At 71.0% G+C, this 57,221-nt stretch carries 48 protein-coding genes, 1 tRNA gene and 2 pseudogenes (1 of these 51 running past the window's edge); 25 read left to right on the top strand and 26 right to left on the bottom strand.

The genetic code is table 11. From position 1 onward, the window contains the following. The 4 genes and pseudogenes from ACGFIB_RS25935 to ACGFIB_RS25950 form a co-directional block, all read right to left on the bottom strand. Positions 1-338: pseudogene (locus tag ACGFIB_RS25935) on the bottom strand (trypsin-like serine peptidase); the annotation flags it as partial. Positions 339-862: 524 nt separating this feature from the next. After that, on the bottom strand, positions 863-2,419 hold the full coding sequence (locus tag ACGFIB_RS25940; protein ID WP_393375648.1) for a trypsin-like serine peptidase: 1,557 nt from the start codon (positions 2,417-2,419) through the stop codon (positions 863-865). A gap of 1,842 nt (positions 2,420-4,261) precedes the next feature. Beyond that, positions 4,262-5,989, bottom strand: coding sequence for a trypsin-like serine peptidase (locus tag ACGFIB_RS25945; protein ID WP_393375651.1), 1,728 nt, complete (start codon positions 5,987-5,989; stop codon positions 4,262-4,264). Positions 5,990-6,491: 502 nt separating this feature from the next. After that, on the bottom strand, positions 6,492-7,016 hold the full coding sequence (locus ACGFIB_RS25950; protein WP_142571171.1) for a MarR family winged helix-turn-helix transcriptional regulator: 525 nt from the start codon (positions 7,014-7,016) through the stop codon (positions 6,492-6,494). Positions 7,017-7,099: 83 nt separating this feature from the next. On the opposite strand from ACGFIB_RS25950, the gene ACGFIB_RS25955 reads away from it, so the two are divergent. Beyond that, the gene (locus tag ACGFIB_RS25955) at positions 7,100-7,858 is read left to right on the top strand and encodes a trans-aconitate 2-methyltransferase (RefSeq protein WP_393375654.1); all 759 of its coding nucleotides are present in this window, start codon (positions 7,100-7,102) and stop codon (positions 7,856-7,858) included. Positions 7,859-7,915: 57 nt separating this feature from the next. After that, positions 7,916-9,373 (top strand): CYTH and CHAD domain-containing protein, encoded by a 1,458-nt coding sequence (locus ACGFIB_RS25960; protein WP_393375657.1) that lies wholly within the window; start codon positions 7,916-7,918, stop codon positions 9,371-9,373. Between the two features lie 252 nt (positions 9,374-9,625). Here ACGFIB_RS25960 and ACGFIB_RS25965 read toward each other — a convergent pair whose 3' ends face one another. From ACGFIB_RS25965 to ACGFIB_RS25980, 4 genes are all read right to left on the bottom strand, one after another. Then, positions 9,626-10,609: an NUDIX hydrolase gene (locus ACGFIB_RS25965; protein WP_393375660.1), complete on the bottom strand. Its 984-nt coding sequence runs from the start codon at positions 10,607-10,609 to the stop codon at positions 9,626-9,628. Positions 10,610-10,632: 23 nt separating this feature from the next. Then, the gene (locus ACGFIB_RS25970) at positions 10,633-12,729 is read right to left on the bottom strand and encodes an RNA degradosome polyphosphate kinase (RefSeq protein WP_393375662.1); all 2,097 of its coding nucleotides are present in this window, start codon (positions 12,727-12,729) and stop codon (positions 10,633-10,635) included. Positions 12,730-12,951: 222 nt separating this feature from the next. After that, positions 12,952-13,920, bottom strand: coding sequence for a TetR/AcrR family transcriptional regulator (locus ACGFIB_RS25975; RefSeq protein ID WP_357241208.1), 969 nt, complete (start codon positions 13,918-13,920; stop codon positions 12,952-12,954). A 247-nt stretch (positions 13,921-14,167) separates the two neighbouring features. Next, entirely contained in the window at positions 14,168-15,106 is a 939-nt protein-coding gene (locus ACGFIB_RS25980) for an acyl-CoA desaturase (protein WP_393375665.1), read from the bottom strand. 521 nt (positions 15,107-15,627) lie between these two features. Between ACGFIB_RS25980 and ACGFIB_RS25985 the strand changes: the two genes are divergently transcribed. The 3 genes from ACGFIB_RS25985 (at position 15,628) to ACGFIB_RS25995 (ending at position 18,589) form a co-directional block, all read left to right on the top strand. Continuing rightward, positions 15,628-15,698, top strand: a tRNA-Gln gene (locus ACGFIB_RS25985). 181 nt (positions 15,699-15,879) lie between these two features. Then, positions 15,880-17,358: a bifunctional UDP-N-acetylglucosamine diphosphorylase/glucosamine-1-phosphate N-acetyltransferase GlmU gene (gene glmU / locus ACGFIB_RS25990; protein WP_357240767.1), complete on the top strand. Its 1,479-nt coding sequence runs from the start codon at positions 15,880-15,882 to the stop codon at positions 17,356-17,358. Between the two features lie 253 nt (positions 17,359-17,611). Then, a complete protein-coding gene (locus tag ACGFIB_RS25995; RefSeq protein WP_142571176.1) occupies positions 17,612-18,589 on the top strand; it encodes a ribose-phosphate diphosphokinase in 978 nt (325 codons plus the stop codon). Between the two features lie 55 nt (positions 18,590-18,644). Here ACGFIB_RS25995 and trpS read toward each other — a convergent pair whose 3' ends face one another. After that, positions 18,645-19,724, bottom strand: a complete 1,080-nt coding sequence (gene trpS / locus ACGFIB_RS26000) for a tryptophan--tRNA ligase (protein ID WP_393375668.1) — start codon at positions 19,722-19,724, stop codon at positions 18,645-18,647. Between the two features lie 418 nt (positions 19,725-20,142). Between trpS and ACGFIB_RS26005 the strand changes: the two genes are divergently transcribed. Together ACGFIB_RS26005 and pth are read left to right on the top strand one after the other, a co-directional pair. Next, positions 20,143-20,733: a 50S ribosomal protein L25/general stress protein Ctc gene (locus tag ACGFIB_RS26005; protein ID WP_191052578.1), complete on the top strand. Its 591-nt coding sequence runs from the start codon at positions 20,143-20,145 to the stop codon at positions 20,731-20,733. Positions 20,734-20,815: 82 nt separating this feature from the next. Beyond that, the gene (pth, locus tag ACGFIB_RS26010) at positions 20,816-21,427 is read left to right on the top strand and encodes an aminoacyl-tRNA hydrolase (protein WP_142571179.1); all 612 of its coding nucleotides are present in this window, start codon (positions 20,816-20,818) and stop codon (positions 21,425-21,427) included. Here pth and ACGFIB_RS26015 read toward each other — a convergent pair. Further along, the gene (locus ACGFIB_RS26015) at positions 21,402-22,124 is read right to left on the bottom strand and encodes a 3'-5' exonuclease (protein WP_393375671.1); all 723 of its coding nucleotides are present in this window, start codon (positions 22,122-22,124) and stop codon (positions 21,402-21,404) included. The genes pth and ACGFIB_RS26015 overlap by 26 nt on opposite strands. Before the next feature lie 75 nt (positions 22,125-22,199). Here ACGFIB_RS26015 and ACGFIB_RS26020 point away from each other — a divergent pair, with 75 nt between their 5' ends. The 4 genes from ACGFIB_RS26020 to cysN are packed head-to-tail and all read left to right on the top strand — an operon-like array spanning position 22,200 to position 26,654. After that, positions 22,200-23,663 carry a sugar transferase gene (locus ACGFIB_RS26020; RefSeq protein ID WP_373292560.1) on the top strand — a complete coding sequence of 488 codons (1,464 nt, stop codon included), beginning with the start codon at positions 22,200-22,202 and terminating at the stop codon, positions 23,661-23,663. A 2-nt stretch (positions 23,664-23,665) separates the two neighbouring features. Beyond that, on the top strand, positions 23,666-24,466 hold the full coding sequence (locus ACGFIB_RS26025) for a 3'(2'),5'-bisphosphate nucleotidase CysQ (protein ID WP_393375673.1): 801 nt from the start codon (positions 23,666-23,668) through the stop codon (positions 24,464-24,466). A gap of 11 nt (positions 24,467-24,477) precedes the next feature. After that, complete coding sequence (gene cysD / locus ACGFIB_RS26030; protein ID WP_357240755.1) at positions 24,478-25,392, top strand: sulfate adenylyltransferase subunit CysD; 915 nt, start codon at positions 24,478-24,480, stop codon at positions 25,390-25,392. Beyond that, the gene (gene cysN / locus ACGFIB_RS26035) at positions 25,392-26,654 is read left to right on the top strand and encodes a sulfate adenylyltransferase subunit CysN (RefSeq protein WP_142571181.1); all 1,263 of its coding nucleotides are present in this window, start codon (positions 25,392-25,394) and stop codon (positions 26,652-26,654) included. The genes cysD and cysN overlap by 1 nt, the downstream gene beginning before the upstream one ends. A 130-nt stretch (positions 26,655-26,784) precedes the next feature. Here the strand turns inward: cysN and ACGFIB_RS26040 are convergent, their stop codons facing one another. The 4 genes from ACGFIB_RS26040 to ACGFIB_RS26055 are packed head-to-tail and all read right to left on the bottom strand — an operon-like array spanning position 26,785 to position 29,595. After that, positions 26,785-28,002 carry an NAD(P)/FAD-dependent oxidoreductase gene (locus ACGFIB_RS26040; protein WP_393375676.1) on the bottom strand — a complete coding sequence of 406 codons (1,218 nt, stop codon included), beginning with the start codon at positions 28,000-28,002 and terminating at the stop codon, positions 26,785-26,787. A 17-nt stretch (positions 28,003-28,019) separates the two neighbouring features. Continuing rightward, positions 28,020-28,619: a GTP cyclohydrolase I FolE gene (gene folE, locus ACGFIB_RS26045; protein WP_229689761.1), complete on the bottom strand. Its 600-nt coding sequence runs from the start codon at positions 28,617-28,619 to the stop codon at positions 28,020-28,022. Then, a complete protein-coding gene (locus ACGFIB_RS26050; protein WP_142571183.1) occupies positions 28,612-29,040 on the bottom strand; it encodes a hypothetical protein in 429 nt (142 codons plus the stop codon). The genes folE and ACGFIB_RS26050 overlap by 8 nt, the downstream gene beginning before the upstream one ends. A gap of 33 nt (positions 29,041-29,073) precedes the next feature. Then, a complete protein-coding gene (locus tag ACGFIB_RS26055) occupies positions 29,074-29,595 on the bottom strand; it encodes a DUF2231 domain-containing protein (RefSeq protein ID WP_393375679.1) in 522 nt (173 codons plus the stop codon). A gap of 126 nt (positions 29,596-29,721) precedes the next feature. Between ACGFIB_RS26055 and ACGFIB_RS26060 the strand changes: the two genes are divergently transcribed. The 4 genes from ACGFIB_RS26060 to ACGFIB_RS26075 all read left to right on the top strand — a co-directional run bounded on the left by ACGFIB_RS26060 (position 29,722) and on the right by ACGFIB_RS26075 (position 33,518). Next, positions 29,722-30,411, top strand: coding sequence for a helix-turn-helix transcriptional regulator (locus ACGFIB_RS26060; RefSeq protein WP_142571185.1), 690 nt, complete (start codon positions 29,722-29,724; stop codon positions 30,409-30,411). Between the two features lie 130 nt (positions 30,412-30,541). Continuing rightward, positions 30,542-31,465: a sulfotransferase family protein gene (locus tag ACGFIB_RS26065; RefSeq protein ID WP_357240746.1), complete on the top strand. Its 924-nt coding sequence runs from the start codon at positions 30,542-30,544 to the stop codon at positions 31,463-31,465. Continuing rightward, on the top strand, positions 31,462-32,481 hold the full coding sequence (locus ACGFIB_RS26070) for a glycosyltransferase family 2 protein (protein WP_393375682.1): 1,020 nt from the start codon (positions 31,462-31,464) through the stop codon (positions 32,479-32,481). Before ACGFIB_RS26065 ends, ACGFIB_RS26070 begins: the two co-directional genes overlap by 4 nt. Before the next feature lie 263 nt (positions 32,482-32,744). After that, the gene (locus tag ACGFIB_RS26075; RefSeq protein WP_393375684.1) at positions 32,745-33,518 is read left to right on the top strand and encodes a WecB/TagA/CpsF family glycosyltransferase; all 774 of its coding nucleotides are present in this window, start codon (positions 32,745-32,747) and stop codon (positions 33,516-33,518) included. Between the two features lie 38 nt (positions 33,519-33,556). Here ACGFIB_RS26075 and ACGFIB_RS26080 read toward each other — a convergent pair whose 3' ends face one another. Further along, positions 33,557-34,009, bottom strand: a complete 453-nt coding sequence (locus ACGFIB_RS26080) for a DoxX family protein (protein WP_393375686.1) — start codon at positions 34,007-34,009, stop codon at positions 33,557-33,559. A gap of 131 nt (positions 34,010-34,140) precedes the next feature. Between ACGFIB_RS26080 and ACGFIB_RS26085 the strand changes: the two genes are divergently transcribed. From ACGFIB_RS26085 to ACGFIB_RS26095, 3 genes are all read left to right on the top strand, one after another. Continuing rightward, entirely contained in the window at positions 34,141-34,761 is a 621-nt protein-coding gene (locus ACGFIB_RS26085) for a dihydrofolate reductase family protein (RefSeq protein ID WP_393375689.1), read from the top strand. Between the two features lie 89 nt (positions 34,762-34,850). Continuing rightward, positions 34,851-35,174 carry a YciI family protein gene (locus ACGFIB_RS26090; protein ID WP_357022973.1) on the top strand — a complete coding sequence of 108 codons (324 nt, stop codon included), beginning with the start codon at positions 34,851-34,853 and terminating at the stop codon, positions 35,172-35,174. Beyond that, positions 35,171-36,412, top strand: coding sequence for an RNA polymerase sigma factor (locus tag ACGFIB_RS26095; protein WP_393375691.1), 1,242 nt, complete (start codon positions 35,171-35,173; stop codon positions 36,410-36,412). The genes ACGFIB_RS26090 and ACGFIB_RS26095 overlap by 4 nt, the downstream gene beginning before the upstream one ends. A gap of 100 nt (positions 36,413-36,512) precedes the next feature. On the opposite strand, the gene ACGFIB_RS26100 is transcribed toward ACGFIB_RS26095, so the two are convergent. The 3 genes from ACGFIB_RS26100 to ACGFIB_RS26110 form a co-directional block, all read right to left on the bottom strand. Next, positions 36,513-37,370 (bottom strand): bifunctional 5,10-methylenetetrahydrofolate dehydrogenase/5,10-methenyltetrahydrofolate cyclohydrolase, encoded by an 858-nt coding sequence (locus ACGFIB_RS26100; RefSeq protein WP_393375694.1) that lies wholly within the window; start codon positions 37,368-37,370, stop codon positions 36,513-36,515. Further along, complete coding sequence (locus ACGFIB_RS26105; protein WP_357240725.1) at positions 37,367-37,987, bottom strand: cyclodeaminase/cyclohydrolase family protein; 621 nt, start codon at positions 37,985-37,987, stop codon at positions 37,367-37,369. The genes ACGFIB_RS26100 and ACGFIB_RS26105 overlap by 4 nt, the downstream gene beginning before the upstream one ends. Before the next feature lie 254 nt (positions 37,988-38,241). Then, positions 38,242-39,186, bottom strand: a complete 945-nt coding sequence (locus ACGFIB_RS26110) for an EamA family transporter (RefSeq protein ID WP_357163402.1) — start codon at positions 39,184-39,186, stop codon at positions 38,242-38,244. 105 nt (positions 39,187-39,291) lie between these two features. On the opposite strand from ACGFIB_RS26110, the gene ACGFIB_RS26115 reads away from it, so the two are divergent. The 3 genes from ACGFIB_RS26115 to ACGFIB_RS26125 all read left to right on the top strand — a co-directional run bounded on the left by ACGFIB_RS26115 (position 39,292) and on the right by ACGFIB_RS26125 (position 41,394). Next, the gene (locus tag ACGFIB_RS26115; protein WP_357163405.1) at positions 39,292-39,792 is read left to right on the top strand and encodes a MarR family winged helix-turn-helix transcriptional regulator; all 501 of its coding nucleotides are present in this window, start codon (positions 39,292-39,294) and stop codon (positions 39,790-39,792) included. A 99-nt stretch (positions 39,793-39,891) separates the two neighbouring features. Beyond that, entirely contained in the window at positions 39,892-41,187 is a 1,296-nt protein-coding gene (locus ACGFIB_RS26120; protein WP_393375696.1) for a Fic family protein, read from the top strand. A 24-nt stretch (positions 41,188-41,211) separates the two neighbouring features. Further along, on the top strand, positions 41,212-41,394 hold the full coding sequence (locus ACGFIB_RS26125) for a hypothetical protein (RefSeq protein ID WP_393375699.1): 183 nt from the start codon (positions 41,212-41,214) through the stop codon (positions 41,392-41,394). Between the two features lie 11 nt (positions 41,395-41,405). Here ACGFIB_RS26125 and ACGFIB_RS26130 read toward each other — a convergent pair whose 3' ends face one another. Genes ACGFIB_RS26130 through ACGFIB_RS26155 form a run of 6 tightly spaced genes read right to left on the bottom strand, consistent with a single transcriptional unit; the run spans position 41,406 to position 48,345 of the window. Further along, positions 41,406-42,365, bottom strand: coding sequence for a sulfotransferase domain-containing protein (locus ACGFIB_RS26130; RefSeq protein WP_393375701.1), 960 nt, complete (start codon positions 42,363-42,365; stop codon positions 41,406-41,408). Further along, positions 42,362-43,786 carry a lipopolysaccharide biosynthesis protein gene (locus ACGFIB_RS26135; RefSeq protein WP_393375703.1) on the bottom strand — a complete coding sequence of 475 codons (1,425 nt, stop codon included), beginning with the start codon at positions 43,784-43,786 and terminating at the stop codon, positions 42,362-42,364. The genes ACGFIB_RS26130 and ACGFIB_RS26135 overlap by 4 nt, the downstream gene beginning before the upstream one ends. Next, positions 43,753-44,652, bottom strand: a complete 900-nt coding sequence (locus tag ACGFIB_RS26140; protein ID WP_357240711.1) for a sulfotransferase domain-containing protein — start codon at positions 44,650-44,652, stop codon at positions 43,753-43,755. Before ACGFIB_RS26140 ends, ACGFIB_RS26135 begins: the two co-directional genes overlap by 34 nt. Next, positions 44,649-45,662: a hypothetical protein gene (locus tag ACGFIB_RS26145; protein WP_393375705.1), complete on the bottom strand. Its 1,014-nt coding sequence runs from the start codon at positions 45,660-45,662 to the stop codon at positions 44,649-44,651. Before ACGFIB_RS26145 ends, ACGFIB_RS26140 begins: the two co-directional genes overlap by 4 nt. After that, positions 45,659-47,023, bottom strand: coding sequence for a hypothetical protein (locus ACGFIB_RS26150; protein ID WP_393375707.1), 1,365 nt, complete (start codon positions 47,021-47,023; stop codon positions 45,659-45,661). Before ACGFIB_RS26150 ends, ACGFIB_RS26145 begins: the two co-directional genes overlap by 4 nt. Then, positions 47,020-48,345 (bottom strand): Wzz/FepE/Etk N-terminal domain-containing protein, encoded by a 1,326-nt coding sequence (locus tag ACGFIB_RS26155; protein ID WP_393375710.1) that lies wholly within the window; start codon positions 48,343-48,345, stop codon positions 47,020-47,022. The genes ACGFIB_RS26150 and ACGFIB_RS26155 overlap by 4 nt, the downstream gene beginning before the upstream one ends. Positions 48,346-48,668: 323 nt before the next feature. Here ACGFIB_RS26155 and ACGFIB_RS26160 point away from each other — a divergent pair, with 323 nt between their 5' ends. Beyond that, positions 48,669-49,700 (top strand): glycoside hydrolase family 26 protein, encoded by a 1,032-nt coding sequence (locus ACGFIB_RS26160; RefSeq protein ID WP_357240700.1) that lies wholly within the window; start codon positions 48,669-48,671, stop codon positions 49,698-49,700. A gap of 16 nt (positions 49,701-49,716) precedes the next feature. Here the strand turns inward: ACGFIB_RS26160 and cysC are convergent. Beyond that, a pseudogene (gene cysC / locus ACGFIB_RS26165) lies at positions 49,717-50,955 on the bottom strand (adenylyl-sulfate kinase); the annotation flags it as partial. Between the two features lie 104 nt (positions 50,956-51,059). Between cysC and ACGFIB_RS26170 the strand changes: the two are divergent. Together ACGFIB_RS26170 and ACGFIB_RS26175 are read left to right on the top strand one after the other, a co-directional pair. Next, positions 51,060-51,578 (top strand): SigE family RNA polymerase sigma factor, encoded by a 519-nt coding sequence (locus ACGFIB_RS26170; protein WP_393375712.1) that lies wholly within the window; start codon positions 51,060-51,062, stop codon positions 51,576-51,578. Further along, a complete protein-coding gene (locus ACGFIB_RS26175) occupies positions 51,575-52,828 on the top strand; it encodes a hypothetical protein (protein WP_393375713.1) in 1,254 nt (417 codons plus the stop codon). The genes ACGFIB_RS26170 and ACGFIB_RS26175 overlap by 4 nt, the downstream gene beginning before the upstream one ends. A gap of 28 nt (positions 52,829-52,856) precedes the next feature. Here ACGFIB_RS26175 and ACGFIB_RS26180 read toward each other — a convergent pair whose 3' ends face one another. Continuing rightward, positions 52,857-53,588, bottom strand: coding sequence for a methyltransferase domain-containing protein (locus tag ACGFIB_RS26180; RefSeq protein WP_167748238.1), 732 nt, complete (start codon positions 53,586-53,588; stop codon positions 52,857-52,859). 229 nt (positions 53,589-53,817) lie between these two features. Between ACGFIB_RS26180 and mfd the strand changes: the two genes are divergently transcribed. Further along, positions 53,818-57,221, top strand: the 5' portion of a protein-coding gene (gene mfd / locus ACGFIB_RS26185; protein WP_393375716.1) for a transcription-repair coupling factor. The gene runs 94 nt beyond the window's last position; 3,404 of the gene's 3,498 nt are visible here — the first part of the coding sequence; the start codon lies at positions 53,818-53,820; its stop codon lies off the right edge, out of view.

Raw genomic sequence — 57,221 nt, forward strand, 5'->3', positions numbered from 1 at the left:
AACACCTTGCCGGTGGTCTTCGGCAGGTTGACGTTCTTCAGGGTGCCGGTGGCGGCCTTCTGGTCACCGCTGGAACCCACCACGCCGGCCTTGTCGTCGGCGGACGCGCCACCGGTCGACACGTGCTTGGCGGAAACCGTGGTCTCCGCGGTGTACGGCGTGGCGTTGATCAGGTTCGCCTTGGCCTGGCCGAGCCAGAACGCCGCGACCTGCTGGGCCGCGAGGTTGGTGTTGGCCAGGTTCACGGCCGGAACCGAGTCGGCGTGAGCCGGGGCGGCGATCGCCGCGGAGGCCAGCAGGCCGGCCGCGACACCACCCAGAGCGAGAGTGCGCTTCATTAGATTCTCCTGGTCTGTCGTGAGGCGTCGCTTGCGCCCCATCCGTCAGTGAGGAACGGGGAGAAAGCTATAGGAGGAAATGGGGTGCCGTAAGTGGACTCGTGACCGTGGTCCTGAAGGCGAGTGCCCTACTGGGAAGGGGCGGATCAGAGCAGGGCGGAGCCGTTTTGGCTGATCGCAAAGGTGACGCACGGGCGTCCGCCGCTCTCCGCGCTGCGCCGAGTCGGGCACTGCTGTGATGTAAATCACGGTTCTAAAGGGAAACCGGAGATAGGGGTAGCCCCGTCACGCGGTCACGGGGTGGGCGCTGCGGGGCGGCCCGGTCCCGAGAAAGTTCCCCGACGCGACGGCAATCGGCACCCCGCGTGTCGATTGATCGTCACCCGTTGACAGTGATCCACCTGCCGGACCGCCGCTCGATCGCACGCTGCGCAAAGGCGCGATGTGCCGGGGGGCGGAGCAACGGAAAAGGGCCCGGCGGGAGGCCGGGCCCTTTCCTTGACTCTGCTTTACCGGGGGGAAGATCAGACGATCTTGCCGGACCAGTTGGCGGCAGCGGTCTTGTAGACGGCCAGCGTCTCACCGTCGAAGTACGGGGAGACGTTGGTGTCGATGCGGTTGTTACCGTCGGTGTCGGAGACCGCGATGGTCACACCGTTGAGGTAGCCGAGCCGCTTGGCGTTGCTGTAGCGGTAGAGCCACGCGGAACCGATGGAGCCCTCGCCGGTGAAGGAGGACTTGATGCCCACCAGCTCCTGGGCCTTGATCGACGAAGCGGCAGCCTTGAAGGTCTTGCCGTAGGCCCACTTCTGGGTCTTGCCGGAGAAGGCGTAGTTGCCGTCCGGGTGCGACCCGCTCGGGTAACCGAACTCGAAGACGCCCGTGCCGATCTTCTGGTTGTAGGCCAGACCCTGACCACCGACGTTCGAGCCCAGCGTGCCGACGTCCTTGAGAGCGATCGACAGCTTCTTGCCACCGAGCTTGTAGTCAACGTCGTAGTTGACGAAGAACGTGCGCTTGGTGTAGGTCATGCCGTTGCGCTTGAGGAAGAGGGTCTTCCCGTCCGCGCTCCAGGCGTAGCCGTTCTTCTGGTCCTGGGTGGTGTAGCCGGCCTTGCCCTTCGGCTTGGCCGCGGCGTAGGCCGCGTCGAACTCACCCTTGTTGCTGGGGTCGACCTTGACGCCGGTGCCGGCGGGGAAGGCCTCGGGGGCCTTGTCGCCGAGCTCGCCGTCCGCGACCGACTTGTCGATCGTGGCCTGGTCGACCTGGACCCACTCCGAACCGAAGTTCCGCCGGTCGCCCAGCTTGCCCTTGCCGGTCGGGCTCTTGAGGTCGACGATGGACTCGATCTTCAGGTCCGACCAGCCGGTCTCCTTCTTGGCCTCGATGGCCTTCTTGACCTTGGAGGCCTTGAAGTAGTCCTCGTAGACGCCGTAGAAGCCGTGGCCGGTGCCCCGAACCTCGGTCGGCAGCACGCCGTTGTAGACCGTGACGAACGCGTAGTCGCGGTCGCCGTCCTCGTACACGCTGTAGTCGTAGTGCGTGTAAGCGGTCTTACCGACGTAGATGCCCCAGGGGGTCTTGCCCTCGTAGTAGCCGGGGATGAAGACCCACTTGTCGAGGGTCGCGGCGTTGGACTTGGTGTCGTAGACGCAGTGACCCGCGGTCGCCACCAGGTTCTTGTACTGGCCCTGGACCGAGGTGGCCGAGCACCAGTGCGGCTCGTTGTCGGCGCCGATGAAGAACACCTTGCCGGTGGTCTTCGGCAGGTTGACGTTCTTCAGGGTGCCGGTGGCGGCCTTCTGGTCGCCGCTGGAACCCACCACGCCGGCCTTGTCGCTGGCCGACACACCGCCGGTCGACACGTGCTTGGCGGAAACCGTGGTCTCCACCGCGTACGGGGTCGCGTTGATCAGGTTGGCCTTGGCCTGGCCGTACCAGAACGCCGCGACCTGCTGGGCCGCGAGGTTGGTCTTGGCCAGGTTCACGGCCGGAACCGAGTCGGCGTGAGCCGGGGCGGCGATCGCAGCGGAGGCCAGCAGGCCAGCGGCGACACCACCCAGAGCGAGAGTGCGCTTCATTAGATTTCTCCTGGTCTGTCGTGAGGCGTCACTTGCGCCCCATCCGTCAGTGAGGAACGGGGAGAAAGCTATACGACCAATTGGAGTGACGTAAGTGGAATTGGTCGGTTCGTTCATTGCCGCCAACCCCGATGCCTTAGGCCGCTTCCTGAACGAAACCTGAAAAGGGGCTGATCATGAACCGTGTGAGGCGATGCATGTGACGCTCCGCACTGGATCGACCACCGGAAAGTGTGATGTAACTCACAGGTTTGCGCGAAACCGGATGCCCGGAGGATCGCGTCGGAATGTGCTCGTTCGCCTGGACTGTGGTCCGTGTAACCCCTCCAGGGGGATGCGAGTGCACGATCAGGAGGAAGTACGAATGGGCACGTCGATCCGCCAGTGATTATGGCGCGGCCGCCTCGGGGTCACCGGGCCTCGCCTCGGCCGGCTCCGGTTTCGCGGGACCCCGAGCGTCGTCGCGACGCGGTGACCGCGGTGTGGTGAGAGCCTTGCTGAAGGGTTCCTGGGTCCTCCCGGAACGGGCGGTTACCATGCGGTAAGCCAGCTGATCGGATCTTCGATATCCGCCGGGCCTTCCGGGGCGGTCGAAGAGGGATGTGCGGAACGTCGGCAGTGCCCCGTCGGGAATCGCCATACCGATTGTCATGCGCATTCTCTGTATGGCTGGACAGGCGTTTCAGGGTGACGCAAATCACGATCACGGGGATTTCGCCCAGGATGCCGGCGGCGATTGTGTGCCTGCCGCCGAGAAGGTGAGACGCGGGCGCCGTGTGTGCTCGACGGAGGCGCTTCGCCCGGAGGTCGGCAGTGTTTGCGCAGGTAGAATGCTGTGTCGTTGATGTCCGGCTTTCCTGGGCCGGCTGCCCTCGATGACTTCCCGCACCTGCGAGTCTTCGTGCGGAGAAGAAAGACGAGAGCCGCCCAGATGTCTTTCTTTCCATAATGCGGTGCGACTCAGAGGGTCGGTGGGGAAGCTCCGTCAACTCGGCGGTCCTGACTTGTCGCCTGTTTTCTCGACGGTTCCTCCCCGTATTTCGTTGAATGCTCTCCACATTCGGCTTAGCTGTGCCGTAAGTGGTAATGGTTCTGATCGATTGAATTTACCGAGACCCGGCCGCGCTTTATGCGGGTGGTTTCCGATGGGTCGTATCGGCGGCGTCGGCAAGGGCGGCCCCGACCCCCGCAGACGTGCGTTCCGTAATGCCCGTGTGCGAGGTAAGTCCGCACGCCGTATCCCGCGAACTCGGCATGACGATCGGCTGCCCGGATCGCGGTGGCGCGGGGGCCATCGCGAGGGCGGCATCGCGCGGGCAGGTCGGCGTGGGCAGCACGGCATAACAAGCACGGCATGGACAGCACGGCATGGAAAGCCGTTGACGCCTGCACGCCGTCCGCTCATTCCACGGCGCCCTGGATGTGCCCGTGCCCGAGACGGGCCCACCCAGGGCCGCTGTGGCCGGCTGGGAGTGTTCCGCTGAGTGGTCCCCGGGTCTTGGTGCCGGTGGTCACGGCGGTTGGTTGAAGGTGGACGACAGGGGCCTGGATCATGACGTAGATCGTGACGGCCGTACGCGCGGGGTCAGGCCGGCGCGTTCCCGTACCCGCGGCCCGAGGGCGGCAGGGACCAGCGGTTCCACAGCGGCATCAGGGTCGCCGGGCGGACGGCCGGCGACGTCCGACCGGCCCACCGAGACCGGACCGCGGCCGGTGCGTCGAGGCGAGTCCGGCGCTGCCCGCTCTCGTCGCGCGGATCGGCACGGGGCTGGCGTGATCGGGCAAAAGGAAAGGGCCCGGCTGCGGACAGCCGGGCCCTCCTGAACGTCAGGAGCCGAAGACTCAGACGATCTTGCCGGACCAGTTGGCCGCGGCGGTCTTGTAGACGGCCAGCGTCTCACCGTCGAAGTACGGCGAGATGCTGGTGTCGATGCGGCCGTTCCCGTCGGTGTCGGAGACACCGATGGTCACACCGTTGAGGTAGCCGAGCCGCTTGGCGCTGCTGTAGCGGTACAGCCAGGACGAGCCGATGGCGCCCTCGCCCGTGAAGGAGGACTTGAGACCCACGAGCTCCTCGCCCTTGACGGCCGCGGCGCTCGCCTTGAAGGTCTTGCCGTAGGCCCACTTGAGGGTCTTGCCGGTGAAGGCGTAGTTGCCGTCCGGGTGCGACCCGCTCGGGTAACCGAACTGGAAGACGGCGGTGCCGATTTTCTGGTTGTAGGCCAGACCCTGACCACCGACGTTGGACCCAAGGGCGCCGACGTCCTTCAGGGTGATCTTCAGCGTGCCGTGCGCCTTGTGGTCGTCGCGGCTCTGCGCCCAGAACGTCCGGGCGTAGTACTTGTACTTCGGCTTCGGCTTGCCCGTGTGGGTCGGTCTCGGCGAAGGAGACGGGGACGGGGAGGCCGACGGCGAGGGGCTCGGCGACGGGCTGGGGGACGGCTTGGGGCCGCCAGGTCCACCGGGGCCGCCAGCTCCACCAGGTCCGCCAGGTCCACCGGGGCCGGCAGGTCCGCCAGCTCCACCAGGTCCACCGGGCCCACCGGGGCCGGCAGGTCCGCCAGCTCCACCGGGGCCTGCCTTGAAGAGGGCCGCGCCAGCAGAAGCGGGCATGCCGTGACCGTGGCCGCCGTGACCGTGGTCGTCGCGGTCCCAGACCTTCGTGCGGAAGTAGAGGGTCTTGCCGTCACGGCTGACGTACGAGTCCGAGTGGCTGTGGTAGGCGTACTCGCTGATCTCGTGAGTCTGGGCGCCGGTGCCCTTGGCCCAGGGGCCGTTGCCGGTGAGGCTCCTGCCCCGGTTCAGGGCCTGGAACTGCCGGACGGAGACGGGCCCCACGTGCGAGCTGTGCTCGTCGTGGCCTCGTCCGCCACGGTGGTTGCCGTGGTCGTCGCGCCCGTGGTGGTCGTTACGGCCGTGGTGGTCGTCGCGGCCGTGGTCGTAGCTCACGTCCGTGACCTGGACGCCGTTGTAGACCGTGACGAACGCGTAGTCGCGGTCGCCGTCCTCGTACACGCTGTAGTCGTAGTGCGTGTAAGCGGTCTTGCCGACGTAGATGCCCCAGGGGGTCTTGCCCTCGTAGTAGCCGGGGATGAAGACCCACCGGTCGAGGGTGGTCGCGTTGGACTTGGTGTCGTACACGCAGTGACCCGCGGTCGCCACCAGGTTCTTGTACTGCGACTGCACGGCGGTCGCCGAGCACCAGTGCGGCTTGTGGTCGGCGCCGATGAAGAACACCTTGCCCGTGGTCTTGGGCAGGTTCACGTTCTTCGTGGTGCCGGTGGCGGCCTTCTGGTCGCCGCTGGACCCGACAACGCCGGCCTTGCTGTCCGCGGAGGCGCCGCCGGTCGACACGTGCTTGGCGGCGACCTTGGTCTCCGCGGTGTACGGCGTGGCGTTGATCAGGTTGGCCCGCGCCTGACCGAACCAGAACGCGGCGACTTCCTTCGCGGCGAGGTTGGTCTTGGCGAGGTTGACGGACGGAACCGAGTCGGCGTGAGCCGGGGCCGCGATCGCAGCGGAGGCCAGCAGGCCGGCCGCGACGCCGCCGAGAGCGAGAGTGCGTTTCAAGTGGATCTCCCTGGTCTGTCGTGAGGCGTCACTTGCGCCCCATGCGTCAGTGAAGGAACGATGGGAAGCTATAACGATAAAGCCCCTGATGACAGACATTTCTGAGTTTCCGCTCCATGTCCGAAGGGTCGTGGCCTCCGCGGGGTGGCGGCGTCGCCCTGACGGCATGGGTCCCGTCTCTGCTGATCACAGACCGTTCGCCCGCCTACGGCCGTGATTGGGACTGGATCGGTCCAAGAAATTGCTGTGACCAAACTCACACCGATATGGCCATATCTATGCCGAGAGGGAATGAGTCAATAGCGCGTTGACGCAACGTCCAATGCGCTGTCGAAAGCGGCATAAGCGCCAAAGGGCAAATATGGGCAGGTCTTGGCTCTGATGGGCATCCGCCGGTCTCAAATCCCGCCAATGCCCGGCGGCCCGTTCGCGCCTCGGTGGCGACGGCCGTCGAGCGTGGCCTCTTTTGCCGGCCGAACGGGGTGGCCGCGGCTCCGCAGGATCAGTGGGTGGCCGCGTCGGGGGCGTCGAAGGGGACCAAAAGGGTGCGCAGCAGGGCGGCGAGAGCCTGCTGTTCGTGTTGTTCGAGACCCGCGAGCAGTTCGCGTTCACGTCGCAGCAGGTCGGCGAAGGCGGCGTCCACGCGGTGCACCCCGGCGGGGGTCAGCCTTACCAGCACGCCGCGCCGGTCCTCCGGGTCGGGGCGCCGGATGACCAGCCCGGCGGCGGCCAGCCTGTCGATGCGGTTCGTCATCGTGCCCGAGGTCACCAGGGTGGCGCGCAGCAGCGCCCCCGGGCTCAGCTCGTACGGCTCGCCCGCCCGGCGCAGGGCCGTCAGCACGTCGAACTCCCACGACTCCATGTCATGCGACGCGAAGGCCGCGCGGCGCGCGCGCTCCAGGTGCCGGCTCAATCGGGAGACCCGGCTCAGCACCTCGAGAGGTGTCACATCCAGGTCCGGGCGCTCCTGCTTCCAGGCCGCGACCAGCCGGTCCACCTCGTCCTCGACGGGCCTCTGGAAGGTCATGGGCCGAGTCTAGCTTCTCTTGACATCGAGATATCTCCCGCGATATCGATTTATCTCGATGTCAAGATAAAGGAGGGATCGGCATGGGTGCGGACATCTGGGACCCGGAGGTCTACGAGCGGTACGCGGCCGAGCGCGGACGTCCCTTCCACGAGCTCGTGGCCCGGGTCGGCGCCAGATCGCCCGAGTACGTCGTCGATCTCGGCTGCGGCACCGGGGAGCTCACGGCGACCCTGTGCGATCGATGGCCCGGTGCCCGTGTGCACGGCGTCGACTCCTCGCCCGCGATGATCGCCAAGGCGCCGCCCGGGCCGACGTTCGAGGTGGCCGACGTCCGCGACTGGCGCCCGCCGCGCCCGGTCGACGTGATCGTCTCGAACGCGCTCCTGCAGTGGATCCCGGAGCACCCCGACCTGCTGCGCCGGTGGAGAAGCCACCTGACCGAGGGCGGCTGGCTCGCCTTCCAGGTGCCCGGAAACTTCGACGCGCCCAGTCACGCCGTCGTGCGCGAGCTGTGCCGTACGACCTGGCGGGAGGAGCTGGGCGACGTGCCGCGGGGCGCGCCGGTGGGGGAACCCGCCGACTACGTGGACCTGCTCGCCGGCCTCGGCTTCACGGTGGACGCGTGGGAGACGACCTACGTGCATGTGCTGCCGGGCGAGGACGCGGTGCTCGGCTGGATCAAGGGCACGGCCCTGCGGCCCATGCTCGACCGGCTGCCGACCGAGCGCCACGCCGACTTCCTCGCCGACTGCGCGCGGGTCCTGCGCGCCGCCTACCCGCCCAGGCCGTACGGCACGCCGTTCCTGTTCCGGCGGATCTTCGTCGCCGCGCACCTGTGAGATCCGTTCACCTTCGCGTGGCAGTATGACCGCGAAGCGCGACATTCGGGGGGAACAGTGGCGCTGGAGATCGAGGACAAGTTCGACGTTCCGGAGGGCTTCGCCCTGCCCGACCTCGGCGGAGTGCCTGGGTGTGAGGGGGTGTCCGAGCCGCTGTCCCACCGGCTGACCGCGGTCTACTTCGACACCCCCGACCTGCGGCTGGCGGCCCGGGGCGTCACCCTGCGCCGGCGGCGGGGCGGAGACGACGAGGGCTGGCATCTCAAGCTGCCCAAGGCCAAGGGCGCCCGTCAGGAGATCACCCGGCCGCTCACCCGCGGCGCCAAGGTGGTGCCCGCCGAGCTGGCGAGCCTCGTCCTCGCGTACACGCGGGGTGCCCCGCTCGCGCCGGTGGCCCAGCTGGAGACCCGCCGGGGAATCACCCGGCTGCTCGGTCCTGGCGGCACGGTGCTCGTGGAGATCGCCGACGATCGGGTGAAGGGCACGGTGCTCGGGGACGAGCCGGTGGTGCGGCGCTGGCGCGAGGTCGAGGCCGAGCTCAAGGAGGGCGAGCGCGACCTGCTCGCGAAGGTGGCCAAGCGGCTGCGTAAGGCGGGCGCCGCTCCCGCGGACAGCGCGAGCAAACTCGCGCGGGTGCTGGCAGACCGCATACCCGCGCCGTCGCCGAGGACCCGGCCCGAGCCCGGCTCGGCGGGAGAGGCCGTCGTCGCCTACCTCCGCGCCAACGCCGACGCCCTGACCGCAGGAGACCCGCACGTACGGCTGGCCGAGGAGGACGCGGTCCACAAGGCCAGGGTCGCCTGCCGCCGCCTGCGCAGCGCGCTCAAGGCGTTCAAGCGGATCGTCACCGGCACCGAAAACCTTCAGGAGGAGCTCAGGTGGCTCGGTGAGGTGCTGGGCGAAGCCCGTGACCTGGAGGTCATCGGGGCCCGCTTCGCCACCCGTCTCGACGGTCTCGACCCCCGCTTCGTCACCGCCGGCGCGCGCCGCAGGCTGGGCGACGACCTGCGGGCCAGGGAGCACGACGCGTACGAGCGCATCCGGCGTGCGCTCAGCGAGGACCGTTACTTCGCGCTGCTCGACGCCCTCGACGCGCTGGCCGCCGACCCGCCGCTGACGGCCGCGGCGGCCAAGAAGGCGGACAAGGCCCTGCCGAAGATCGTGGACAGGAACTGGCGGCGGGTGATCGACGCCTGCGAGGCGGCGCAGGGCATGGAGGAGGGAGCGGAACGGGAGACGGCCATGCACGACGTGCGCAAGGCCGCCAAGCGCGCCCGATACACGGCGGAGGCCGCCGGCATGTCCGGCGCGGCCGAGCGTGCCAAGCAGGTGCAGGAGGTGCTCGGACGGCACCGGGACGGCATCGTCGCCCAGAGCGTGCTGCTGGAGGAGGCCGAAAGGGCCCGGCAGGCGGGGGAGGACACCTTTACCTACGGCGCGCTGGCGGGCATCGAGAGCGCCGAGGCGGCCCGGGCTCTGGACGAGTTCCCCGCCGTCTGGTCCCGCCTCCCCTGACCACCCCACCTAACCGCGTGATCTTGTAGTTTGTCGCACGCATGGCCGGTGAGCTGCGCGGTCTTCGCGCGTGATCTTGCAAACGATCAACTGTCATGGCTTGACCCGCTCAATCTCTCTTCGTGATCTTGCAGCCGCTGGCAAAGTGCAAGATCGGGAACTCTGTAGTCCCTGGTCGGCCCATGTCCGGTGCCGACGACTGCAAGATCACGGAGCGTTCTTCGCCAGGTCAGTGGCAGTCCGTGCGACAAACTACAAGATCACGCGGGGGGGGGGGGTGGTGTAGCGCTCGAGGCTTAGCACGTGCTCGGCTACGTCGTCGTCGTCATCATCGTCGACGGCGCCCGCGCGGTCCACCGCCCGGTGGAGTACGGCGAAGCCGCCCTTGGCGAGGGTGCGGTCGGCGGTCCGCACCCCGCGCAGCGCCTCGCCGGCCATGCCCAGCAGTTCGGGCAGGACCTTGCCGTGGCTGCACAACACCGCGGGCTCGTGCGCGGCCAGCAGACCGCGCACGGTTCGTTCCGCTTCGCGCGGGTCGTAGCCGCTCTCCGACAGCGCCCTCTCCTCGCGAATTTCCAGCCCGTGCCGATCGGCGTACGGCCTGAGCGTCTGGGTGCAGCGCCTGCTGTGCGAGCTGACCAGGACGGACGGGCGGTAGGCCCCCAGCACCGTGGCCAGGACCTCGGCCTGGGCGCGGCCGCGCTCGTCCAGCGGGCGCCGGTCGTCGTCGCCCCTCCATTCCCGCCGGGAGCCCGCCAGCGCGTGCCGCACCAGGATCAGCGGCGTGGTGAGGAGGGGAGCGGTGCCGGCGGCGCGCAGCAGGCTGCGATCCCAGGCGTAGGTGAGGCGCCGCCGCGCCTCCTCGACCGGCAGCCACACCACCTCGTCGACCTCGTCGCCATCGGCCGCGATCTGGTCCCCGACGGCCGTCATCTGGTCGCCGTCGGCCGCAGTCGGGTCGTCGAGAGCGTGGGCGAGCCAGTAGTCCACCCGCTTGAGCCGGCCGTCGTGCATGTAGTGCACGGGCGGGAGCGCGCGGCCGAGCACGACCCGAAGGCCGGTCTCCTCCCGCACCTCGCGCAGGGCCCCCGCGATCACGTGCTCACCGCGCCTGAGCTTCCCCTTGGGCAGGCTCCAGTCGTCGTACGCCGGCCGGTGCACGAGGACGACCTCCGGGTCGGCCTCGTTCCCTCGCCAGACGACCGCCCCGGCCGCCCTGATCATGCCTTTGGCCATACCCCTGACCATGCCCTCGGCCGTCACTCCGTCACGTCGTTCACCGTCCGCCAGCGCCTCCCGGCGATCAGGTGGTGCTGGAGATCGACCTCGCCCCGGTGAAGCAGCCACCTGCCGCCGGAGTGCAGCGTCCAGGCGGTGGTGGTGTCCAGGAACGCCAGGTCGAGCAGATCGGACAGATACCTGCGCTGCTGCGGGCTGGTGACCTTGACCAGCGCCTCGACCCGCCGGTCCAGGTTGCGGCGCATCAGGTCGGCGCTGCCGATCCAGATCTCCGGCCGCCGCCCTCCGCCGAACTCGTACACCCGGGAGTGTTCGAGGAAGCGGCCGAGCACGCTGCGTACGCGGATGTTCTCCGACAGGCCGGGCACACCCGGGCGGAGCGAGCAGATGCCGCGAACCCACAGGTCCACCGGCACCCCCGCCTGCGAGGCGCGATACAGCGCGTCGATGATCGGCTCGTCCACGATCGAGTTGGTCTTGATCCGGATCCGGGCGGCGCGGCCCGCCCCGCGGTGCGCGATCTCCTGCTCGATCCGGGCGAGCAGGCCCTGGCGCAGCGAGTCGGGCGCGACCAGCAGCCGGCGATACTCGGACTGGTGGGAGTAGCCGGTCAGGTGGATGAACAGGTCGGTGACGTCCTCGCCCACCTGCGGGTCGGCGGTGAGCAGGCCGAAGTCCTCATACTGCCGGGCCGTCTTCGGGTTGTAGTTGCCGGTGCCGATGTGGCAGTAGCGCCGCAGCTCGCCGCTCGCCTCCTGGCGGACCACCATCGACAGCTTGCAGTGCGTCTTCAGGCCGAGCACGCCGTAGACCACGTGGCACCCGGCCGTCTCCAGCTTGCGCGCCCAGGAGATGTTCGCGTGCTCGTCGAACCTCGCCTTGATCTCCACCACGACCACGACCTGCTTGCCCGCCTCGGCCGCGTCGATCAGCGCGTCCACGATCGGCGAGTCGCCGCTGGTGCGGTAGAGGGTCTGCTTGATCGCCAGCACGTCCGGGTCGACCGCCGCCTCCTCCACGAACCGCTGCACGCTCGTCGCGAACGAGTCGTACGGGTGGTGGAGGAGGATGTCGCGCTCGCGCAGGACGGCGAACAGATCGTCCTCGGCGCTGATCGCCTCCGCCGGGACGAACGGCCGGTAGTGCAGCTCGGGACGGTCGAGGTCGGCGATGGCGTGCAGCCCGGTCAGGTCGAGCGGCCCGGGCAGGCGGTAGATCTCGTCGTCGGACACGCCGAGCTCGTCCACGAGCAGTTCCAACACCTGGGGGGTGATGGTGTCCTCGACCTCCAGCCGCACCGGCGGTCCGAACCGGCGGCGCAGCAGCTCACGCTCCAGCGCCTTCATGAGGTTCTCGGTGACGTCCTCGTCGACCTCCAGGTCCTCGTTCCTGGTCACCCGGAAGACGTGGTGCTGCACGATCTGCATGCCCTTGAACAGCTCGCCCAGGTGGGCCGCGATCACGTCCTCCAGCGGGACGAACCGGTTCGGCGAGGCCGTCACGAACCGCGGGAGCTTCGAAGGGACCTTCACCCGCGCGAACACCGTGTGGCCGTCCTCCGGGTTGCGCACGGTCACGGCCAGGTTCAGCGAAAGACCCGAGATGTACGGGAACGGGTGTGCGGGATCGACGGCCAGCGGTGTCAGGACCGGCCGGATCCGTTCACGGAAGAGCTTGCGCAGCGCCGTCCGCTCGTCCCCGGCGAGGTCGTCCCAGCGGACGATCGCGATGCCCTCCTGGGCGAGCTCAGGGCAGATGAGATCGTGGAAGACCGCCGCGTGCCTGCGTGCGAGCTCGTCGGCGACCGTCGCGATCCGTGACAGCGCCTCGCTCGGCTTCAGCCCGCCCGTCGTCCGGAGCAGCAGGCCGGTCGCCATCCGCCGTTTGAGCCCGGCCACCCGTACCCGGAAGAACTCGTCCAGGTTGCTCGCGAAGATGGCGAGGAACCGGACGCGTTCGAGCAGCGGCACCGAGGAGTCCTCCGCCAGCTCCAGGACGCGCTCGTTGAAATGGAGCCAGCTCTCCTCGCGGTTGAGGAATCGCTCGTTGGGCAGCGGGGTGCGCGCGGGGAGGTCGGCCTCTTCCGGCTCATGGGCGGGGGAGCTTTGGGCGGACATATAACGAAATATGCCCTAAGTCGTTGAACGGAATGTTAACTTCACCGCAACGAAAGCGTCAGGCCGGTTCTGTCAGGCCGGTTCCGCCAGGCCGCGTTCTCCCTGATGCCCCCCGCGCGTCGCCGACCGTCTTCGAGCGTCACGACCGCCGCCGCGAGCGGCTTTCCGCGGTGTTACGGCAAGCTCCACGAGCCGCCGCCGGGACGGTCGGATCTCCCCGCGCTAGTGCCGGTCGAGTCCCTTCGCCCGCTCGCGCTGCAGGCGTTCCAGTTCCTTGGCCCGCTCGCGCTGCTCACGCTCCTGCGCCTTCTCCTGCTCGCGGCGGAGCTTGTCCTGCTCCTTCATCTGCCGTTCGAGCTCCTTGGCGCGCTCGCGCTGCTCGCGCTCCTGGGCCTTCTCCAGCTCACGCTGCTGGCGTTCGAGCTGCTTGGCGCGTTCGCGCTGCTCTCGCTCGCGTACCTTCTCCTGCTCGCGGCGGAGCTTCTCCTGGTCCTTCGACTCGCGCTCACCGGGTCTCGCCGTACGGGTCTCCGTGGGAGGGGACAGGACCAGGCCGCGTGTCGCGGCCGTGAGCGCGGGATTGAAATCCAGACCGGTCAGGCCGTTCCACGACAGGTTCACCAGGTGGGCGGCGACCTCCTCGCGGCGCGGCTTGCGCACCTCGAGCCACCACTGGCCGGTGAGCGCGGTCATCCCCACGAGCATCTGGGCGTACATCGGCGCGAGCTTGGGGTCGTAGCCCCGCTCCTTGAACTCGTCCGCCAGCACGTCCTCCACCTGGCTGGCGATGTCGCTGATCAGGCTGGCGAAGGTGCCCGTGCCCGAGGCGGCGTGGGAGTCGCGGACCAGGATCCGGAAGCCCTCGCTGCTCTCCTCGATGTATTGAAGGAGGGCGAGCGCGGCCCGCTCCAGCTTGATGCGGGCGTGCGAGGCCGACAGCGCCTGGGTGACCAGGCTGAGCAGGCGCTGCATCTCCCTGTCGATGACGACGGCGTAGATGCCCTCCTTGCCGCCGAAGTGCTCGTACACCACGGGCTTGGACACCTTGGCGCTGGCCGCGATCTCCTCGACCGAGGTGCCGTCGAAGCCCTTGTCCGCGAACAGGGCGCGGCCGACCTGGATCAGCTGTTCGCGCCGTTCCGCGCCGGTCATGCGTCTGCGGGATCGAGAGGACTCGCTCACGGGTTCCATCATGGTGGGTCCGGCGGCCCGAACCCGGCTCGGACCGGTTGCCGTTTTCCGGGGAGAAGCCGCCCGACGCGCCGGTACGGCCACCGCGGAGGCGGGGGCCGTACGAGTGCCGGTCCGGGCGGGTGCCGGAAGAGCGGAGGTGACGGGCGCCGCCGCAGAAGAGGGCGCCGATCCGGGGGAGGCCGGTGCCAGGGACAGGGCCGCCGCGTTCCGTAGAGCGGCCCTGCCGACAGCGCTGACTGAGTCGTCAGCCAAGTCGCTTCGCCGCCAGCCGCTCGGGGGTCGGCCAGCGCACGTCGTGGGCCCAGCCGGCCTTCTCGAACCAGCGGATGAGACCCGCGCTGAGGTCGATCTGGCCCTTGAGCGCGCCGTGCCGGGCGCAGGTGGGGTCGGAGTGGTGCAGGTTGTGCCACGACTCGCCGAACGAGGGAATGGCCAGCCACCAGACGTTGCGGGACTTGTCGCGCGACTCGAACACTTCCTCGCCGAACACGTGGCAGATGGAGTTGATCGACCAGGTCACGTGGTGCAGCAGCCCGATCCGCATCAGCGTGCCCCAGAAGAAGGCGGTCAGCGCGCCCTGCCACGACCAGGTGATGAGGCCGCCCAGGACAGCCGGGAGAAGCAGGGACGTGATCGCGATCGTCGGGAACCATCGGTGCAGCTTCATGATGTCCGGGTCCTTCAGCAGGTCCGGGGCGTACTTGGCGCGGTTGACGCGCTCGACCTCGAAGAGCCAGCCCACGTGCGCGTACAGCAGGCCCTTGCACATCGACTTGAAGCCGGGCCCGAACCGCCACGGCGAGTGCGGGTCGCCCTCCTTGTCGGAGAACTTGTGGTGCTTGCGGTGGGCGGCGACCCAGTCCAGCACCGACATCTCCAGCGAGAGGCTGCCGGCGATCCCGAGGGCGATCTTCAGGGGCCGGTTGGCCTTGAAGGAGCCGTGGGTGAAATAGCGGTGGAACCCGACCGTGACCCCCAAGCCGGAGATGACGTAGAACACGGCCGCGATGGCGAGGTCCGTCCAGCCCAGGCCCCATCCCCAGGTGAACGGCACGGCGGCGATGACCGCGACGACCGGAAGACCGACGACGAGTGCGAAGACGACCAGGTCGGCTTTGCTCTTGCCCTGCGGTTCGAAGTCCGGCTTCGGCTGTGGTGAGGGACGTTCGGTCAGGATGGTCATGGGCTACCTCACGAGATAGGAAGAACTTCTTGGCTACGCAACCGTAACCTACGCCATCGTAAGTTAGGAATCCCTAAGAGCGAATGTGTGGAAGGTGACGCTCCGGGCCGCATCTGGTGGCGAATCCACGCCTTGCACCAACGGTCGGCCATCTGGTAGTGCCTCATGCTCGCTTCCGGCCGCGTCGCCGATGCCGCGGCGTCGACGGCGCTCTGCCCTGAATGCCCACCCGGTAACATCCGGCTTCGCCATGCCGCGGAGCCATGTGCGGGCGTGTCAGGCGGACGGGTGGTGACGGCCGCATCGACCCGCGAACGTGCCCGGTGACGGGCGGTCGTACGGGCCGGTCGTAGGGGCCGGTCGTGCAGGGCGGTCGTACGGGCTGGTCGTACGGGGCGGTCATAACAGGATGGGCCGACGATGCGCTGAACTTTTGGGGCGCGCGCCAGGGGGACGGCTCTGTATCCTGAGTGCGGACTCCGACGGCGGTCGGAATCCGGCAAAACGGCACTTTACGCCCATCCCGGGTCGTCTAGGGGCAAGACTACAGATTTTGGTTCTGTCAACGGAGGTTCGAATCCTCCCCCGGGAGCCTGTTCGTTCGGCCGTTCGAGCCCCAGGGGGGCTGGTTCCCTTCCGGGGCACGGCAGGTAAGCTCACCTTGTCGAGCGGGTGACCATGCGGTTCCTGGGTAGTGGACGCGTGGAAGCCGCGCCCGATTTGTACAGTCTTGATCCGTGTAGTAAGCCGCGACGCCGAGGGAGCCTCAGTCCGTGAGTGTGCCGCGCCCGGCAGCCGTGATCGTCCTCGCCGCCGGCGAGGGCACCCGGATGAAATCGAAAACCCCCAAGGTCCTTCACGAGGTCTGCGGCCGCGCGCTCGTCGACCACATGCTCACCGCAGCGCGGGGCCTGTCGCCCGAGCGGCTGATCGTGGTCATCGGGCATGCGCGCGAGCAGGTCGGCGCCCATCTCGCGACGAGCTCCGCGGACGCCCGCACGGTCGTCCAGGACAAGCAGAACGGCACCGGCCACGCCGTGCGCACCGCGCTCGAAGCCGAGGGCCCGATCGACGGCACCGTCCTGGTGACGTACGGCGACACGCCTCTGCTGCGCACCGAGACCCTGGCGGCCCTGCTCGAACGGCACGCCGCCGACGGCAACGCCGTCACGGTGCTGACCGCCGTCGTCCCGGACCCGACCGGCTACGGCCGGATCGTGCGTGCCGAGGACGGCGCGGTGCTGGAGATCGTCGAGGAGAAGGACGCGACCCCCGAGCAGCGCGCGATCGCCGAGATGAACTCGGGTGTGTACGCCTTCGACGGCGCGCTCCTGGCCGACGGCCTGAAGCGGATCGGCGCGGCCAACGCCCAGGGCGAGGAGTACCTGACCGACGTGCTGGCCATCCTCCGCGAGCACGGCCACCGGGTGGGCGCGCACGTGGCCGCCGACCACGCCGAGGTCGAGGGCGTCAACGACCGCGTCCAGCTCGCCTTCGTCCGGCGCGTGCTCAACGACCGCATCCTCCAGGCGCACATGCGCGCCGGCGTGACCGTCGTCGACCCGGCCAGCACCTGGGTCGACGCCGGGGTCGAGATGGAGCCCGACGCCGTGATCCACCCCGGCACCCAGCTCAAGGGCGCCACCAGGGTCGGGGCGGGAGCCGAGGTCGGGCCGGGCAGCACGCTGACCGACACGGTCGTCGGCGAGGAGGCCGTCGTGCGCAACACCGTCTCCGACGGCGCGGAGATCGGCCCCGGCGCCGTCGTGGGGCCCTTCGCCTACCTGCGCTCCGGCACCGTGCTCGGCGGCAAGGGCAAGATCGGCGCGTTCGTCGAGACCAAGAACGCCCGGATCGGCGAGGGTTCCAAGGTGCCGCACCTGACCTACGTCGGCGACGCGACCATCGGGGTCGGCTCGAACATCGGCGCCGCCTGCGTCTTCGTCAATTACGACGGCGTCTCCAAGCACCACACGGTCGTGGGCGACCACGTGCGCGTGGGCAGCGACAACATGCTCGTCGCCCCGGTCACGATCGGGGACGGAGCGTACACGGCCGCCGGATCCGTGATCACGTCCGACGTGCCGCCCGGGGCGATGGCGGTCGCCCGCGGCAAACAGCGCAACGTCGAGGGCTGGGTGACGCGCCGCCGCGCCGGCACCAAGTCGGCGGAGGCGGCCGTGCGGGCGATCGAAGCGCGCGACACGGCCGCGGCGAACGGCGGAGACGCCGCCGATGACCAGGGCCGGTGACCAGGGCCGGCGATCAGGACCACCTGCGGCCGCCTCCCTCGGGGGCCGTACGGGGACAGGTAAGAGTACGAGGCGCGGTCTGACCGCGTAGCGCCGAAGGGCCAGGCCAGGAGGACACCGTGACCGACCACATCGACCGGGCGAAGGGGTTTGCGGGCCCCGGGCGAGGCGAGGGAGCGGCGTTATGGCCGGCCCGGCCTCAGAAAAACCAGGTCCGGTACGGCGAACAGGCTCGACACGCGAGGAGCGCGGCATGAGCGGCAAGAAGACGACCGGTGAGCGGAACCTCATGTTCTTCTCCGGCCGGTCCCACCCCGAACTGGCCGACGAGGTCGCGAACGCCCTCGGCGTCGAGATCACGCCGACGGCGCTGCGCGACTTCGCCAACGGCGAGATCTACGTGCGCTACCTGGAGTCCGTACGCGGCTGCGACGCCTTCGTCATGCAGAGTCACACCGCGCCGATCAATCAGTGGATCATGGAACAGCTGATCATGGTGGACGCGCTCAAGCGGGCCTCCGCCAAACGGGTGACCGTGATCATGCCGTTCTACGGCTACAGCCGGCAGGACAAGAAGGGCCGCGGCCGCGAGCCGATCACCGCCAGGCTGATGGCCGACCTGTTCAAGCAGGCGGGCGCCGACCGGATGATGTCCATCGACCTGCACACCTCGCAGATCCAGGGCTTCTTCGACGGCCCGGTCGACCACCTGTTCGCGCTGCCGGTCCTGATCAACTACCTGCGCGGCAAGCTCGACCCCGCCACCACCACGATCGTCTCTCCCGACACCGGCCGCGTACGGCTGGCCGAGCGCTGGTCCGACAGCCTGGGCACGCCCGTGGCGTTCATCCACAAGCGGCGCGACCTCGACGTGGCCAACCAGGTGAAGGTGCACGAGGTGGTCGGCAAGGTGCGCGGCAGGACCTGTGTGCTGATCGACGACATGATCGACACGGGCGGCTCGATCTGCAAGGCGGCCGACGCGCTGTACGAGCACGGCGCGACCGACGTCATCGTGGCCGCCACGCACGCCATCTTCTCCGACCCGGCCGTGGATCGTCTGAAGAACTCCCGCATCTCCGAGGTGGTCGTGACCAACACGCTGCCCATCCCGGAGGAGAAGAGGTTCGACAGCCTCACGGTCCTGTCGATCGCCCCGCTGATCGCCCGGGCGATCACCGAGGTCTTCACCGACGGCTCCGTCACCAGCCTCTTCGAGGGCGACAGCTGAGCGGTGCGGGCCCCCGGTCCGGCCGGACGGCCGTCCGGGGGCCCGCGCGCGTCCTTCAGTAGAAGGCCTTCATGGCCTGCTGCACCTCTTTGAGGGTGTCGTCGGCGATGGCGTTGGCCCACTCGTTGCCGTCACGAAGCACCCGCCGGATGTGGGCGCGGTCCTGGGCCAGCTCGGCGCGCCGCGCCCGGATGGGCGCGAAGCGGTCGTTGACCGCGTCGGTGACGACGCCCTTCAGCCCTGCCGCTCCCCGGCCGCCGATCTCCCCGGCCACCTCGTGCGGGTCGCGGTCCAGGCACAGCGCGGCCAGAAGGACCAGGCTGGAGACCTCGGGCCGGGCCGCCGGATCGTAGGTGATATTACGGTCCGCGTCGGTCTTGGCGCCGCGGATCATCCGGGCGGTCTCGTCGGCGGTCGCCGCCAGGGTGATGGCGTTGCCCCGGCTCTTGCTCATCTTGCCTCCGTCGGTGCCGAGCAGCAGCGGGGCCGCGGACAGCAGAGCCTCCGGCTCGGGGAAGACCGGGCCGTAGCGGCTGTTGAAGCGGCGCGCGACGGTGCGGGCGACCTCCAGATGAGGCAACTGGTCCTGACCGACGGGCACGAGGCCTGCCTTGCAGAACAGGATGTCGGCGGCCTGGTGGACCGGATAGGTGAACATCAGCCCGCTGACCGCCGACTGACGCGAGTGGGCGATCTCGTCCTTGACCGTGGGGTTGCGCCCCAGCTCCGAGACGGAGACCAGGCTGAGGAACGGCAGCAGCAACTGGTTCAGCGCGGGGACCGCGCTATGCGTGAAAACGGTGGCCCGGTCCGGGTCGATGCCCACGGCCAGGTAGTCGAGCGTCAGGTCCTCCACGTGCTCCGCGAGCCGGTCGGCGACGTCGCGGTCGGTCAGGACCTGGTAGTCCGCGATCAGCACCATCATGTCCACGCCCAGGTTCTGAAGGCGGACGCGGTTGTGCAGGGTGCCGAAATAGTGCCCCAGGTGCAGCCGGCCGGTCGGGCGGTCCCCGGTCAGCGCGCGGAAGCGTCCGGGCCGCTCATGGATCTGTCTTTCCAGCGCGGCGCTGCGGCGCCGGGCGGCCGGTAGGCCGAGCTCGTCGTCGTCCGGAGTGGTGTCGAGGATCGTGGTCATGTGTTCTCCCCTGGCAGGTGGTCCGCCGTTCCGACGGCGGCCCCTCGTCCAGGGAGCACGAAAAAGGGCCGTCCATCCGAACGGCCCGGTCGTACGCGTGTGAGATGGCCGCTCCTATGTGGAGCGCCACCAGCCCTGACACAACGTACGAATCACGCGGCCAGTGTAACGGCGCGACCCGGCGGATGTCGCGGATGTCAGCGCCCGGCGAGCGACGCCGGCGGACTGCTGACGCGCCTCGGTACGACTGATGGCGTGCCTCCGGCAGGGCGTACGGCGCGCCTCCGGCACGACTGATGGCGTGCCTCCGGCGCGGCGAACGGTAGGCTGTGGGGGTTGCGCTCGTAACGCCTTCCGCTAGGGCGGGTGAGGGGGAGCGCGCCAATCCGCCGATCGACTCATCCCTAGGAGATGCGCCGTGTCCGAGGTACGTATCGCCGCCGAGCTTCGCAACGAGTTCGGCAAGGGCGCCGCCCGCAAGATCCGCCGGGGGAACAAGGTCCCCGCCGTTCTCTACGGCCACGGCACCGAGACCAAGCACCTGACCCTCCCCGGCCACGAGCTGCTGCTCGCGCTGCGCACGCCGAACGTGCTCATCCGCCTGGAGGGCGAGGGCGTGGACGAGATCGCGCTGCCCAAGGGCGTCCAGCGCGACCCGATCAAGGGCTTCCTGGAGCACGTCGACCTGCTGCTGGTCAAGCGCGGCGAGAAGGTCACCGTCGAGATCCCGGTCACCGTCACCGGCGACACGATCGGCAGCGCCATCGTCGACCAGCAGCTCGTCACGATCTCGGTCGAGACCGAGGCGACCCACATCCCGACCGGCGTCGAGGTCGACGTGGACGGCAAGGACGCCGGCTTCGTGGTGCACGCGAGCGACCTGAACCTGCCGAGCGGCACCACGCTGGCGGGCGACCCCGAGGCTCTGGTGCTGCAGGTGATCGGCGCCCCGACCGCCGAGCTGCCCGAGGGCGCCGAGGGCGCCGAGGGCGACAGCGCCGCCGAGTAGGACCCCCGTTCGTGAGAGAGTCCTCCACAGGTGTCCTGTGGAGGACTCTTCCTTGTGGGGAAAGACAGCGGAGGAGACAGCGGTGTCCGACACGTCCGCGCAGCGGTGGCTGGTGGTGGGCCTGGGCAACCCCGGGCCGGAGTACGCCGGAAACCGGCACAACGCGGGCTTCATGGTGCTCGACGAGCTGGCTGCCCGGATGGGCGGGCGGTTCAAGGCGCACAGGTCGCGGGCCGAGATCGTCGAGGGCCGCCTGGCCGCGCTCCCGGTCGTGCTGGCCAAGCCGCTGTCGTTCATGAACCTGTCGGGCGGCCCGGTGAAGGCGCTGGCCGACTTCTACAAGGCCACCCCCGACCGGGTCGTCGTGATCCACGACGAGCTGGACATCCCGTACGGCGCGCTGCGCGCGAAGACCGGCGGCGGGGACAACGGCCACAACGGCCTGAAGTCGATCACGAAGTCGCTGGGCACCCGCGAGTACCCGCGCATCAGGTTCGGCATCGGCCGCCCGCCGGGCCGCATGGACCCGGCGACGTTCGTGCTGCGCGACTTCGCCACGGCCGAGCGCAAGGACCTGCCGTTCCTCGTGGACCGGGCGGCCGACATGGTGGAGTCGCTGATGACCGCCGGTCTGGAGGCGACGCAGAACCGCTTCCACACCGCAGACCTCAATCCGGCGAAGCCGCCCCGCTGAGGTCCGGCGAAGCCGCCCCGCCGAGGTCGGGTGAATCCGTCCCGCCGAGATCGGACGAGGCCGCCCCGCTGAGGTCCGGCGCGGCCGTCCCGCCGACGTCGCTCGCGTCGCGCCCGCGCCGCGCCGCGCCCGGCCAGAGCATGAGGTTCTGCAGCAACTCGGCCTGCTCGATGGCGTCGTCGAGCGCGTTGTGGGTGTGCGGGCGCCGCGCCCGCACCTCGCGCGGCATCTGGCGCTTGGTCGCCCAGGCCACCGGCACCACGGCCTTGGCGGCGTACAGCGTCTTGATGTCGATGCATCGGGAGTGGCCGAAGGGCGACTGCCCGGTGAATCGGAGGAAGTACCAGTACATCCACATCCAGTCGTACGACAGCGGGAAGGCCGCGAGCACCGGCAGGTCGTCGCCGCACACCTCACGCACCCAGGCCGCCGCCTCCGTCATCGCCTCGGCCGGGTCGCGTCCCTCACGCTGCAGCGTCGCCCGGTCGAGGCCGCTCACCGCCAGCGCCTCCGCCACCCAGTCGTCGCTGATCGGCCGTAACTCCGCGTAGAACGTCTGGGACTCCGGATCGGTCCGCTCGAACCGCCGCCCGGTCATCCGGCCGGCCACGGTCATGCCGAAGCTGACCATCGAGTACGGCCCCGGAATCGGGCCATCAGCCTCGACATCAACCGATATGTACGTTTCGGCTTTCAACGAATCTCCCTGAGACGCCGGGGTGAGGCCGCTAGCATTCCATCACTGTCGGTATTGGCAGGATCACGGGGGGCGATGGTGCTGGACGGTGACACGTCCTCGGTTGCCGTCGGCACGTTCCGGGACTCGCCGGCCCATCCGATGCCGCGGCCTCCCGAGTGGGCGGTCCGGTATCGGCTCACCGCGGCCGTCTGCGACATCGTGGGCGCCCTTCTCGCGGGGGTCACCGCGGTGGTGATCCGGTTCGGCGAGGTTACTCCGTACGTGATGCCCTACGTGATCGCGAGCGCCGCGCTGCCCGCCGTCTGGGCGGTGATCCTGGTCCTGAGCCGGGCGTACGAGCCGCGCCTGATCGGCGTGGGGGCCGAGGAGTTCCGCCGGGTCGCGCGGGGCGGCTTCACGTTGATCGCGGGTGTCACGATCGCGGCGTACGCGTCGAAGACCGGGATCGCCCGCGGCTACGTGCTGATCGCGCTGCCGCTCGCCACCGTGCTCACCCTCGCGGCGAGATACGGCCTGCGGCAGCGGCTGCACCGCAGAAGGGCCAGAGGCGGGGGCTGCATGCGCAGGGTCGTGGCGGTGGGCCATCGGACGGCGGTCGCCGAGCTGGTCGCCACCTTCCGCAGGGAGCGCTACCACGGGATGGAGGTGGTGGCCGCCTGCGTGCCCACCGGCGCCGCCGGATGGATCGCGGACGTGCCGGTGCTGGGCGACTTCACCGACGTGCCGCTGGTGGTCGAGCAGGTCCGGGCGGACACGGTGGCGGTGCTCGCCTGCCCCGAGCTGGACGGCACGGCGCTGCGCAGGCTGGCCTGGCGGCTGGAGCGGACGCGCACCGACCTCGTGGTGGCGCCCGCGCTGATGGAGGTGGCCGGTCCGCGGATCGCGATCCGCCCCATCGCCGGGCTCCCACTGCTGCACGTGGAGCATCCCGAGCTGACGGGAGGACGCCGGCTGGTCAAGGGCGTGTTCGACCGGCTGGTCGCCGCCGCCGCGCTGGTCGTGCTCGCCCCGCTGCTGGCCGCCGTCGCCGTGGCCGTGCGGGCGAGCGGGCCGGGGCCCGTCCTGTTCCGCCAGCGGCGGGTGGGCAGGGACGGCGTGGAGTTCACGATCCTGAAGTTCCGCACGATGCGCAGGGACGCGGAGGCCCGCAAGGTCGAGCTGGTCAGCGACGCCGACGGCGTGCTGTTCAAGGTGCGCAGGGATCCGCGGGTGACCCCGCTCGGCGCCGCGCTGCGGCGCTACTCGCTCGACGAACTGCCGCAGCTCTTCAACGTGCTTCGGGGCGACATGTCGCTCGTCGGACCGCGCCCGCCGCTGCCCGAGGAGGTCGCGCGGTATGGCGACGACGTGCGCCGCAGGCTCGTGGTGCGGCCCGGGATGACCGGGCTCTGGCAGGTCAACGGCCGGTCCGACCTCTCCTGGGAGGAATCGGTACGGTTGGACCTACGTTATGTCGAGAACTGGTCTCTCATGCTGGATCTGCAGATCTTATGGAAGACGTGGTCTGCGGTCGCAGGCGGGGCGGGAGCGTACTGATAATGACGATGCGGGACGACCATTCCCTCGCCGGTGAGCTGGCGACGGAGGCGGGGGAGCGGCTCCTTGAGCTGCGCGCCCGTCTCGGGTTCGAGGACGGCCGGGCGCTGAAGGACGCGGGGGACCGCGCGTCCCACGAGTTCCTCATGGACGCCCTGAGGCGGCTGCGGCCGGACGACGCCGTGCTGTCGGAGGAGGCGACCCGCGAGGAGCGGATGGACCCCCGGCGGCTGTCGGCCGAGCGCGTCTGGATCGTCGACCCTCTCGACGGCACCCGTGAGTTCTCCGAGGAGGGCCGCGCCGACTGGGCCGTCCACGTGGCGCTGTGGGAACGCGGCGCCCTCAGGGCCGGTGCGGTCGCTCTGCCCGCCTGGCCGGGATCGGCCCAACAACCAGCACAGGGCCGCACGCTCACGACGGCGGCGCCGCCCGAGCTGCCGGAGAAGGTGCGCGAGCCGTTCCGTATCGCGGTCAGCCGCACCCGTCCGCCCGAGTTCGTCCGTGAGCTGGCCGCCCGCCACGGCGGGGAACTCGTGCCCATCGGCTCGGCCGGCGCCAAGATCGCCGCGGTCCTCACCGGAGAGGTCGAGGCATACGTGCACGCCGGGGGCCAGTACGAGTGGGACTCTGCCGCGCCGGTCGCGGTGGCGGTCGCGGCGGGGGCGCACGCGAGCAGGATCGACGGCTCGCCCCTGACCTATAACCAGGGGGACCCCTGGCTGCCGGATATCCTGGTCTCCCTACCGGATCTGGCGCCAACGTTGCTCGCCGGAATCCGTGACCTGCATCGCCAGACTCCGTGAAGGAAGTCCCCATGCTTCAGCGTGACTACACCACGTCACAACTCGACATACTCGAGGCCGAGGCGATCCACATCATGCGTGAGGTCGCGGCAGAGTTCGAGCGCCCGTGTCTGCTCTTCTCCGGCGGCAAGGACTCCATTGTCATGCTGCGGGTCGCCGAGAAGGCCTTCTGGCCGGCGCCGATCCCCTTCCCCCTGATGCACGTGGACACCGGGCACAACTTCTCCGAGGTCATCGAGTTCCGCGACCGGCGGGTCGCCGAGCTGGGTGCGCGGCTGGTGGTCGCGTCGGTCCAGGAGTCGATCGACGCCGGGCGGGTGGTCGAGCAGACCGGGCGGCGGGCCTCCCGCAACCGGCTGCAGACCACGACGCTGCTGGACGCCATCGAGGAGCACGAGTTCGACGCGGTCTTCGGCGGGGCCAGGCGCGACGAGGAGAAGGCCCGGGCCAAGGAGCGGGTGTTCTCCTTCCGCGACGAGTTCGGCCAGTGGGACCCGAAGAACCAGCGTCCCGAGCTGTGGAACCTCTACAACACCAAGATCAGCAGGGGTGAGCACATCCGCGTGTTCCCGCTGTCGAACTGGACCGAGCTGGACGTGTGGCACTACATCCGGCGCGAGGGCATCGAGATCCCGTCCATCTACTTCTCCCACACGCGCAGGGTCTTCGAGCGCGACGGCATGCTGCTGTCCGACTCCGAGGTGGTCCAGCGGGGCGAGGACGAGCCCACGTTCGACGCCGTCGTCCGCTACCGCACGGTCGGCGACATGACCTGCACCGGTGCGGTCGCCTCGACCGCGACCACGATCGACGAGATCATCGACGAGATCGCCGTCACCCGGATCACCGAGCGCGGCGCCACCCGCGCCGACGACCGGGCTTCCGAGGCCGCCATGGAAGATCGCAAGAAGGAAGGCTACTTCTGATGGACATCCTTCGTTTCGCGACGGCGGGCAGCGTCGACGACGGCAAGTCGACGCTGATCGGACGCCTGCTGTTCGACTCCAAGGCGATCTTCGAGGACCAGCTCGAAGCGGTCGAGCGCACCTCCCGCGACCGGGGCACGGAGTACACCGACCTGTCGCTGCTCACCGACGGCCTGCGGGCCGAGCGCGAGCAGGGCATCACGATCGACGTGGCCTACCGCTACTTCGCCACGCCCAAGCGGAAGTTCATCATCGCCGACACTCCCGGGCACATCCAGTACACCCGGAACATGGTCACCGGCGCCTCCACCGCCGACCTGGCGATCATCCTGATCGACGCGCGCAAGGGCGTGCTGGAGCAGTCGCGGCGGCACGCGTTCCTGACCACGCTGCTGCGGGTGCCGCACCTGGTGCTGGCGGTCAACAAGATGGACCTCGTCGACTACTCCGAGGCCCGGTTCGAGGAGATCCGCGAGGAGTTCACCGCGTTCGCCAGCAAGCTGAACGCGTCCGACCTCACGTTCATCCCGATCTCGGCGCTGCACGGCGACAACGTGGTCTCCCGCTCGGAGAACATGCCGTGGTACGACGGCTCCTCGCTGCTGCACCACCTGGAGAACGTGCACATCGCCTCCGACCGCAACCTGGTCGACGTGCGCTTCCCCGTGCAGTACGTCATCCGCCCGCACAGCGCGACCAGCCCGGAGCTGCACGACTACCGGGGATACGCCGGGCAGGTCGCGGGCGGCGTGCTCAAGCCGGGTGACGAGGTGCTGCACCTGCCCTCCGGCCTGACCACGACGATCACCGGGATCGACACCTTCGAGGGCCCGGTGGAGGAGGCGTTCGCGCCGATGTCGGTCACGCTGCGCCTGGGCGACGACATCGACATCTCCCGGGGCGACATGATCTGCCGGCCGAACAACCAGCCGCAGGCCGCCCAGGAGATCGACGCGATGATCTGCTGGATGGCCGACGGCCTGAAGCTCCAGCAGCGCTCCAAGCTGATCATCAAGCACACCACCCGTACGGCCCGGGCTCTCGTGCGGGACCTGCACTACCGGCTCGACGTCAACACCCTGCACCGGGACGAGTCGGCCACCGCTCTGGGCCTCAACGAGATCGGCCGGGTGTCGCTGCGGACGACCCAGCCGTTGTTCGTGGACGACTACGCCCGCAACCGCCTCACCGGCGGCTTCATCCTGATCGACGAGGCCACCAACGGCACCGTCGCCGCCGGCATGATCGTCGACGCGCACTGAGGAAGACAGAGGAAGACACAACGGGCAGCGCGCCCATGAGCCGGAGCGCTGCCCTGTGTTTTCCGCTGTGTTCGCCTCCGTGTTTTCCGTGCCCGCCCCTGTCTACTGGGCGCACGCGGGCCATGCCGCTCTACGGGGTGGTGAGGCTCTCCAGCGGCCGGCCGGTGTCGGCCAGCGCCTGGGGCGTGACGGGTGTTCCGGAGCGGATCAACCTCTTGATCGGCTCGACGACGTCCCAGACGTTGACGTTCATGCCGGCCAGGACGCGATCGCCGCTGAGCCAGAAGGCGATGAACTCCCGGGCCGCGACGTCGCCCCGGAAGACGACCTGGTCGTAGCCGCCGGGCTGGACGTGGCCGACGTACTCCATGCCGAGGTCGTACTGGTCGGTGTAGAAGTAGGGAAGCTCCTCGTAGACCGCCTCCCGGCCCAGCATGGTGGCGGCGGCGACCTTGGGCTGTTTGAGCGCGTTGGCCCAGTGCTCGACCCGTACGTGCGTGCCCAGCAGCGGGTGGTAGGCGTTGGCGACGTCCCCGGCGGCGACGATGTCCGGGTCGCCGGTCCGCAGGGCCGCGTCCACCACGATGCCGTTGCCCACGGGCAGCCCGGCGCGCACGGCGAGGTCTACGTCGGGTTCGGCGCCGACACCGACGAGGACGGCGTCGGCATCGATCTCGGCGCCGTCACCCAGACGTACGCCCGAGGGCGTGATCTCGCTGACGGTGACCCCGAGCCGGAGATCGACGCCCTGGTCGCGGTGCAGGTCGGCGAAGATCTGGGCCGCCTCGGGCCCGAGCGCGCGTAGCAGCGGCAGCCGCGCCGACTCCAGCACCGTGACCGCGACGCCGGCCTGCCGGGCGGCGGCGGTGACCTCCAGCCCGATCCAGCCGGCCCCGATCACCGCCAGCCGGGACACGCTCCCGAGGACGTCCTTGAGCGACTCGCAGTCCTCGATCCGGCGCAGGTAGCGCACGTGGGGCGCCGCCGCGCCGGGGATCGGCGGCCTTCGCGGGCGGGCACCGGTGGCCAGCAGCAACCTGTCGTATTCGATCGCGCCGCCGTCGGCCAGTTCGACGCGATGGGCGCCGCGGTCGAGGCCGGTGGCGGCGACGCCGAGCCGCAGCTCGACGTCGTGGTCGGCGTACCAGCCTTCCTCGTGGACGAAGACGCCGGCGCGGTCGGTCTTGCCCGTCAGATAGCCCTTGGACAGCGGGGGCCGCTCATAGGGGTGGTGCGGCTCGGCGCCGATGAGCGTGACCCGCCCGTCGAATCCCTGCTCGCGCAGGGCCTCGGCGGCCTTGGCGCCGGCCAGACCGGCTCCGACGATCACAAACCTCTGCTGTGTCACGACGATGGTCTCCTTGCTCAGGTGCGGGTGCCGGTGAGGGCGAAGAACTCCTGACGGGATCGGGCGTCTTTCCGCAATATGCCCAGCAGTGTCGAGGTCACGGTGGTCGAGCCGACGGCCCGCACTCCCCGCAGGGTCATGCAGGTGTGCTCGGCCTCGATCACGACGCCGACCCCCGCGGGTCGCAACCGGTCGGCGAGCCAGTCGGCCACCTGTTTGGTGAGCCGTTCCTGCACCTGCGGCCGGCGGGCGAAGTGCTCGACGACGCGGGCCAGCTTCGACAGCCCGAGAATGCGGTCGCCGGGAAGGTAGCCGACATGGGCGACTCCGGCGAAGGGCAGCAGGTGATGCTCGCAGACCGAGCGGACCGGGATCGCGCGGGCCAGCACGAGCTCGTCGTAGCCCTCCTCGTTGGGGAAGGTGGTCAGGTCGAACGGGCGTGGGGTGAACAGCTCGGCATACGCCTTGGCCATCCGCGCCGGAGTCTCCCGCAGGCTCTCGGAATCGGTCGAGATGCCCAGGGCCTCCAGGAACTGGCCGGCCGCGCGCTCGGCGGCGGCCAGGTCCACACCGTCGCGCGGCTCGGCGATCACCCGCAGGGAGCGCACCTCAGCCACCGCTCACGCCGAGCGCGGTCAGCAGCACCAGCACCACGGTCGCCACTGCGAGCAGACCGTGCCCGGCCACGATCGCGACCGGGAAGTGCCGCTCGGGCGCTCCCGCCGTGCCGGTGGCGCCCGGGCCGCCCGCCACCGCCGTACGGGCGCGGTAGGCGGGGATCCACCGCGCGAACATCGCGAAGCCCAGCAGCGCGACCGGGACCAGCAGGACCAGCGCCACCCACGCCAGGGCCGCGCTGCCGGCGAACAGATAGACGATCCACACGATCAGCCCGGCGACGGCCAGCGCGAAGTGACCGAAGACGAGCCCTGGTGAGAGACGGCCGGCACGCGGGCCGCCTCTGGCGATCCAGATGCCCAGCATCACGAAACCGCCCACCGCGGTGAGCAGCCATGTGACCAGTGCCGCGATACCCATGATGAATTCTCCTTCTGCGATGGTGGGGTGAGGTCAGCGCCGGAAACCGTCGGCTTGGGTGGCCTCGTCGGCCACCCGCACGCCGTAGCGGTAGGCGAGCTTGCCGCCCAGGTAGCCGGAGACCACGAGCAGCGCCAGGCTGCCCGCCGACAGCAGCAGCGGGCCGAGCGCGACCGGGCCCGCCGCTGTGTCGGACGCCGTGCCCGCCTGGCGCCACAGGAAGCCGGCGGCGTACGCGGCGGTGACCACAAGGTTCAACCCCATGTGGAGCAGACCCGTGCGGAACGCCGGGGTGCCCGCAGGGATGGCGAACAGGTCCAGGAACCCGGCCATCGCGGCGGCCAGCGCACCGAGCACCCCGAGGGCGATCAGCCACTTCGAGCCCTCGGCGAGGAATCCCGGACCGGGAGCGAACCGGGACGCCACGTCGAAGACCATGCTCGCCACCCACGCTCCGATGGGCACCGCGACCAGCATGGGGTGGAACGGATGGCCGTACGGCCCGGCCAGCACCGCGCTCACCGGTCGTTTCGCCTCGTGTAGCTCACCGGTCATCCGGACCTCCGCGTTCGACGTATTACGCCAAACAATGTTGGTCTTATTCGACTGGGCGGTCAAGGAGCAGGCGTACATCGAGGGGCCACTGTTTTCGACCGCGCTGGCAGGCGTTATCGTGTCAGGATGACGACGGATCCCGGGATCAGTGCGGTGGCCGCGCTGGACGACGCGCTGCGGCAGGGGATGTACGCCTACATCCGCAGGGCGCGCCGCCCGGTGACCCGGGACGAGGCCGCCGCCTCGGTCGGAATCTCCCGCAAGCTGGCCGCCTTCCACCTGGACAAGCTGGTCGACGCCGGCCTGCTGCGTGCCCGCTATGAGGCGGTCGGCGGCATCCGCAGGGTCGGCCGCACCCCGAAGGTCTACGAACCCACCGAGACCGACATCCGCGTCACGATCCCCGAACGCCGGCACGAGGTGCTGGCCGACATCCTCGTGGACGCCGTCCTCGCGGAGGGCGAGGGCGAAAGTGCCCGCCAGGCGGCGGCGCGGGTGGCCGGTCGGCACGGAGAAGAGATCGGCGCCGCGGAGCGCGCCCGGGCCAAGCCCGGCCGGCTCGGCGCGGAGCGCGCCCTCACCCTGCTCGAAAGTCTGCTCGCGCGGCATGGCTTCGAGCCCGGCCGCGAGTCTCCCACCTGCGTGCGGCTGCACAACTGCCCGTTCCACCCGCTGGCGGCGCGAGCCCCCGAGCTGGTCTGCGGGGTCAACCACGCCTTCCTCGACGGCATGCTCACCGGCCTGGAGGCCACCAGGGTGCAGGCCGTCCTGGTGCCGCGGCCGGGGGAGTGCTGCGTCGAACTGCGCTCCTCCTGAGGCTTGATCTGCCTCCGGTCGTCCCGTTCTGCCGCAGGTGGAGGGCTCGTAGATCCTTTGGCGATTGAGAGTCGCCCGATTACTCTCCGCGCTACTGTCGTCGCGTTTCGCATCCATCCATGGAGGACACGTGGCCGACGCTCAGCCGGTGATCTTCGTGGGCGGCCTGGGACGCAGCGGTAGCACTCTGCTCGAACGCCTCCTCGGTGAGGTGCCCGGCGTGGCGCCGCTCGGCGAGGTCGTCCACCTGTGGGACCGCGGCGTACGCGCGGACGAGCCCTGCGGCTGCGGGCAGCGGTTCTCGCAGTGCCCGTTCTGGGCGAAGGTGGGCGCCCGCGCGTTCGGACAGTGGCGGCAGAGCCAGGCGGGGTGGTTGCCCGGCCTGCGCGCCCGCGTCGACCGGACCCGCCGCGTGCCCGTCCTCGCGCTCGGACTCGCGACCCGTGAGGCCGAACTGGCCGAATACGTCCGGTCGTACGCGCGCATCTACGCGGCGGCGGCGGAGGTGGCCGACGCCCGGGTCGTCGTCGACTCCAGCAAGCACGCCTCCCTGGCGTACTGCCTTGCATCGATCATGGACATGCGGGTCGTCCAGGTGGTGCGCGATCCGCGGGCGGTGGCCGCGTCGTGGCGGCGCAGGGTGCGCAGGCCCGAGGACGGGCGGCCGATGACCCGCTGGACGCCCGTGCGCACCGCCGTCCACTGGCTGGCCCAGAACCTGGCCTTCGAGGTGCTGCGCCGCAAGGGCGTGCAGGTCGTCCGGGTGCGTCACGAGGACCTGGTGCGTGACCCGCGCGCGACGCTGGGGCGCCTGGCCACGCGGCTCGGGCTTCCCGCCGGCGATCTCGCCTTCCTGGACGACCGCGAAGCGCTGCTCGGCGTCGCGCACACCGTCTCCGGCAACCCGATGCGCTTCTCGGTGGGACCGATCGAGATACGCCACCGGCCGGCGCCGCTGCCCTGGTCGCAGCGGTGGCTGGTCACCGCGATCACCCTCCCCCTTCTTCTCTTCTACGGCTATCGCCTCGCCTACCGCCCGGGAGCCCGGCGATGATGCCGTCCGTCGGCGTGGTCGTCCCCACCCGGGGCGACCGGCCCGGCCCGCTGCGAGCCGCGCTGACCGGGGTGCTCGCCCAGGAGTACGCCGGCCCCGTCGAGGTGGTGGTCGTGGCCGACGGTGTGCCCGCCTCCCTCGTGGCCTCCCAGGTGTCCGGCGTCGCCGATGCGGAGGCCGGATCAGAGGCGGGATCGGGGGCGGGATCGGGGGCGGTTTCGGGGGCGGTTTCGAAGGCGGCTTCAGAGGCGGGATCGGGGGCGGTTTCTGGGGCCGGGGAAGCGGTCCGGAGCGTCCGGGTGCTGGGCAACCGGCGGGCCGCCGGCCTGCCGGGCGCGCGCAACACCGGAATCTCGGTGCTCGGCACGGATCTCGTCGCCTTCTGCGACGACGACGACCTCTGGCTGCCCGGCAAGCTGGCCGCCCAGGTCGCCGCGCTGGAGGAGGAGCCCGACGCCGGCTTCGTGAGTTGCGCCGTCGAGGTCGAGTACGGCGACCGCAGGGTGCCGCGGCTGGCCGGCACCGGCCGGGTGACCCACCGGCACCTCACCCGCTCACGGATGATGATGGTGCACTCCTCGACGTTCCTGTTCCGCCGGGGCTGGACGTGGGTGGACGAGAGCGCGCCGTCCGGTCAGAACGAAGACTGGGACCTCGCGCTGCGGGCCGCCTGGCGGCATCCGATCGTCCACGTCGACCGGCCGCTCGTGCGCGTGCGCTGGGGTTCTTCGCACTACGTGGGGCGCTGGGCCGACCGGATCGCCGGGCTGGAGTGGATGCTCGCCCGGCATCCCGGGCTGGCGGCGGAACCGCGTGGCGCGGCCCGCGTCTACGGGCAGCTCGCCTTCTGCCACGCGGCCCTCGGCCGGCGGCGGGAGGCCGCCCGCTGGTCGCTGCGCGCCTTCTCCGCCCGGCCGGGTGAGCCGAGGGCGGCGGTGGCGCTGGCCGTCGCCGGAGGGCTGGTCAGCCCGCGCGCCGTGCTGCACGCCCTCCACCGTCACGGCCACGGCATCTGATGGCCGAGCCCGCGCCCATGCCCACGGCGGCCGTGAACCCGGCGACGCCGGTGTGGCCGTGGTCCGAGGCGGCCCATGCCCAGATGGCCGCGGCACGGGGAGCCCGCCCTCCGGCAAAAAGGGTTCAGGTGGACAGGGTTCGTATGGACACGGTTCCGGTCGGCACGGTTCGGGTGGACAGGGTTCAGGTGGACACGGTTCAGGCGGGCAGGGGTCGCGCTGACAGGGTTGGCGTGGGCAGGGTTGGCGTGGGCAGGGTTGGCGTGGGCAGGGTTCGCGTGGGCGGAGTGCTGCTCGACCCGCTCACCCACGCGCAGGTGGTCGCTCGGGTGATGGCCGCGCTGGAGCGCGGCACGGGCGGACACTTGGTCACGCCGAACGTGGACATCTGCCGGGCCGCCGCCCGCGACCCCTCCCTGCGCGCGCTGATCGACGCGGCCGAACTCGCCGTGGCCGACGGCATGCCGCTGGTCTGGGCGTCGCGCCTGCTCGGGCGTCCGCTGCCGGAACGGGTGACGGGCGCCGACCTGATCTGGTCGCTGAGCGCGGCCGCGGTGGCCCGCGGCCTGCCCGTCTACCTGATCGGGGGACCGCCCGGAGTCGCCGAGGCGGCGCGGGACGCGCTGTGCGGGTGGCATCCGGGTCTGAACGTGGTGGGCGTCCACGCTCCGCCGTACGGGTTCGAGACCAGCCCGGCGGCGCTGGCGGAGGTGCGGGGACGGCTCGTCGCCGCACGGCCGTCCCTGGTCTTCGTGGGTCTGGGGTTTCCCCGGCAGGACCGGCTCGTCGCGCAGCTGCGGGCCGATCTGCCGGGCGCCTGGTTCGTGGGATGCGGCGCGGCCATCGCGTTCGCCGCCGGTTCGGTGCGCCGGGCCCCGGGCTGGATGGGCGACCACGGGCTCGAATGGCTGTTCCGCCTGCTCAGCGAGCCCCAGCGGCTCGCCCGCCGCTATCTGGTCGACGACCTCCCCTTCGCCCTCCGCATCCTGTCGGGCGCCCTGCTGCGCAGGACCCTCGGGTCGCGAAGCAGACATTAGGAAGCAGACGTCAGGAAGCAGGGGCTCGAAAGCAGGGCTCAGAAGGCGTACGGGCCGAAGCGGCCCCAGGCGACGACGGCGGCCAGCACCAGGAGCACCAGGTTGACGACGATGACCTGGGATTCCGCGCGACGGGCGTGAACGACGGCCGCTCCGGCCATGATCAGGGCGATGCCGAGCGCGGCGAGTGGCGTCAGCACCGGGGCGATGCCCGTGACGGCGGGCAGGACGAGGCCGAAGGCGATCAGCACCTCAAGAGCGCCGAGGCCCTTGATCGTGCCTGCGGAGAAGTCCTCGGTCCAGGTCATGCCGGACACCGCCAGCCGGTCCTTCGGCTGGGCGAGTTTCATCACCCCGGCGATGAGGAACGCGAGGGTGAGCAGGCCGGCGATGACCCACAGGACGATGTTCATGGAGAGTCCGTTCTTGCGGCAGCAGAGCGAAATGTAGCGGATGGGCGAGCCGCGGCCGTCGCGGGCGATCGCTGTCACGCCTGTCGCACATGGTCGGCGAAAAATTCTTCGAAGAAATCCGGGAGCCGGTGTCGGATCGGGGCGGTGGTGTTCGTAGCAGGGGTGAGGCCGCCCACGAGCGGCGGCGCCAAGGCGAAGGAACCGCGATCATGAAGCTGACGACCATCACTCAGGTCACCGTCGATGGAGTGGTGCAGGGAAACGGCGGCGCGTCGGACGAGGACCGCAGGAACGGATTCGAGCGCGGCGGATGGGCCCTGGGCAGGGGCGACGACGAGACCCACGCGTTCATCAACCAGACCTACCAGCGCGCCGACGCGTTCCTGCTCGGCCGGCGGACCTACGAGCTGTTCGCCGGCTCGTGGGGGACCATGACGGTCCAGGATGCCCCTGGCTGGGAGGGCGTTGTGGAAGCGTTGAACACACGGCCCAAGTACGTGGCGTCGACCACGCTCACAGATCCGGCGTGGTCGGATACGACCGTCCTGTCCGGAGACGTCGCGGCCGCCATCGCGGACCTGAAGGCCACGCCGGGCGGTGAGCTGCAGGTGCACGGCAGCGGCACCCTGACCCGGTGGCTGCTGGAGAACGACCTGGTCGACGAGATGACCCTCATCATCGTTCCCGTCGTCGTCGGCCAGGGCGCGCGGCTGTTCCCGGACGCCGGCCCGGATCTTGCGCTCGACCTGGTCGAGTCGCGCGTCGACTCCAAGGGCGTGACGATCCAGGTCTACCGGCCGGCCGGGCGTCCGCAGTATGCGACAGCGTGAAGTCCCCGACCGGTAGACCCCTCTGCACCCCCTGCTCGACACCCCTGCCTCGATAGCCCTGCCTCGACACCACAGGAGATGATTTTCAGATGCAGTACCTGATTTCCGTGATCCACGACCAGGCCGGCCTCGCTACCCCGGAGGAGGACGCGGCGATCGACGTCTTCAACGACGGGCTCCGGGCCGAGGGCCACTGGGTCTTCGCCGGCGGCCTCGCCTCGCCCAGCACGGCCACCGTCATCGACAACCGGGGCGGGGAGGCGATGGTCACCGACGGGCCCTTCCTGGAGTCGAAGGAGTATCTCGCCGGCTTCTGGATCATCGAGGCAGCCGACCTCGACGCGGCACTCAAGCTGGCGGCCGAGGGGTCGAAGGCCTGCAATCGGAAAGTCGAGGTGCGGCCGTTCCTGTGAACAGGATCGACGCCCACGAGGCGATCACCAAGGCCCACCATGAGGAATGGGCACGGGTGGTCGCCTCCCTGACCAGGCGCTTCGGGGACCTTGACATCGCCGAGGAGGCGGCCGCCGAGGCGTTCGCGACCGCCGTCCAGCGGTGGCCGGCCGACGGCGTGCCCCCCAACCCGGGCGCCTGGCTGACCACCACGGCCAACCACAGAGCCATCGACCGGATCCGGCGCGAGAGCAAGCGCGACGACAAGCACAAGGAGGCTCAGATGGTCTATGACGACGACCCGCCCGAGCCTGTCGGCGCCATCGACGACGACCGGCTCCGGCTGATCTTCACCTGCTGCCACCCGGCACTGGCTATGGAGACCCGCGTGGCGCTGACGCTGCGCATGGTCGCCGGCCTGACCATGCCCGAGATCGCCCGCGCCTTCCTGGTGGCCGAGAGCGCCATGGGGCAGCGGATCACCCGCGCGAAGGCCAAGATCAAGGCGGCGCGCATCCCCTATCGGGTGCCGTCGGCCGAGGATCTCCCGGCGCGCGTCTCCGGCGTCCTCGCCGTCCTGTTCCTCGTCTTCAACGAGGGCTACCTGGCCACCGGCCCCGGCACCGATCCCGTACGGCACGAGCTGACCGCCGAGGCGATCCGGCTCGCCCGCCTGATCCGTGTCCTTCTGCCGGACGACGGTGAGGTGGCGGGGCTGCTGGCGCTGATGCTCCTGACCGAGGCCCGCCGCCCCGCCCGGGTCTCGGCCGGCGGCGAACTGGTCCCTCTGACCGAGCAGGACCGAGGGGCCTGGGACGCGGAACTGATCGCCGAGGGTCACCGGCTGGTGCGCGAGCGCCTCGCCGCTGCCGCCGCCGGGGTGGCTCCGGGGCGCTACCAGATTCTCGCGGCGATCAACGCCGTGCACACCTCCGCCCGCGACATCCGCGACACCGACTGGTCGCAGGTCCTCGCCCTCTACGACCAGCTCGTCCGCCTCGACCCCTCGCCGATCGTCGCCCTCAACCGGGCCATCGCGGTCGCCGAGCTCGACGGCCCGGAGGTGGCACTGGCCATCGTCGACCGCCTCGCCGAGGCGTTGGCCGGCTATCACGCCTACCACGCCACCCGGGCCGACCTGCTACGCCGGCTGGGCCGCAGCCGGGAGTCCCGTGCGGCCTACGACAGAGCCATCGAACTGGCCGGCAACACCGCGGAGACCGCCCACCTCACCCGCCGCCGCGACCAACTGCGATAGCGCCGACGACGCCTCCCGTACGGGAGGTCCGGCGGTGTTCCGCAGCCGGACGAGCACGGCGACGACACGAGGCCAGAGAGGCAAGGCCAGAGAGGTGAGCTCAGCCGCGGTCGGCGGCCTGCGCGGCGGCGTCTACGGTGTGCCGCAGCAGCAGCGCGGTGGTGACCGGGCCGACCCCGCCGGGCACGGGCGTGAGCGCCCCGGCCTTGCCCGCGACCGCGACCGCGTCGACGTCGCCGACCAGGCCGCCGTCCTCGGTGGGGTTGGTGCCGACGTCGACGACCACCGCCCCGGCCCGCACGTGCTCGGCCGTGATCAGCCCGGCGCGGCCGACCGCGGCCACGACCACGTCGGCCGCGGAGGTGACGGCGGCCAGGTCCCGCGTACGGGAGTGGCAGACCGTGACGGTGGCGTTCCTGTCCAGCAGGAGATGGGCGGCGGGTTTGCCGACCACGGTGGACCGGCCGACCACGGCGACGCGGCTGCCGGCCAGGTCGATCTCGTGGTGGTCGAGGATCGCCACGACGGCCTCGGCGGTCGCCGGGGCGAAGGCGGGCAGCCCCGCGGCCAGGCGGCCCAGCGACAGGGGGTTGGCGCCGTCGACGTCCTTCTCGAACGCGATCGCGCCGGCCAGATCCTCCAGTTTCGCCCCCTGCGGCAGCGGGGTCTGGAGGATGATCCCGTGCACGGTGTCGTCGTCGCTCAGCGCCGCCAGCCTGTCGCGGATCGAACCGGGGGCGGCCTGCGCGCCGAGGTCGACGATGTCACAGGTGATGCCGGCCTTCTCGGCGGCGCGGGCGATCGAGCGGACGTACCAGGCGCTGGACTCGTCGGCCGTGGCGACGACGACGGCGAGCTTCGGCGGCGCGCCGGCCGCGGCGAGCGCGGCGGCCCGCTCGGCGGCCCCGGCCCGGATCGACGCCGCGAGCTCCTTGCCGGACAGGACGCGGGCGCTCACTTCGCGATCTCCTCACGGACGGCGGCGGTGACGCGTTCGGCCCGTGCGGCGACCTCGTCCACGCCGGCCGCCTCGGCGGCCAGTTCGGCGCGGACCCGCTCGTCCTTGATCCCCCCGAGGTTGATCTCGATGTTCACCCGGGCGGTGGTCGCCGCCGCCCGTGCGGCCTCGGTGGCGGCGGCGATGTCGGAGACGACGTTGCGGTTGCCGATGGGCAGCAGTTCCTCGGCGACGCCGACGGCCCTCCTCGCGACGGCGACCACCTCGGCAGGGACCTTGCCCGCCCCCACCAGCGCCTCGGCGATGGCGGCCGAGCGGGCGGCCTTCGCCTCGTCGGTGTCCTTGGGCAGCTTGTACGCCTCGGTGACCGCAGTGAACGCCGCCGCGTCGTCCTCGGCCAAGCGCAGGGCGCTCGATCGCAGTTCGTCGGTCTCGCCGGTGATCCGTTCGATCACGGCCGCGTGCTCGGCGTACTTCTCGCCGGTGGTGTAACGCGCGACCATGCCCAGCAGGGCCGCGGCCTGCGCGGCGTGCAGGGCCGCGGTGGCGCCTCCGCCCGGCGCGGGCACCCGATCGGCGAGGCGGGACAGGAAATCGCTGATCTTCTCGTCGCGCATCGCGCTCGTCCTCCGGTCGTCCTGTTTACGCGTGGCACGCCTCGCGCGTCGGCACGCTTCGCGAATAAGCCACGCCTCGCGCATCGGCACGGTTCGCGCATCGGCACGGTTCGCGCACGGGCACCGTTCGCGCACGGGCACCGTTCGCGCACGGGCACGCTTCGCGAATGGGCACGGGCACGCCTTCGCGCGTGGCACGGCCGGGAAAATCCTCCCACGGCCCGCTGGTCGCTCCGCGTATGGGCTCGTTCGTGTCAGCGAGACGGGCTGGCCGTCGGAGCCGCGGGCCGTACGGGCGCGGGCGGGGCGGAGTCGCGCCGGGAGGGCCCGGCCGGGGCCTGACCGAGGAGGGTGCCGCCGAGGGCGAGGACCATGCCGAGCAGTTGGATCGGGCTGAGCGCCTGCCCGAGCGCGGCCCAGCCGATGACGGCCGCGGAGACCGGACTGAGCAGAGCGAGGAAGGCGACGGACGTCGCGGGGAGCCGGGAGATGCCGCGGAACCAGATCCAGTAGCCGAGGGCGGTGCCGACGATGCCCAGATAGGCGTAGCCGAGCAGGTTCTCGCCGCTGAGCGCCGGCGGCGCGCCTTCGATGAGCAGAGCGACCGGGACGAGCAGCAGCCCGCCCGCGGTGAGCTGCCATCCGGTGAGGGCGAGGGCGCCGACCCCCTCGGGACGGCCCCAGCGCTTGGTCAGCACGGTCCCGGCGGACATGGACGCGGCACCGGCCAGCCCGGCGAGCACGCCGACCATGTCGAGCCGTGCCTCGGCACGCAGGACGACCAGCCCGACCCCGAGCAGTCCGAGGAGCCCGGCGAGCACCTTGCGTGCGGTCGGACGCTCGGAGAGCAACAGGGCGGCGAAGACGAGCGCGAACAGCGGCCCGATCGCGCCGAGCACGGCCGCGACGCCGCCGGGCAGCCGGTACGCCGCCAGGAACAGCAACGGGAAGAACGCCCCGATGTTCAGCACGCCGAGCACCGCGGCACGCCAGATCCACATGCCGTGAGGCAGGACCCGGCCGATGCCCAGCAGCACAAGCCCGGCGGGCAGCGCTCTCATCACGGCGGTGAACATCGGGCGGTCGGGCGGCAGGAACTCCGTGGTCACGGCGTACGTCGAGCCCCAGGCGAGCGGCGTGAGCGCGGTGAGGGCCAGCGTTCCGGCAGAACCGGGCCGGGATGCGGCGGACAGGCTCATGAAGATTGCTCCTCGTTGATAATCTCAACATTGAAATAACAGCATGAGATTCGCGTAGACGTCAAACTACTCAACGTTGAGATACTTAGTGTTCAGGGGTCCGCCATGAACGATGCCGTCGATCTGCTGATGACGCAGTGGGCGCGCGAACGGCCCGACCTGGACGTGTGGCCGATGGGGATCATGGGCCGGATCAGCCGGCTGTCGCGGCTGCTCGACCGGGAGCTGAAGGAGTTCTTCGCCGCGCACGGCCTGGAGCGCTGGGAGTTCGACGTCCTGGCCACGTTGCGGCGGTCCGGTCCTCCGTACGAGCTGACGGCGGGAGCGCTGAACAAGGCGGCGATGGTGACCTCCGGTGCGATCACCAACCGCATCGACCGCATGGCGGCCAGGGGACTGGTCGAGCGGATCCCGGACTCCGGCGACCGGCGGTCGGTCCTGGTGCGGCTCACCGAGCGCGGTCTCGCGCTCGTGGACGAGGTGCTGGAGCCGCACGTCGCGAACGAGGCGCGCCTGCTGGCGTCGCTGGACCCCCGGGAGCGCGACCACCTCGCCGCCGCCCTGCGCTCCCTCCTCGCCTCCCTCGGCGACACCACCCTCGGCTAGTGAGTACGCCCCGTTCCGTATCCTTTCACCGCGACCTCGGGCGTGAAAGGATAGTGATTATCCTTTCATCGAGGGATGCGGCGTGAAAGGATAACCGGCATGGCCGGTTTTCAGGAGGCGTCGTGGCCGACCGCATGGGATGCCCCGAGTAAGCGTGACAGGCGCGGCGGTGTCTACCGCCCGTATCTGCCGGATCGCCTGGTAGGCCGCCTCCTTATCGTGTCGCCCGACATAGCCCGGGAGGTCTCCGTCGTCGAGGGCATGGTGCGGCGGCTTGTCGCCCATCCGGCAGGTTTCGGCATCGACGGTCTCGCCCGGTTTCTTCTCCGGTCCGAGGCGATCGCTTCCTCGCGGATCGAGGGTCTCCAGGCATCTCCCCAGCAGGTCGCTCTCGCCGAACTCGCGGGGTACGACGACGGAGTGTCCAAAGGGTTCACCGCGACGGCACGGCTCGTGGCCAACAACGTGACGGCCTTGCGGCAGGCGGTCACCAATCTGGTGACAGCCGAGTCCGTGTCCACTTCAGACATCGTCGCCCTTCATCAGGTGCTCCTTCCGGAGGAGCGACACCACGGGTTGCGACAGGTGCAGAACTGGGTCGGGGGCGGTGACTGGCATCCGCTGGACGCGGAGTTCGTTCCGCCGCCGCCAGAGCACGTTCCCTCGCTGATGGACGATCTCGCGACGTACCTCAACGGCGCGGAACACGCGGCGCTTATCCAGGCGGCCTTGATCCATGCTCAGTTCGAGACCATTCATCCCTTCACCGATGGCAACGGAAGAGTGGGACGCGCGCTCATCCACACGGTTCTCACCCGGCGAGGCCTGACGCCCAGCGCCATCCTTCCGATCAGCCTGGTTCTGCTCACCCGCTCGGATGAGTACGTCGCCGGTCTCATGGCATACCGCTACTCCGGAGAGCCCGGTTCGTCCGATGCTCAGGAGGCGGTCGAGACATGGCTGAGTCTGTTCGTCACGGCGACGAGGACGGCGGTGGAGCAGGCGGAGAAGTTCGCCGACGAGTTGACGCAGGTGCACGAGGACTGGCTGGAACGCCATCGCCGGTTCCGTGAGTCGCGAGGGCTGCGGCCGGTCGCTCGATCCGACTCGGCGGTCGCGCGCCTGCTCGACCTTCTGCCTGCGGCTCCCGTCGTCACCGCTCGTACCGTGCAGCGCCTGCTTTCGGTCACGCACCCCGCCGCTCGGCAGGCGTTGGAGGAGCTCGCCGGCGCCGGCATCCTGAACCCCAAACAGGTCGAGAGAAACACCCGTGGGTATCTGGCGAGTGAGGTCTTCGACCTGCTCACGCTGACAGAGCGCCGATTGGCGAGCACACGTTGGGATACGCGTAAGTCCGCACCCCGGCGGGTCGTGCCGGCTCGGCCCCAGCGGTGACACCTTCGCCACATCGTGCCGGCGGTGACCCCTTGGCATGTGTGGCGTTCCGATGTCGGGCGATGGTGGGCCGACCGCAACCGTCCGTTCGGTCTCGCCGCTGAGGAGGCCGGTGCTCATCGGACTGTGGACGGGGACGACCTGGGCGAGCTCTGCCGCGTGATCGTCGAGCAGGAGAACCTGGCCGACCTGGCCACCGGGCCGTGAGTCCCGGAATTTCAGGAACCGGGCGGAACGGCGGCGAGACGAGGCGGTGTGCCGAATGCGGCGGAATCGGTGGTCAGGGCCTGTACGCGGGCGGCGTCCTCATGGGGGAGGGAGACCGCGGTGAGCGCCCGCCGGGAGTCCATCGGGCGGTAGGCCGTACGGGACAGGCCGGTCCAGGCGAAGGCGGGCCGAGATCCAGAGCGTGAGGACGTGCAGGCGGCGGTGATCCGGCGGGCGGCGCGACCGGTCCAGGGCAGGCCGCACCAGTCGTACAGGTCGCGGAAGCCGTCGAGGGGCGCGGCGCACAGATCCTCATACCGCACGACCTTGATGCCGGCGGCGCGCCGGGCCACCGTGTCGGTGACCCGCCGCGCCACCTTCCACACCATGGCCGCTCCGGTGACCACGTCGCGGTTCCCGGCGAGCGCTCCGAGCTCGGCCACGTACGGGTGGTCGCGCAGCAGGAGGGGCTGGCCGAGCAGTTCGCGCACGTCCACCCTCCAGCCGAGCCGCCGCCAGCTCCCGGCGAACGACACGGGATCGCGGACCACGACGACCACCCGGCACCCGAGGCGGCCGGCGAACCACTCGGCGGACAGGAGCGCGAACGGATCGTCGAGCAGCGCCCGCCTGGCCAGCAGGCGGCCCGTGGTGAACGCCGTGCCGTACTTGGCCATCCGCGCGAGGTCGCCCGGCCCGTGGTTGCGGCGGATCTCGGCCAGCCAGTTGTAGCGCAGCGCGACCGTGCGGGAGAACGCCGCCAGCCACGGCGTCTCGTTGCCGGGGCAGATGTACTGGAAGCGGTGGGTCACCGACGCGTCGAGCACACCGGGGGAGCGGCCCGGCGGGCGCTGCGGGTTCAGCGGTTCGTTGACATAGACCAGCCGCCCGCTCGCCGTGAGCATCCGGCCCACCCAGCTCGTGCCGCTGCGCGGCAGGCCGGTGACCAGCACGGGCGGCTCCGCGGTCATGAGGCCGCCCTCGCCGCCCCGGCCGCCCCGGCACCGCCCGCCGTCCCCGAACCGTCGGCCGCCGCCCCAGCCCCAGTCGCCGCGCCGGCCGTACCCGTACCGCCAGCTGCCTTCGCGACATCAACCGAGCGGCCTCCGCCGAAGGGAAGCAGGCCGTAGCGGCGGTGGACCTGCACGGCGGGCAGCAGGTTCTTCACGAGCACGCCGCCCGACCAGCCCAGCACCGCCCCCAGCGCGCCGTGCGCGGGGACGAGCAGCACATCCAGGGTGATCGTCACGGCGACGGCCGTCGCCACGTTGGCCAGGCTGGCCGCCGTGCGCCCGCCCGCGACGAGCACGACGTCGACCATGCCGCAGGCGGTCGCGACCATCATCGTGGCGGAAAGGACGAGCGCGATCGCGCCGCCGCCGGCGTAGGCGGGCCCGAACAGCGGAAGCAGCCACGGCGCGAGCGCCGCGTATCCCAGCCAGAGCGGCCAGGTGAGCACGACCAGCCACCTGGTGGTGGTCCGATACAGCGCGCGGGCGCCGTCCAGGTCGCCCTCGGCCAGGGCCCTCACCAGCCGCGCCTGCGCGGCCTGGGCGAGCCCCTGACCGGCGAGCTGCCCCAGCACCTTGAACCGGGTCGCCGCCGTATAGACGGCCGCGGCGGCGGGACCCGCGAGCAGCGCGACGATCACGACGTCGAGTCGCTGGAACACCGACTGCACGGCCGCCGCGGCCGACCGCGGGGCGGTGTGTCGCCAGAAGGCGCCCACCTCCCCCACGTCGTACGGCCCGAGCCCGCGCAGCCGCACGGCGGCCAGCGCCGCGCCGGCCACGGAGGGAAGCGCCCAGGCGGCGGCCAGCATCGGCGGCGGGGCCCCGGCGAGCACGGCCGCGGTGACGAGGGCGAGCTGCCCGAGCGGCTGGACGGCCCCGGTGAGCAGCAGCGTCGGCCGCATGGTGCCGAGGCCGCGGGTGGCGCAGATCAGCACGTCCGACAGGGCGACGAACGGCAGGGCGACGGCGAGCACGACCCAGACGCCGCCGGGCACGCCGGTGAGCCCGGCCAGCGGCCCGGCGGCCACGACCACACCGGCGCCCGCCACGGACGCGAGCGCGGCCACCGGCGCCAGGATCCCCCGGACGAGCCGCCGCCCCCCATCCCGGCCGGCGCCGTCGACGGACCGGTTGCGGGCCAGGGCGTGGACGAGGCCGTTGCCGGTGTCGAGGCGGACGACGCCCGCGAGCATCAGGCACAGCGCGGTGGCCGTGAAGAACGCCCCGGCGGCGGCCGGGGTGAGCGACCGCGTCACCACCAGCACGAGCGCGAACTGCCCGCCCGCCGTGGCGCCCGCCGTGGCCAGGCCGGCGAGCCCATGCCGGAAAAGAGCGGGGGGCCAGGTCAGCGCCGCCACGAGGGCACCGCTCCGAGCCACGGGACGAGCAGCGCGTCCCACGGCTCGAAGTGGTCGCGGAGCCGCCGGTGCACCGACGCGGGCATGGCCTCCCGCGGCCGGGCGTTGTGCCGCTCGAACTCCACGCCGCCGAGCCGGGGCAGTCCCAGGAATCCCAGCACCCGGTCGTACGCGGCGCGGGGGTCGCGGAACAGCAGTCCGCTGTCGAGGACCAGGATCCGGTCGCGCCCCACGAGCGGTTCCAGCCGGGCCAGTTGCTCGGCGTACCGCCCCCGGGCCAGATAGGCGTGGTGCCGGTGCGCGTGGCTCGCGTATCCGGGGACGGTCCGCAGCCGCTCGGCCTCGCCGGCGAGGCGCTCCGGCTCCAGCGCGAGGGCGCGCTCGAAGGCCGGCTCGGTCTCGAATCCCCGCGCCAGCTCGTGGGCGTGGGCGGAGCAGGCCCGCTCGACCGGGTCCCGGACCAGGACGATCAGCTTGACGCCGGGAAGGTCCGCGGCGATGCGGGCCCCCGCCAGGGGATGGAACAGGTAGTAGGGGGCCGACTCGAACGCCTGAGGGGCGTGGCCCCACCGGAAGCGGAGCGCCTGCGCCCTGGACGTCAGCGGGAAGTGGGCGCGATACCAGGGCAGGCCCCGCTCGTAGGCCATGTCGAAGTAGTGGACGCCCTTGCGCAGCACCGGCTTCATGACCAGCGGGTGCCGGGACAGGGAGCGGTACAGCGAGGTGGTGCCGCACCGCTGCGCCCCGATGATCAGGAACGACGGCAGCACCCGGCCCGCGCTGGTCGCCCTCCCGGCGGCGAGCGAGACGGCGTGCGCCGACTGCTTCAGCGCCGACTGTTTCAGTGCGGGGAGTTTCAGCGCGGGGTGTTTCAGCGTTGAGCTCAAAGCAGGAACTCCAGGTGATCGACCAGAGGGTTCAGCCAGACGGCGGGCGGCCCGAGCGGCTCCTGGCCGTCGCGGCGGTGCCGCTCGGCCAGGGCGACCAGGTAGTGGGCCGCCGTACGGCGTGCCTGGGCCACGTCGACGCCGAACGGTTCGAGGAGCCCGCCCGCCTGGGCGAGACAGGAGCGGGCGGCGACCGGAGGCGGCATCCGGCGCAGCGCCCGGTGGAAGAAGTGGTGCAGGGCGTCGAAGCCGGGCGGCACGCCCACGGCGAACCGCTCCCAGTCCCACACGAGCAGCCGCCCGTCCGCACCGGCGGCGACGTTCCAGGGGGTGAAGTCGCCGTGCCAGGCCGCGGGCTCTCCGGTCTGCTCCTCGGAGCCCGCCTCCTCGTCGTACGGGCGGATGGCGGCGATCTCCCGCGCGGCCGAGGTGAGCAGCCGGGCGGGCACGCGGCGGGAACCCACGCGGGGGGAGGTCACGGGCAACGGCGACAGCATCAGCACCTCAAGGCCCCGCCACCTGCCGTGATACAGCACGTCGGGCGGCACGACGACCTTCAGCGGCTGTCCGGCGAGCATGCGCAGCACCTCGCTCTCGTATCGCACCAGCCGCCTGGCCCGCGGCGAGTCGCCGATCTTCACGAACCCCGCGAGCCCCGACTCGTCGTACGCCTCCAGGATCGGTTTGCGGTTGGCGCGGCGGGCGGGCCTGACATGGACGACGACCCGCATCCGGCGGCCGAGGACGTCGCTCAGGTGCGTCTCGATCGTGTCGGCCCCGCCGGAGACCGGCAGGCCGCGCCCCAGCGGGGTGTGCCACCACGCGCGCGGGACGACCCGCCGGGGGACCAGGCGGTGCGGCAGCACGCTGCGTGCACGGGGCCGGGCACCGGGCCGCGCATCGGGTCGCGCATCGGGTTGGGCGCCGGGCCGGGCATCGGGCGGCGAAGGGGGGAACAGCAGGTCCATCACCTCGTCCAGGTAGTGGAGACGATCGCTCGCGTCCCTCATCGCGCCTCCCCGAGGTCGGATGCTCCGCTGGCGTTACGCCACAGCAGGGCGAAGGAGATCAGGTACAGGGTCAGGGCGCTGATCAGCCCGTCGTAGACGACCATGTAGAGCAGCACGAGGATCATCACGAGCGTCCCCGCCCTGCCGATCGGCGTCCGGTCGGCCCAGTAGCGCCGCACCGCGCCGGCGAAGAAGGCGACATACAGCAGGGCACCCGCGAAGCCCTGGCTGATCATCAGCAGCCACAGCTGCCCGTCGCTGCCGAGCGGGGGATGGCCGCACTCCACGCACCACGAGCTGCGGCCCGTCGTGGCCGTGCGATGGCTGCCGTACGCGTTGCGCGTGTTGCCGTATCCGATGATCGGCGAGGTGGCCGCGATCCGGACGGTGGCCGCGACCGTGAACGCGCGGATGCCGTTGCTGTGCGGGTTGTTCAGCCGTTGCGCGACGATCGTGCTCAGCGGCGACAGCAGGAACGCCGCCGCGGCGACGGCCGCGACCGCTCCGGCGAGGAGGGGCCGGGCGCCCCTGATCACCAGGTACGCCGCCGAGACCCCCAGCCCGATCCACAGGCCGCGGTTGAGCGAGTAGACGATCGGGATGGCGGCGGCGGCGAGCGCGAGCACGGCCGCCGCGCGGCGGTACGGCCCGCCGTAGGTCCACCAGCCGACCACGAACCAGATCACGAGCACCGAGACGTCGCTGCCCCAGGCGTTGGCCCATTCGAACGGCGCCTCCGGACGCGGCGCGGCGTGTCCGAGCACGTGCTGCATCTGGGCCGCCGTCGGGTGGATCAGGTTGGCGACGAACGGGTTGCCGCCGATCGAGGACGGCAGCGCCATCTCCAGCGGCGAGGTGAACGCGAAGCCGGGCGCGAACACGCCGAGCAGCCCGCCCGCGACGGCCGTCAGGAACAGCACGCCGAGCCACCTGACCAAGGTGCGCTGCGGCAGCTCGTCATGGGTGAGGTTGCCCAGGTAGAGCACCATGATCAGGAGGGAGACGTAGACGGCCAGCCGCATCAGGTAGCCGACGACCCGGCCGGCGGCGAGCTCGCCGTACGTGCCGTCCGGCGTCTCGGCGAGCGTGAGCGCGCTGACCAGGTAGCCCGCCAGCAGCAGCGCCCACAGGCCGAAGCCCTTCGGCGCGCGGAGCGGCCGCCTGCGCCACAGCGCCACCGCCATCGGCACGGCCAGCACCACCACCGACAGTCCGCCCAGGCCGAGCGCCCACCAGAGCGGATAACCGAGCAGGAACGCCGCGATCGGCCACGCCGTCCGCGCGGGACGGCGCCGGTGCCGGGGGCGGGCCGCCGGAGGCAGGGCGGTGCGGGGGGCGGTGCGGGGGGCGGGGACGGTCACGCGCCCCACTCCGCCGTCTCGGGGACGGGCGCGACGAACCCCGGTGGCACGGCGACGGCGCCGAGCACGCGGGCGCCCTGCCGGCCCAGTTGCCGTACGGCCCGGGTGACCTCCGGGGAGGTCGTCCGGCGCAGGGCGATCAGCAGCAGGGCGGCGTCGGGATGGGCGGATCGGCCGGTCACGACCGTCACCGGCACCAGATGCGCCAGCGCGGAGCCCAGGCCCTTGGCGAGCTGCCGAGCCGTGCCCTGTATCCGGATGCCGTCGAGGCTCCCCGCCCGCCCGCCGTCCCGGCTTCTCGCCCGCCCGCCGCCGTCCCGGCCTCCTGTCCCCACGCCTTCGAGGAGCAGCCGGTGGGGCCCGCCGCCCAGCGAGGTGGCGACGGCGGCGGCCATCTCGTCGAGAAACCCCGAATCCGGCCTGGCCGGAAGCTCGGCGAGCAGCGGCAGGCCGCACAGCCGTTCGACGTCCGCGCAGGTGCGGATGCGGGTGTCGAGCCGGTCGCGGCCGAACGCGGCCCCCGCCGCGGCGAGTACGCCGAGGAACAGGCCGCTGCCGAGGAAGAGCGGCGGGCTCGGATGGGCCGGCCGCGCGGGCGGCGTGGCGGGGCTGATCACCGTGCCCGGCGTCACCGCGACGGTCTTGAGCGCGTCGTAGCGCAGCGTGAGGTCCGACACCTGCCGGGCGAGCACGGTCTTCCGCCTGGTCGTTCCCGGCCCCGCCGCGGTCCGGGCGGTCGCGGTCTGAGTGGCCTGGGTGGTCTGGGTGGGGTCTGTGGTCGCCGCCCCGGTCGTGGCGGCCTTGTCGAGATCGTTCTCGACCTCGCGCAGCCGCGCGGAGATCAGCTTCAGCTGGCCGTCGATCGCGTCCTCGGCGGCGCGGGCGCGGTTGCGCAGATACGCCTCCGCGTACGCCTGGGCCCCCGCGGCCGCGGCCCGGGGATCCGACGCCGAGTAAGAAATGGAGAGAATGGCGGAATTGGGAGGAACGTCGATCGTCACATGCTCCCGCAATTCCTCCGGATCCGGATATTTCAGAATCGCGGCGGCCAGGGTGGCGACGACCGCCGATCGGGCGATCTGGGATTCGGTGTCGAGGTTGAGCGTTTCCCGTTGCCGGGAGTTCGGCGCGTTGAACTGTTCCTGCGCGCCGGTCGGCACTACCTGCACCTGGGCGATCGCGGTGTAGCGCTCGGGGGTCAGCACGAGCGCCGCGGCCCCGCCGCCCACTCCGGCGAGCAGGCAGACGGCGGCGACCAGGCGCCTGCGCCTGAGCACAGAGCCGTATTCAGAAAGGTCGCGGCTGTGCGGCGGCAGGCTCATCGAACTCCCCGTGCCCTCGGTTCGTCACGCGGCGGCGGCCGGCGGTGGGGCCACCGGCGCCCCCCCGGATGAGGAGGAGCGGCCGGACGCGTTCGCGGTCCCGGCGGCGGTCCGGCGGGATCCGGTCTCGAACTATAAGCCGCCACGGAGTTTCACCCCCGGCTATTACCGAATTCGCGTCAGGCGATGGCCGCTCAATTAGCCGATGAAAACGGAAATATCCGTACTCGTGATATGGGGAAACGGCCCCCGAAGCCACGGGGATTGATGGGATGGTGTTTGCCCATCCGTTCATTGCGTGGTCTGCCGAGGAAGGGGGCGCGATGAGACTCATCGCCGGCTTGGCCGTACTGGTGGCGGGGGCGTGCACGACGGCCTGCACGGGCACCGCCACGAGCGGGCGGGTGCCGGGCGGCGGCGCCGGGACGAGGCCGGTCGCCTGCGCGGTCACGGACAAGCTCATCCCGACGTGCGGGGCGTGGTGGGGGATCGCGCCCGACGTCTTCTCCGGACGCGGCCCGATCCGCGCCGTGGACATGGCCGAACGGCGCATGGGCCGCCGGGCCGACATCGTGCACGTCTACCACCGGGGCGGGGAGCTCTTCCCGACCGCCGAGGAGCGGGAGATCGCCAAGGGGCCCCGCCTGCTGCTGGTGAACTGGAAGCCGGCACTCGACCACACCTGGGCCGAGGTCGCGCGGGGCGTGGTTGACAAGCGTGTCGACAGGCTCGCCGAGCACATCCGGCGCACCTTCCCCGGCCGGTTCTTCCTCACGATCCACCACGAGCCGGAAAACGACGTGCGCGAGGCCGGGGGCTACTCGCCCGCCGACTACGTCGCGATGTACCGCCATGTGGTGGACCGCCTGCGGCAACAGGGGGTGCGCAACGCGGTGACCGTGATGACCTACATGGGCGCGCCCAACTGGGCGGCCAAGCCGTGGTTCGGCAGGCTCTACCCCGGCGACGACGTGGTCGACTGGGTGGCCTTCGACCCGTACGCGGACGACCGGGTGAGTGACTTCGCCGGGCTGGTCGACAAGACCCGGCCCGACGCGCCGGGCTGGCCCGGGTTCTACCGGTGGATGCAGGCCAGGTTCCCGGCCAAGCCGATCATGGTCGCCGAGTGGGGCGCCTTCGAGCGGCGCGCGGCGCCCACGTTCAAGCGCGACTTCTTCGAGTCGGTCCGGCGCCAGATCGCGGACTATCCCCAGATCAAGGCACTGGTCTACTTCGATTCGCCGCTGGCGCCCCGGGGCGACACCAGGTTCGACACCACGCCGGGCGCCACCCGGGCGTTCTCGGAGCTCGCGCGGCTGCCGCGCTTCACGTCGACACCGGTGCCGCCCTCCTGAGCCTGCGGCTGACGCCTCAGCGGACCCAGCCGCCCGAGGTGACGAGGTTCAGCACGGCGCCGACCGCGCGGTCGATCGTCATGTCCGTGGTGTCGAGGACGAGGTCGGCGTCATCCGGTTCCTCGTACGGGTCGGAGATCCCGGTGAACTCCGGGATCAGCCCGGCGCGCGCCTTGGCGTACAGGCCCTTGCGGTCGCGGCGCTCGCACTCCTCCAGCGGCGTGGCCACGTGGACGAGCAGGAGGTCGCCGCCGACCTCCTCGACCATCGCCCGCACCTCGTCCCGCGTCTCGGCGTACGGCGCGATGGGCGCGCAGATCGCCAGGCCGCCGTGGCGGGCGACCTCGGCGGCCACGAAGCCGATCCTGCGGATGTTGCGGTCGCGGTCCTCGCGCGAGAACGTGAGCCCCGCCGACAGCATCCGCCGCACGACGTCGCCGTCCAGGTAGGTGACCGTGCGGCCGCCACGTTCGAGCAGGGCGTCGCGCAGGCCCCGGGCGATCGTCGACTTGCCCGATCCGGACAGGCCGGTGAAGAACACGACGAGCCCCCGCTTGTGCGGCGGCCCGGGGATGGTGATCGGCGCGGGACCGGCGTAGTGCTCGGTGGCGCCGTAGTTGCGGGCCACGTGCTCGCGGAGTTCGAGGTCGATCTCGGTGTCCTCGCGCGGCGCGAGCGGCACCGCGACCACCGTCGCCCCCCGGAGCCGCTCGGCCGCCTTGAGCGCGGCGCGCACCAGGGCAGGGCCGCTCTCGCCGAAGACGAGGGGCATGAGGAGCACGGTGGCGTCCAGTTCCTCGGCGGTCGCCGCCACGTCGTCGAGCGCGGTGCCGTCGAGCGGCCCGCGCATCGTCACCGCGAGGACCTCTCCGTCCGGCAGGTCCTTGCGGACCTCCTCCGGCGTGCGGCGCAGCCGGGAGAACGGGCCGTACACGGGGGCGTCGAGCGCCTCGACCGGCCCGGCGGCATGATGGCCGTCCCGCTCCACGACGGTCAGCACCGCGACCGCCGCGCCCTCGGGATCCCTGAGCGTGACCCGGTCGCCGGGCCCGAACTCGTCCGGGAGCGCGATCGTGATCGGGTCGGGCCAGGACGCCCCTCCGGGCAGCCGCCCGCGCTCGACCACGCTCTCCACCTCGGCCGAGGTGAGAAAGCCGGCCAGCGGCGCGTACGCGCCGGACAGCAGCAGCTCCAGGTCCGCCAGCTCACGTGCGTCGGGCGTCCACTCGGTCATGGCTTCCGTTTCCGCTCGATTCTTCGCCGCTCGGTGGGTCGGATACGCACCCTACTGGCTACCGCACGCATAGCGTGCCGGTGCTCAGGGCGTCTACAGGCAGACACTAATCCGAGGAGGTGCTCGTGGACGCCGCAGAAGAGCGACGATTCCGCGAATTCGTGTCGGCCCGCGCGCCGGCGCTGATGCGGCTGGCCTATCTGCTGACCGGAGGGGACCAGCACTCGGCCGAGGATCTGGTGCAGACCGCCCTGGCCAAGGTCGTCACGCGGTGGGGGCGGCTCGACGAGCCCGAGGCGTACGTGCGGCAGGTCATGTACCGGCAGCAGATCAGCTGGTGGCGGCTGGCGTGGCGGCAGCGGGAGACCAGCGTGGCCGACGTGCCGGAGCACCCGGCCGGCCGCACGGGCACCCACGACGCCGAGCTGCGGATGATCCTGCGCAAGGCGCTCGCCCGGCTGACGCCCCGTCAGCGCGCCGTGCTTGTGCTGCGCTATCTCGAAGACCTGCCCGAGGACGAGGTGGCCCGGGTCCTCGGCTGCTCCGTCGGGACCGTGCGCAGCACCGCGCACCGGTCCCTCGCCCGGCTGCGGACGACCGCGCCGGAACTCGCCGATCTGCGCCTGAGTGAGGTGATCTCATGACGCCCCGGATGCTGAAGCAGACGCTGGAGGAGTGGTCGCGGGAGGTTCACGTGCCCGCCGACCTCGCCGACCGCGCGCTGCGCCGCCGGTCGCGGCTGCGCCTGACGAGATTCGCGGGGGCGGTCTCGTGCGCGGCCGTCGTGGCGGCCGTGGCCCTGCTCGTGCCGCTGGTCGTCGCTCCCCGCTTCGCGCCGCCGGTGGGCACCGGCGGCGCGCCGGTGGTGGTGCCCGTCCAGCCGTACCGGCAGACGACCCCCGCGCAGGACGTGCTCGCCGACACGGAGAACTCCCCGCCGAAGACGATGATCGCGGCGGGCAGAGTGGCCGTCTCCGCCTACTACACGTGGCGGTCGCGTACGGTCGCCGGGCGCAAGGTGCTGGACCGTACGTGGTATCTGCTCGACCAGGTGACGGGGAGCTACGAGAAGACGGAGTGGGGCTGGGCCGAGGTCGCCCCCGGCCTGCGCTGGGCGGCGGTCCTGGAGAAGGACCTGCCCGTGCGGAGGATCGGCGTCTTCGACATGGAGACCCGGCAGGTGCGGGCGTGGGTGCCGGTGGACCACCCCGTGGGCGGCGTGTCCTGGTCGCCCGACGGCACGCGCCTGCTGGCCACCACCTACGACGAGTCCCCCGACCTGGACATGACATCCGTCGGCGAGCGGCGGTGCCCGGCCCGGGTCGCGGCGACGCCCGGCAATCTCCGGCAGCCCCCCCAGATGATCTCCACCAGTCGCACCGGCTTCTACGTCGTCGACGTGGCCACCGCGACGGCGGGGGGCTTCCACGCCGTCGATCCCTGCCTGACCGAGAACAGCAACGTGCGGCGCGACTTCCGCTGGAGCGACGACGGCACGCTGGTCCGCGAGGCCAGCAACATCTGGAAGCGGCCGGACGCCTTCTACGACCTCGGCGGCAGACCGCACGACGCGCCCGACGGCTACGTCCCCACCGAGTCGCAGGCGGGCGTGTCGCCCGACGGCACGCTGCTCGCGGGCCGGGACGGCATGCCCACCAAGGTCACCGAGCTGTCGACGGGCACGGTCGTGGGCCGTCAGCAGGTGCTCCAGCTGCGCGCCTGGGCCGACGACCGCCGCCTGGTCGCGCTGGGCTGCGCGGGCACGTGCGGAAGCGAGTTCCACAACGGCCTGGTCCTGGTGGGCGTCGACGGCAAGGACATGGTCCAGCTCTCGGTCTACCGGAAGAACAGCCTGAAGCCCGAGGCGTGGCAGCCGGTCCTGACGCTCAGGTAGCGGCTCAGGTAGCGGCTCAGGTAGCGGCTCAGATGAGGCGGGCGAAGTGGTTCTGCGGGCGGCGGATCACCATGGTGATCTCGTCCTCGGTCCCGTTGAGCCTGCCTCGCGAGAGCGCGGCCACGGCCCGGCAGACCACGGAGACCAGGCCGCCGTGCGGACCCCGCCGGGCCGGGCCGCTCACCGCCGAGTAGTCCTCGGCGATCATGAGCCCGCGCATCAGGCAGTACGCCTGGATGCCCTCTCGGGAGGCCAGCGGCTCGTACATCGCCGGAAGCGGCCCCACGGACCCGGCCGGGGCGAGCGTGCGCCACAGCGCCCGGCGCAGCCGGCGGGGCGTCACCCGGTCGCAGAAGCCGTACGCCGACTTGCGGTCGCGCATCTTCAGCAGCAGCAGCCCGCCGGGGCGCAGCCCGGCCACGAGCCGGTCGAGCACGAGCTCGGCGTGGCGGATGCGTTCGAGGAGGAACGACACGTAGACGACGTCGAAGGAGCGCGGCGGGATCGGCACGAGCCGAAGGTCGCCCAGGTAGGACGCCTCCAGATCGCCGCGATTGGCGGTGTGGGCGCGCAGGGGCGGCAGATCCTCGTCCACCCCCGTCACCCTCGGCTCGTAGCGCCCCACGTCGAGGGCGCCGCCCCGGCCGCATCCGGCGATCAGGATGTCGAGCCGCCGTCCGAGCTGGTCGGTCCACTGCTCGCGAATCCGCTGGCTGAACACGTCGTCCTGATCCGCGGACGACAAACGAACCTCTGTCATGCCACTGAGGGTAATCACTTGACGACCCACAGTTGCGCATTTGCCGTCACCCATCATGTCCCGGCCGAGGAGCGAGCGGAGCGGGGCGAGGGGACAGGGCGTAGCCTTGGTACCCGCGGCCCGGTTGGGAGCGTCTCGCGGATCTCCTTCACCAGGGGGGATCGGCCGGATGAACGGGGTCGCTTCCGCACGCCGGCTGTCTTTGTCACGGGGCTCTTTGAAGGCATCAATGTCTCTTTCCGGACTGCTCGACCTCGTATCCGCCGAACCCAGGCTGGCCGCCGCGCTCGACGCGGCCGGGCAGACCGCCCACCCCGGCGCCGAGTTGGTGGCGCCGCCCGCGCTGCGGCCGTTCGCCGTGGCCGCGCTGTCCCGCGTACGGCCGGTGCTGGCCGTCACGGCGACCGGGCGCGAGGCGGAGGATCTCGCCGCCGCGCTCACGAGCCTGGTGGACGAGAACCTGGTGGCCGTCTTCCCCGCCTGGGAGACGCTGCCGCACGAGCGCCTGTCGCCGCGCAGCGACACGGTCGGCCAGCGCCTGGCCGTGCTGCGGCGGCTCGCGCACCCGATCGAGGGCGACCCCGCGGCGGGCCCGTTGCGCATCGTGGTGGCCCCGATCCGCTCGCTGCTCCAGCCCATCGTGGCCGGGCTCGGCGACCTGTCGCCCGTGCGGCTGCGCGCGGGCGACGACGCCGACCTGGACGACGTGGTGGCCCGGCTGGTGGAGAACGGCTACCACCGGGTGGACATGGTGGAGAAGCGCGGTGAGGTGGCCGTGCGCGGCGGCCTGCTCGACGTGTTCCCGCCCACCGAGGAGCACCCGCTGCGGCTGGAGTTCTGGGGCGACACGATCGAGGAGATCCGCTGGTTCAAGGTGGCCGACCAGCGCTCGCTGGAGGTCGCCCAAGACGGGCTGTTCGCCGCGCCCTGCCGCGAGCTGCTGCTCACCGACGACGTACGGCGGCGCGCCCGTGAGCTGGGGGAGGAGCACCCGGCGCTGAAGGAAGTGCTCGACCAGCTCGCCGAGGGTGTGCCGGTGGAGGGCATGGAGGCGTTCGCGCCCGTGCTCGCCGGGGCGATGGACCTGCTGCTCGACCACCTGCCGATCCGGTCGGCCGTGTTCGTCTGCGACCCCGAGCGGATCCGCGGCCGGGCCGTCGAGCTGGTCCACACCAGCCAGGAGTTCATGGAGGCGTCCTGGATCGCCGCGGCGGCGGGCGGCGAGGCCCCGATCGACCTGGAGGCGGCCGCCTTCCGCACGCTGGAGGAGGTGCGCGAGCACGCCGGCGAGCTGGGCCAGCAGTGGTGGAGCATCGCCCCCTTCGGTGAGGGCGTGGAGCTGGACGCGCAGGACGTCGAGGCCTACCGGGGCGACACGCAGCGGGCGCTCGCCGACATCAAGGGCTGGATGGGCACCGGCAAGGCCGTCGTGCTGCTGAGCGAGGGGCACGGCCCGGCCGAGCGCATGGTCGAGCTGCTCAAGGGCGTGGACGTGGCGGCGCGGCTGGTGCCGTCCCTCGACGGTTTGCCGCCGAAGGACGTCGTGCAGGTCACGACGGGCCGCGTCGACCACGGCTTCGTCACGCCGGACGTCGCCGTGGTGACCCACCTCGACCTCGTCGGCCAGAAGGCGTCCACCAAGGACATGCGGCGGCTGCCGTCGCGCCGCCGCAACATGGTCGACCCCCTTCAGCTCAAGGTCGGCGACCACGTGGTGCACGAGCAGCACGGCGTGGGCCGCTACGTCGAGATGGTGCAGCGCACGATCCAGGGCGCGACCCGCGAATACCTCGTGATCGAGTACGCCAGGGGCGACCGGCTCTACGTGCCGACCGACCAGCTCGACGAGGTCACCCGCTATGTCGGCGGCGAGGCGCCCACGCTCAACCGCATGGGCGGGGCCGACTGGGCCAAGGCCAAGACCAGGGCGAAGAAGGCGGTCAGGGAGATCGCGGGCGAGCTGATCCGGCTCTACTCGGCCCGGATGGCCTCGCCCGGCCACGCGTTCGCGTCCGACAGCCCCTGGCAGCGGGAGATGGAGGACGCCTTCCCGTACGCCGAGACGGGCGACCAGCTCGAAGCGATCGACGAGGTCAAGCGCGACATGGAGCGGGCCGTCCCGATGGACCGCCTGATCTGCGGCGACGTCGGCTACGGCAAGACCGAGATCGCGGTGCGGGCGGCGTTCAAGGCGGTGCAGGACGGCAAGCAGGTCGCCGTGCTGGTGCCGACGACGCTGCTCGTGCAGCAGCACCTGTCGACGTTCGGCGAGCGCTTCGCCAGCTTCCCCATCGCCGTGAAGCCGGTCTCCCGGTTCCAGACCGACTCCGAGGTGCGGGAGACCCTGGAGGGACTGCGCACGGGCGCGGTCGACCTGGTCATCGGCACGCACCGGCTGCTGTCGCCCGAGGTGAAGTTCAAGGACCTCGGTCTGATCATCGTGGACGAGGAGCAGCGGTTCGGCGTCGAGCACAAAGAGGCCATGAAGCACATGCGCACGCAGGTGGACGTGCTCGCCATGTCGGCGACGCCGATCCCGCGGACGCTGGAGATGGGCCTCACCGGCATCCGCGAGATGTCGACGATCCTCACGCCGCCGGAGGAACGGCACCCGATCCTCACGTTCGTCGGGCCGTACGACGAGAAGCAGATCGCGGCGGCGGTGCGGCGCGAGCTGATGCGCGACGGGCAGGTGTTCTTCGTCCACAACCGGGTCCGCACGATCGACAAGGTGGCCGCGCGGCTGCACGAGCTGGTGCCGGAGGCGCGGATCGCCGTCGCCCACGGGCAGATGAACGAGAGCCAGCTCGAAAAGATCATGGTGGACTTCTGGGAGCGCAACTTCGACGTGCTCGTCTCCACCACGATCGTCGAGTCCGGCCTGGACGTGCCCAACGCCAACACGCTCATCGTGGACCGCGCGGACAACTACGGCCTGTCGCAGCTCCACCAGCTGCGCGGCCGGGTCGGCCGGGGCCGCGAGCGCGGCTACGCCTACTTCCTCTACCCGCCCGAGTCGCCGCTGACCGAGACCGCGCACGAGCGGCTCGCCACGATCGCCCAGCACACCGAGATGGGCGCCGGCATGTACGTCGCCATGAAGGACCTGGAGATCCGCGGCGCCGGCAACATCCTCGGGGCCGAGCAGTCGGGCCACATCGCCGGTGTCGGCTTCGACCTGTACGTCCGCATGATGGCCGAGGCCGTCCAGGAGCAGAAGTCCAAGCTCGCGGGTGAGACGAAGGTGGAGGAGCGGCCCGATGTCAGGGTCGAGCTGCCGATCAACGCCCACGTGCCGCACGACTACGTCACCTCGGAGCGGCTGCGCCTGGAGGCGTACAAGCGGATCGCGGCGATCGGCTCGGAGGACGACATCACGGCCGTCCGCGACGAGCTCACCGACCGGTACGGCAGGCCGCCGCAGGAGGTGGACAACCTGCTGGAGGTGGCGCGTTTCCGGATCAGGGCCCGCAAGGCGGGGCTGACCGACGTGACGCTGCAGGGCCAGCAGATCAGGTTCGCGCCCGTGGAGCTGAGAGACTCCCAGCAGGTGCGGCTGCAGCGGCTCTACCCCCGCTCCATCTGGAAGCAGGCGACGAGCACCCTGCTCGTGCCGGTGCCCAAGACCAAACC

It is taken from the genome of Microbispora bryophytorum (assembly GCF_043197435.1).
GTDB lineage: Bacteria > Actinomycetota > Actinomycetes > Streptosporangiales > Streptosporangiaceae > Microbispora > Microbispora bryophytorum.

Coding starts and splice junctions, on each gene's coding strand:
- ACGFIB_RS25940 (WP_393375648.1), bottom strand. CDS start 2,419: ATGAAGCGCACTCTCGCTCTGGGTGGTGTCGCCGCTGGCCTGCTGGCC.
- ACGFIB_RS25950 (WP_142571171.1), bottom strand. CDS start 7,016: ATGACCTTCCAGAGGCCCGTCGAGGACGAGGTGGACCGGCTGGTCGCG.
- ACGFIB_RS25955 (WP_393375654.1), top strand. CDS start 7,100: ATGGGTGCGGACATCTGGGACCCGGAGGTCTACGAGCGGTACGCGGCC.
- ACGFIB_RS25965 (WP_393375660.1), bottom strand. CDS start 10,609: ATGGCCAAAGGCATGATCAGGGCGGCCGGGGCGGTCGTCTGGCGAGGG.
- ACGFIB_RS25970 (WP_393375662.1), bottom strand. CDS start 12,729: ATGTCCGCCCAAAGCTCCCCCGCCCATGAGCCGGAAGAGGCCGACCTC.
- ACGFIB_RS25975 (WP_357241208.1), bottom strand. CDS start 13,920: ATGGAACCCGTGAGCGAGTCCTCTCGATCCCGCAGACGCATGACCGGC.
- ACGFIB_RS25980 (WP_393375665.1), bottom strand. CDS start 15,106: ATGACCATCCTGACCGAACGTCCCTCACCACAGCCGAAGCCGGACTTC.
- ACGFIB_RS25995 (WP_142571176.1), top strand. CDS start 17,612: ATGAGCGGCAAGAAGACGACCGGTGAGCGGAACCTCATGTTCTTCTCC.
- trpS (WP_393375668.1), bottom strand. CDS start 19,724: ATGACCACGATCCTCGACACCACTCCGGACGACGACGAGCTCGGCCTA.
- ACGFIB_RS26020 (WP_373292560.1), top strand. CDS start 22,200: ATGGTGCTGGACGGTGACACGTCCTCGGTTGCCGTCGGCACGTTCCGG.
- ACGFIB_RS26025 (WP_393375673.1), top strand. CDS start 23,666: ATGACGATGCGGGACGACCATTCCCTCGCCGGTGAGCTGGCGACGGAG.
- cysD (WP_357240755.1), top strand. CDS start 24,478: ATGCTTCAGCGTGACTACACCACGTCACAACTCGACATACTCGAGGCC.
- cysN (WP_142571181.1), top strand. CDS start 25,392: ATGGACATCCTTCGTTTCGCGACGGCGGGCAGCGTCGACGACGGCAAG.
- ACGFIB_RS26050 (WP_142571183.1), bottom strand. CDS start 29,040: ATGGGTATCGCGGCACTGGTCACATGGCTGCTCACCGCGGTGGGCGGT.
- ACGFIB_RS26055 (WP_393375679.1), bottom strand. CDS start 29,595: ATGACCGGTGAGCTACACGAGGCGAAACGACCGGTGAGCGCGGTGCTG.
- ACGFIB_RS26060 (WP_142571185.1), top strand. CDS start 29,722: ATGACGACGGATCCCGGGATCAGTGCGGTGGCCGCGCTGGACGACGCG.
- ACGFIB_RS26070 (WP_393375682.1), top strand. CDS start 31,462: ATGATGCCGTCCGTCGGCGTGGTCGTCCCCACCCGGGGCGACCGGCCC.
- ACGFIB_RS26085 (WP_393375689.1), top strand. CDS start 34,141: ATGAAGCTGACGACCATCACTCAGGTCACCGTCGATGGAGTGGTGCAG.
- ACGFIB_RS26090 (WP_357022973.1), top strand. CDS start 34,851: ATGCAGTACCTGATTTCCGTGATCCACGACCAGGCCGGCCTCGCTACC.
- ACGFIB_RS26105 (WP_357240725.1), bottom strand. CDS start 37,987: ATGCGCGACGAGAAGATCAGCGATTTCCTGTCCCGCCTCGCCGATCGG.
- ACGFIB_RS26110 (WP_357163402.1), bottom strand. CDS start 39,186: ATGAGCCTGTCCGCCGCATCCCGGCCCGGTTCTGCCGGAACGCTGGCC.
- ACGFIB_RS26115 (WP_357163405.1), top strand. CDS start 39,292: ATGAACGATGCCGTCGATCTGCTGATGACGCAGTGGGCGCGCGAACGG.
- ACGFIB_RS26120 (WP_393375696.1), top strand. CDS start 39,892: ATGGCCGGTTTTCAGGAGGCGTCGTGGCCGACCGCATGGGATGCCCCG.
- ACGFIB_RS26130 (WP_393375701.1), bottom strand. CDS start 42,365: ATGACCGCGGAGCCGCCCGTGCTGGTCACCGGCCTGCCGCGCAGCGGC.
- ACGFIB_RS26145 (WP_393375705.1), bottom strand. CDS start 45,662: ATGAGGGACGCGAGCGATCGTCTCCACTACCTGGACGAGGTGATGGAC.
- ACGFIB_RS26155 (WP_393375710.1), bottom strand. CDS start 48,345: ATGAGCCTGCCGCCGCACAGCCGCGACCTTTCTGAATACGGCTCTGTG.
- ACGFIB_RS26160 (WP_357240700.1), top strand. CDS start 48,669: ATGAGACTCATCGCCGGCTTGGCCGTACTGGTGGCGGGGGCGTGCACG.
- ACGFIB_RS26175 (WP_393375713.1), top strand. CDS start 51,575: ATGACGCCCCGGATGCTGAAGCAGACGCTGGAGGAGTGGTCGCGGGAG.
- ACGFIB_RS26180 (WP_167748238.1), bottom strand. CDS start 53,588: ATGACAGAGGTTCGTTTGTCGTCCGCGGATCAGGACGACGTGTTCAGC.